The 55,878-nt window shown below is 70.1% G+C and carries 55 protein-coding genes and 1 pseudogene (1 of these 56 only partly in view); 38 read left to right on the plus strand and 18 right to left on the minus strand.

Annotated features, from left to right (window positions below; translation table 11 throughout):
- Positions 1-76: 76 nt before the first annotated feature.
- The 3 genes from H074_RS28270 to H074_RS28280 are packed head-to-tail and all read right to left on the minus strand — an operon-like array spanning position 77 to position 4,013.
- Entirely contained in the window at positions 77-1,027 is a 951-nt protein-coding gene (locus H074_RS28270) for an LLM class F420-dependent oxidoreductase (RefSeq protein WP_007033494.1), read from the minus strand.
- Positions 1,024-3,138 (minus strand): S9 family peptidase, encoded by a 2,115-nt coding sequence (locus H074_RS28275; protein WP_007033495.1) that lies wholly within the window; start codon positions 3,136-3,138, stop codon positions 1,024-1,026. Before H074_RS28275 ends, H074_RS28270 begins: the two co-directional genes overlap by 4 nt.
- Positions 3,139-3,158: 20 nt before the next feature.
- On the minus strand, positions 3,159-4,013 hold the full coding sequence (locus H074_RS28280) for a PPK2 family polyphosphate kinase (protein WP_007033496.1): 855 nt from the start codon (positions 4,011-4,013) through the stop codon (positions 3,159-3,161).
- A 157-nt stretch (positions 4,014-4,170) separates the two neighbouring features.
- On the opposite strand from H074_RS28280, the gene rocD reads away from it, so the two are divergent.
- From rocD to H074_RS28295, 3 genes are all read left to right on the plus strand, one after another.
- A complete protein-coding gene (gene rocD / locus H074_RS28285; protein WP_007033497.1) occupies positions 4,171-5,373 on the plus strand; it encodes an ornithine--oxo-acid transaminase in 1,203 nt (400 codons plus the stop codon).
- A gap of 31 nt (positions 5,374-5,404) precedes the next feature.
- On the plus strand, positions 5,405-6,766 hold the full coding sequence (locus tag H074_RS28290) for a DUF2252 domain-containing protein (RefSeq protein ID WP_007033498.1): 1,362 nt from the start codon (positions 5,405-5,407) through the stop codon (positions 6,764-6,766).
- 82 nt (positions 6,767-6,848) lie between these two features.
- The gene (locus H074_RS28295) at positions 6,849-7,457 is read left to right on the plus strand and encodes a phosphatase PAP2 family protein (protein ID WP_007033499.1); all 609 of its coding nucleotides are present in this window, start codon (positions 6,849-6,851) and stop codon (positions 7,455-7,457) included.
- On the opposite strand, the gene zapE is transcribed toward H074_RS28295, so the two are convergent.
- Complete coding sequence (gene zapE, locus H074_RS28300; protein ID WP_007033500.1) at positions 7,411-8,445, minus strand: cell division protein ZapE; 1,035 nt, start codon at positions 8,443-8,445, stop codon at positions 7,411-7,413. The genes H074_RS28295 and zapE overlap by 47 nt on opposite strands.
- Before the next feature lie 98 nt (positions 8,446-8,543).
- On the opposite strand from zapE, the gene H074_RS28305 reads away from it, so the two are divergent.
- The 10 genes from H074_RS28305 to H074_RS28350 all read left to right on the plus strand — a co-directional run bounded on the left by H074_RS28305 (position 8,544) and on the right by H074_RS28350 (position 15,469).
- Positions 8,544-9,299, plus strand: coding sequence for a pyrimidine reductase family protein (locus H074_RS28305; RefSeq protein ID WP_007033501.1), 756 nt, complete (start codon positions 8,544-8,546; stop codon positions 9,297-9,299).
- Complete coding sequence (locus tag H074_RS28310) at positions 9,296-9,853, plus strand: RNA polymerase sigma factor (protein WP_007033502.1); 558 nt, start codon at positions 9,296-9,298, stop codon at positions 9,851-9,853. Before H074_RS28305 ends, H074_RS28310 begins: the two co-directional genes overlap by 4 nt.
- Positions 9,853-10,278 carry a hypothetical protein gene (locus tag H074_RS28315; protein WP_007033503.1) on the plus strand — a complete coding sequence of 142 codons (426 nt, stop codon included), beginning with the start codon at positions 9,853-9,855 and terminating at the stop codon, positions 10,276-10,278. The genes H074_RS28310 and H074_RS28315 overlap by 1 nt, the downstream gene beginning before the upstream one ends.
- Before the next feature lie 311 nt (positions 10,279-10,589).
- Entirely contained in the window at positions 10,590-11,051 is a 462-nt protein-coding gene (locus H074_RS28320) for an Asp23/Gls24 family envelope stress response protein (protein WP_007033504.1), read from the plus strand.
- The gene (locus H074_RS41145; protein WP_005157087.1) at positions 11,051-11,227 is read left to right on the plus strand and encodes a hypothetical protein; all 177 of its coding nucleotides are present in this window, start codon (positions 11,051-11,053) and stop codon (positions 11,225-11,227) included. The genes H074_RS28320 and H074_RS41145 overlap by 1 nt, the downstream gene beginning before the upstream one ends.
- Complete coding sequence (locus tag H074_RS28330; RefSeq protein WP_007033505.1) at positions 11,224-11,589, plus strand: Asp23/Gls24 family envelope stress response protein; 366 nt, start codon at positions 11,224-11,226, stop codon at positions 11,587-11,589. The genes H074_RS41145 and H074_RS28330 overlap by 4 nt, the downstream gene beginning before the upstream one ends.
- A 14-nt stretch (positions 11,590-11,603) precedes the next feature.
- Positions 11,604-12,140, plus strand: a complete 537-nt coding sequence (locus H074_RS28335) for a DUF6286 domain-containing protein (protein WP_007033506.1) — start codon at positions 11,604-11,606, stop codon at positions 12,138-12,140.
- Positions 12,137-12,724, plus strand: coding sequence for an Asp23/Gls24 family envelope stress response protein (locus H074_RS28340; RefSeq protein WP_007033507.1), 588 nt, complete (start codon positions 12,137-12,139; stop codon positions 12,722-12,724). Before H074_RS28335 ends, H074_RS28340 begins: the two co-directional genes overlap by 4 nt.
- Before the next feature lie 28 nt (positions 12,725-12,752).
- On the plus strand, positions 12,753-13,832 hold the full coding sequence (locus tag H074_RS28345; protein ID WP_007033508.1) for an ATP-dependent DNA ligase: 1,080 nt from the start codon (positions 12,753-12,755) through the stop codon (positions 13,830-13,832).
- 71 nt (positions 13,833-13,903) lie between these two features.
- Entirely contained in the window at positions 13,904-15,469 is a 1,566-nt protein-coding gene (locus H074_RS28350) for an alpha/beta hydrolase (RefSeq protein ID WP_007033509.1), read from the plus strand.
- Positions 15,470-15,531: 62 nt separating this feature from the next.
- Here H074_RS28350 and H074_RS28355 read toward each other — a convergent pair whose 3' ends face one another.
- On the minus strand, positions 15,532-15,774 hold the full coding sequence (locus H074_RS28355) for a DUF2630 family protein (RefSeq protein WP_007033510.1): 243 nt from the start codon (positions 15,772-15,774) through the stop codon (positions 15,532-15,534).
- Positions 15,775-15,864: 90 nt separating this feature from the next.
- On the opposite strand from H074_RS28355, the gene trxA reads away from it, so the two are divergent.
- A complete protein-coding gene (gene trxA, locus H074_RS28360; protein WP_007033511.1) occupies positions 15,865-16,221 on the plus strand; it encodes a thioredoxin in 357 nt (118 codons plus the stop codon).
- 87 nt (positions 16,222-16,308) lie between these two features.
- On the opposite strand, the gene H074_RS28365 is transcribed toward trxA, so the two are convergent.
- The gene (locus H074_RS28365; RefSeq protein WP_007033512.1) at positions 16,309-17,238 is read right to left on the minus strand and encodes a proline dehydrogenase family protein; all 930 of its coding nucleotides are present in this window, start codon (positions 17,236-17,238) and stop codon (positions 16,309-16,311) included.
- A gap of 16 nt (positions 17,239-17,254) precedes the next feature.
- Positions 17,255-18,892 (minus strand): L-glutamate gamma-semialdehyde dehydrogenase, encoded by a 1,638-nt coding sequence (pruA, locus tag H074_RS28370; protein WP_007033513.1) that lies wholly within the window; start codon positions 18,890-18,892, stop codon positions 17,255-17,257.
- Between the two features lie 128 nt (positions 18,893-19,020).
- Between pruA and H074_RS28375 the strand changes: the two genes are divergently transcribed.
- Complete coding sequence (locus tag H074_RS28375) at positions 19,021-20,613, plus strand: PucR family transcriptional regulator (RefSeq protein WP_085941029.1); 1,593 nt, start codon at positions 19,021-19,023, stop codon at positions 20,611-20,613.
- Between the two features lies 1 nt (position 20,614).
- Here H074_RS28375 and H074_RS28380 read toward each other — a convergent pair whose 3' ends face one another.
- The 3 genes from H074_RS28380 to H074_RS28390 all read right to left on the minus strand — a co-directional run bounded on the left by H074_RS28380 (position 20,615) and on the right by H074_RS28390 (position 22,444).
- A complete protein-coding gene (locus H074_RS28380; RefSeq protein WP_007033515.1) occupies positions 20,615-20,851 on the minus strand; it encodes a S1 RNA-binding domain-containing protein in 237 nt (78 codons plus the stop codon).
- A gap of 152 nt (positions 20,852-21,003) precedes the next feature.
- The gene (locus H074_RS28385; RefSeq protein ID WP_051072027.1) at positions 21,004-22,044 is read right to left on the minus strand and encodes an LLM class flavin-dependent oxidoreductase; all 1,041 of its coding nucleotides are present in this window, start codon (positions 22,042-22,044) and stop codon (positions 21,004-21,006) included.
- 7 nt (positions 22,045-22,051) lie between these two features.
- A complete protein-coding gene (locus H074_RS28390) occupies positions 22,052-22,444 on the minus strand; it encodes a DUF6221 family protein (RefSeq protein ID WP_007033517.1) in 393 nt (130 codons plus the stop codon).
- A gap of 242 nt (positions 22,445-22,686) precedes the next feature.
- Here H074_RS28390 and H074_RS28395 point away from each other — a divergent pair, with 242 nt between their 5' ends.
- Positions 22,687-23,109, plus strand: a complete 423-nt coding sequence (locus H074_RS28395; RefSeq protein WP_007033518.1) for a hypothetical protein — start codon at positions 22,687-22,689, stop codon at positions 23,107-23,109.
- On the opposite strand, the gene H074_RS28400 is transcribed toward H074_RS28395, so the two are convergent.
- Both H074_RS28400 and H074_RS28405 read right to left on the minus strand, forming a co-directional pair.
- Positions 23,106-24,128, minus strand: a complete 1,023-nt coding sequence (locus H074_RS28400; RefSeq protein ID WP_007033519.1) for a DNA polymerase domain-containing protein — start codon at positions 24,126-24,128, stop codon at positions 23,106-23,108. The two genes, H074_RS28395 and H074_RS28400, sit on opposite strands and share 4 nt — an antisense overlap.
- A gap of 19 nt (positions 24,129-24,147) precedes the next feature.
- Positions 24,148-24,705 carry a GNAT family N-acetyltransferase gene (locus H074_RS28405; RefSeq protein ID WP_007033520.1) on the minus strand — a complete coding sequence of 186 codons (558 nt, stop codon included), beginning with the start codon at positions 24,703-24,705 and terminating at the stop codon, positions 24,148-24,150.
- 24 nt (positions 24,706-24,729) lie between these two features.
- Here H074_RS28405 and H074_RS28410 point away from each other — a divergent pair, with 24 nt between their 5' ends.
- The 9 genes from H074_RS28410 (at position 24,730) to H074_RS28450 (ending at position 31,951) form a co-directional block, all read left to right on the plus strand.
- Entirely contained in the window at positions 24,730-25,416 is a 687-nt protein-coding gene (locus H074_RS28410; RefSeq protein ID WP_007033521.1) for a TVP38/TMEM64 family protein, read from the plus strand.
- 180 nt (positions 25,417-25,596) lie between these two features.
- Positions 25,597-27,201, plus strand: coding sequence for a serine/threonine-protein kinase (locus H074_RS28415; protein ID WP_007033522.1), 1,605 nt, complete (start codon positions 25,597-25,599; stop codon positions 27,199-27,201).
- 313 nt (positions 27,202-27,514) lie between these two features.
- Positions 27,515-27,820, plus strand: coding sequence for a hypothetical protein (locus H074_RS28420; RefSeq protein WP_007033523.1), 306 nt, complete (start codon positions 27,515-27,517; stop codon positions 27,818-27,820).
- Positions 27,821-27,839: 19 nt separating this feature from the next.
- Entirely contained in the window at positions 27,840-28,262 is a 423-nt protein-coding gene (msrB, locus tag H074_RS28425; protein ID WP_007033524.1) for a peptide-methionine (R)-S-oxide reductase MsrB, read from the plus strand.
- A gap of 75 nt (positions 28,263-28,337) precedes the next feature.
- A complete protein-coding gene (locus tag H074_RS28430) occupies positions 28,338-29,204 on the plus strand; it encodes a TIGR04222 domain-containing membrane protein (protein WP_007033525.1) in 867 nt (288 codons plus the stop codon).
- A complete protein-coding gene (locus H074_RS28435; protein ID WP_007033526.1) occupies positions 29,201-29,776 on the plus strand; it encodes a TIGR04222 domain-containing membrane protein in 576 nt (191 codons plus the stop codon). The genes H074_RS28430 and H074_RS28435 overlap by 4 nt, the downstream gene beginning before the upstream one ends.
- An 81-nt stretch (positions 29,777-29,857) precedes the next feature.
- Positions 29,858-30,805 carry a TIGR04222 domain-containing membrane protein gene (locus H074_RS28440; RefSeq protein ID WP_007033527.1) on the plus strand — a complete coding sequence of 316 codons (948 nt, stop codon included), beginning with the start codon at positions 29,858-29,860 and terminating at the stop codon, positions 30,803-30,805.
- A complete protein-coding gene (locus H074_RS28445) occupies positions 30,795-31,610 on the plus strand; it encodes an MbnB/TglH/ChrH family RiPP precursor modification enzyme (protein WP_007033528.1) in 816 nt (271 codons plus the stop codon). Before H074_RS28440 ends, H074_RS28445 begins: the two co-directional genes overlap by 11 nt.
- Complete coding sequence (locus H074_RS28450; protein WP_007033529.1) at positions 31,607-31,951, plus strand: SCO6045 C-terminal-like domain-containing protein; 345 nt, start codon at positions 31,607-31,609, stop codon at positions 31,949-31,951. The genes H074_RS28445 and H074_RS28450 overlap by 4 nt, the downstream gene beginning before the upstream one ends.
- Positions 31,952-31,968: 17 nt before the next feature.
- On the opposite strand, the gene H074_RS28455 is transcribed toward H074_RS28450, so the two are convergent.
- The 4 genes from H074_RS28455 to hemE are packed head-to-tail and all read right to left on the minus strand — an operon-like array spanning position 31,969 to position 36,494.
- A complete protein-coding gene (locus H074_RS28455; protein ID WP_007033530.1) occupies positions 31,969-33,315 on the minus strand; it encodes a CoA transferase in 1,347 nt (448 codons plus the stop codon).
- 11 nt (positions 33,316-33,326) lie between these two features.
- Complete coding sequence (gene hemQ, locus H074_RS28460; protein ID WP_007033531.1) at positions 33,327-34,019, minus strand: hydrogen peroxide-dependent heme synthase; 693 nt, start codon at positions 34,017-34,019, stop codon at positions 33,327-33,329.
- A gap of 25 nt (positions 34,020-34,044) precedes the next feature.
- On the minus strand, positions 34,045-35,424 hold the full coding sequence (gene hemG / locus H074_RS28465; protein ID WP_007033532.1) for a protoporphyrinogen oxidase: 1,380 nt from the start codon (positions 35,422-35,424) through the stop codon (positions 34,045-34,047).
- The gene (gene hemE / locus H074_RS28470) at positions 35,421-36,494 is read right to left on the minus strand and encodes a uroporphyrinogen decarboxylase (protein ID WP_039923592.1); all 1,074 of its coding nucleotides are present in this window, start codon (positions 36,492-36,494) and stop codon (positions 35,421-35,423) included. The genes hemG and hemE overlap by 4 nt, the downstream gene beginning before the upstream one ends.
- Positions 36,495-36,582: 88 nt before the next feature.
- Between hemE and H074_RS28475 the strand changes: the two genes are divergently transcribed.
- The 3 genes and pseudogenes from H074_RS28475 (at position 36,583) to H074_RS28485 (ending at position 40,191) form a co-directional block, all read left to right on the plus strand.
- Positions 36,583-37,146 (plus strand): DUF3000 domain-containing protein, encoded by a 564-nt coding sequence (locus tag H074_RS28475; RefSeq protein WP_007033534.1) that lies wholly within the window; start codon positions 36,583-36,585, stop codon positions 37,144-37,146.
- Between the two features lie 995 nt (positions 37,147-38,141).
- Positions 38,142-38,857 (plus strand): annotated as a pseudogene (locus H074_RS28480) (response regulator).
- Positions 38,858-38,925: 68 nt separating this feature from the next.
- Positions 38,926-40,191 (plus strand): ribonuclease D, encoded by a 1,266-nt coding sequence (locus H074_RS28485; protein WP_007033535.1) that lies wholly within the window; start codon positions 38,926-38,928, stop codon positions 40,189-40,191.
- Positions 40,192-40,271: 80 nt separating this feature from the next.
- Here H074_RS28485 and H074_RS28490 read toward each other — a convergent pair whose 3' ends face one another.
- Positions 40,272-40,928, minus strand: coding sequence for a TetR/AcrR family transcriptional regulator (locus H074_RS28490; RefSeq protein ID WP_007033536.1), 657 nt, complete (start codon positions 40,926-40,928; stop codon positions 40,272-40,274).
- Positions 40,929-41,105: 177 nt separating this feature from the next.
- On the opposite strand from H074_RS28490, the gene H074_RS28495 reads away from it, so the two are divergent.
- The 6 genes from H074_RS28495 to H074_RS28520 all read left to right on the plus strand — a co-directional run bounded on the left by H074_RS28495 (position 41,106) and on the right by H074_RS28520 (position 49,880).
- Positions 41,106-42,572, plus strand: a complete 1,467-nt coding sequence (locus H074_RS28495; protein WP_007033537.1) for an amino acid permease — start codon at positions 41,106-41,108, stop codon at positions 42,570-42,572.
- 11 nt (positions 42,573-42,583) lie between these two features.
- Positions 42,584-43,417: an urea amidolyase associated protein UAAP1 gene (locus H074_RS28500; RefSeq protein WP_007033538.1), complete on the plus strand. Its 834-nt coding sequence runs from the start codon at positions 42,584-42,586 to the stop codon at positions 43,415-43,417.
- Positions 43,414-44,031, plus strand: a complete 618-nt coding sequence (locus tag H074_RS28505; RefSeq protein WP_007033539.1) for an urea amidolyase associated protein UAAP2 — start codon at positions 43,414-43,416, stop codon at positions 44,029-44,031. Before H074_RS28500 ends, H074_RS28505 begins: the two co-directional genes overlap by 4 nt.
- Positions 44,028-47,594 (plus strand): urea carboxylase, encoded by a 3,567-nt coding sequence (gene uca, locus H074_RS28510; RefSeq protein WP_007033540.1) that lies wholly within the window; start codon positions 44,028-44,030, stop codon positions 47,592-47,594. Before H074_RS28505 ends, uca begins: the two co-directional genes overlap by 4 nt.
- Complete coding sequence (locus H074_RS28515) at positions 47,591-49,204, plus strand: allophanate hydrolase (protein WP_007033541.1); 1,614 nt, start codon at positions 47,591-47,593, stop codon at positions 49,202-49,204. The genes uca and H074_RS28515 overlap by 4 nt, the downstream gene beginning before the upstream one ends.
- Before the next feature lie 88 nt (positions 49,205-49,292).
- The gene (locus tag H074_RS28520) at positions 49,293-49,880 is read left to right on the plus strand and encodes a D-alanyl-D-alanine carboxypeptidase family protein (RefSeq protein ID WP_007033542.1); all 588 of its coding nucleotides are present in this window, start codon (positions 49,293-49,295) and stop codon (positions 49,878-49,880) included.
- A gap of 121 nt (positions 49,881-50,001) precedes the next feature.
- Here the strand turns inward: H074_RS28520 and bla are convergent, their stop codons facing one another.
- Positions 50,002-50,922, minus strand: coding sequence for a class A beta-lactamase (bla, locus tag H074_RS28525; protein ID WP_039923595.1), 921 nt, complete (start codon positions 50,920-50,922; stop codon positions 50,002-50,004).
- A 194-nt stretch (positions 50,923-51,116) separates the two neighbouring features.
- Between bla and H074_RS28530 the strand changes: the two genes are divergently transcribed.
- The 4 genes from H074_RS28530 to H074_RS28545 form a co-directional block, all read left to right on the plus strand.
- Positions 51,117-52,349, plus strand: a complete 1,233-nt coding sequence (locus H074_RS28530; protein WP_051072028.1) for a thiolase family protein — start codon at positions 51,117-51,119, stop codon at positions 52,347-52,349.
- A gap of 2 nt (positions 52,350-52,351) precedes the next feature.
- A complete protein-coding gene (locus H074_RS28535) occupies positions 52,352-54,463 on the plus strand; it encodes a 3-hydroxyacyl-CoA dehydrogenase NAD-binding domain-containing protein (protein ID WP_007033545.1) in 2,112 nt (703 codons plus the stop codon).
- A 158-nt stretch (positions 54,464-54,621) separates the two neighbouring features.
- Entirely contained in the window at positions 54,622-54,807 is a 186-nt protein-coding gene (locus H074_RS28540) for a hypothetical protein (RefSeq protein ID WP_007033546.1), read from the plus strand.
- A 130-nt stretch (positions 54,808-54,937) separates the two neighbouring features.
- Positions 54,938-55,878: the 5' portion of a CehA/McbA family metallohydrolase domain-containing protein gene (locus tag H074_RS28545; protein ID WP_039923630.1), read on the plus strand. Its footprint extends 673 nt past the window's final position; only the first 941 of its 1,614 coding nucleotides appear in the window; it begins with the start codon at positions 54,938-54,940; the stop codon falls past the right edge of the window.

Consider the following 55,878-nt stretch of genomic DNA (forward strand, 5'->3'; position numbering starts at 1 on the left):
ATCACCGGAAACCCCTGGCTACCAACCAACCCCACAACCACCTGACCAGTAACCCGTCCTTACCACTCACGAGGCGTCAGCGCGGAGCGAGACCCCGCACGTGCGCGAAAGGATCCTCACCCGTCGGCAGCAACGCGATGATCGGCGTGGTCAGCCCGTTGTCCACATAGGACCGCACCTGCTCGCGGCAGGACTCGAGGCTGCCGTGGACGATCAGGTCGTCGACGACCTCGTCCGGAATGACCTGGTTCGCCTTCTGCCGGTCGCCCGCGGCCCACGCCTCGTGCATCGGCGCGAGTGCCTCGCCACGGCCGAGCCATTCGTGGAACGCGGCGTACACCGGCACGGTGAGGTAACTCGAGATGAGCATCCGGCCGAGCCCGCGCGCGGCGGCCTTGTCCTCGGTGGGGCAGACGAAGATCCGCGCGGCCAGTTCGACGTCCGGCCCGATCTCCGCACGCACCTTCGGCACGTCGGAGGCGGCGAGCCAGTTGGTGATGGCGCCGTCGGCCTCCTTCGCGGCCAGCCGCAGCATCCCCGGCCGCAGCGCGGCGAGCATGATCGACGGCGCCGGGTCGGCGGGCCGTTCCAGCCGGAACTTGCTGACGGAGAACGTCTCGTACTCCTCGGTGACCTTCTCCCCCGCCAACGCCGACCGCAGGAAGCGCAGAGTGTCACGCGAGCGGGCGAACGGCGCCTCGAACTCCGCGGCGTTCCAGTTCTTCACGATCACCGGCGACGACGCGCCGATGCCGAGCACGAACCGGCCGGGCGCCAGTTCCGCGACGGTCGCCGCGCTCATCGCCAGCAGACCGGGTCCGCGCGTGTACACCGGCACGATCGCGGTGCCCAGCCGCAGTTGCGGCGCCCACTGCGAAGCCAGCACCAGCGGTGTGAAGGCGTCGTTGCCCGCCGTCTCGGCCGACCACGCGTCGGTGTAGCCGAGATCCGGCAACTCCCGCACCATCTCCTTGTGCGCCGCGAGCGGCACCCCGGTCAGCGGAATGGTGATGCCCCACCGTTTCATGCGTTCTCCTCGCTCTTGACCGCGTCACCGGACAGCTCACGCACGATCCAGTCCACCTGCGTGCGCATCAGGTTCTCCGCGACCTCTTCGGCTTGCGGCGTCATATGCGTCGCGCCGGCCAGCGGCAAGAACACGTGCGCGCGTCCCTTGGCCAGCAAGGCCGACGACAGGCGCAACGAGTGGGCGACGAAAACGTTGTCGTCGGCCAGTCCGTGCACGATCAGCAGCGCCCGCGAGAGGTCACCGGCGCCGGCGATCAGCGAGTTGTGTTCGTACGAAGCCGTTTCCTCCTGCGGAAGCCCGAGGTAACGCTCGGTGTAGTGCGTGTCGTACAACGACCAGTCGGTCACCGGGGCGCCCGCGACCCCGGCGTGGAAGACGTCGGGGCGGCGCAGCACGGCCAGCGCGGACAGGTAGCCGCCGTAGGACCAGCCGCGGATCGCGACCCGCTCCAGGTCCAGTTCCGGATGGAGCGCCGCCGCCGCGTGCAGGGCGTCGACCTGGTCGGCGAGCGTGACGTCGGCGAGTTTGCCCGCGATCTCCTTCTCCCAGGCGGAACCGCGACCGGGTGTCCCGCGACCGTCTGCGACCAGCACCGCGAAACCCTGGTCCGCCAGCCACTGCGGGGTCAGGAAGGCGTTGCGGGTCTGCAGGACACGCTGGGCGTGCGGTCCGCCGTACGGGTCGAGCAGCACCGGGAGCTTGCCTTCGCTCTCTTCGTACCCGGTCGGCAGCACCAGCGCGGCGCGCAGGCCCCGCTCCCCCAGCGTCAGCCAGGTCAGGTTCGGCACGACGTCCGGGTCGACGGTGAAGGAACCGATACGCGCCACCGTCTTCTCACCGGACACGACGGTCACCACCGGCCCGCTGCGCTCCAGGCTCCACGACGAGAGCACGGTCAGCGAAGCGTTCCCGGAGCCGACGTGCACACCGTCCTCAGTGGACAGCCGACGGAGTTCGCCGCCCTCGGTGCGGAAGACGTGGATCTGTGTCGGATCGGCCTCCGACGCGCTGAACAGCACCTCGTCGCCGACGTGCAGGATCGAACGCACCTGCAGTCCCGGCGGGGTGACGGCCACCCCGCCGACGACCAGCCGGTGGTCGCCCTCGGCGGCGCTTTCGCGGACCAGACGGCCGTCGGTGGTCCATGCCGGGACGCCCGCGGCGAGCTCGACCCAGTGCTCGTCGGTCTCGGTGTGCAGTACCTCGACCGAACCGGTCGCCGGGTCGACCGCCTGGATCTCCAGTTTCCGCTGGTCACGCGACTGGACGGACAGCAGCGGCTTGCCGGCGGCCGACCAGTGCACCGCCGCCAGGTACTCCCAGCCGGTCTTCACGACGTCGACGCGGGAGCCGTCGAGGCCGAGGACCGCCAGCGTCACGTCCGCGTTCGTGGTGCCCGCCGCCGGGTACGCGACGACGTCGGCCGCCGACTGCGGGTTGGCCGGATCGGCGATCGTCCAGCGCGGCACGGCGGCCCGGTCGGACCGTTCGGCCAGCAGGCTCTTCCCGTCCGGCGACCACCAGTAGCCGCGGGTGCGGCCCATCTCCTCGGCCGCGATGAACTCCGCGAGCCCCCAGGCGATGTCGTCACCCGCTTCGTCGACGAGCAGGCGGTCCTCGCCGGTGGCCCGGTCGATCACCCGCAGGCGCCGGTCGCGGACGTAGGCGACGCGAGTGCCGTCCGGGCTGGGCCGCGGATCGACGACCGAGCCGTCGACCAGCACCGACACCTCGCCGGTGGCCAGGTCGAGGGTGTGGAGCTTGCCCGAGAGCGAGAACGCGGCGACGGTGAAGGCGTCGTCGACCGCGTAGCCGACCACGCCGCCGCCGGTCTCCCGGCTGCGCTCACGGCGGGCACGTTCCTCCGGAGGCAGGTCCTCTTCACCGGGCAGCAGCTCGGCCGCGTCGACCAGCTTCGTCTCCTCGCCCGACACGACGTCGAACGACCACAGGCTGTGCCGCGGGTCGGTCCCGGACCCGGACCGCAGGAACAGGATGCGGGAACCGTCCGGGGCGACCTTGAACTCTTTCGGCGCGCCGAGGGTGAAACGCTGGGTACGGGCCTGGCGGCGGAGGAACGGGAGATCTTCGAGGCTGGTGTCGGTCACGTCCGCACTCTTTCAGACGATCAACCGGAGACGCCAACGCCTTCCAGCTTCTTCAGTTCCGTCTCAGGATCGAACCCGGCCTGCGGGAACTTCGGGTCCATCTCCTCGATCGTCTCGATCAGGAGCCGCGCGACCAGCCAGTTGCGGTACCACTTGCGATCGGCAGGGACGGCGTACCAGGGCGCGGCCGCCGTGGAGGTCTTGGCGAAGATGTCGGCATAGGCCTTCTGGTAGTCGTTCCACTGGGCACGCGCGTCGAGGTCGGCGGGGTTGTACTTCCACCACTTCGCCGGGGTCTCCAGCCTCGCCTTGAGCCGCTTGAGCTGCTCCTCCGGCGAGATGTCGAGGAAGACCTTCACGATCGTCGTGCCGGCCTCGGTCAGCTCCTTCTCGAACGCGTTGATCTCGGCGTAGCGCTTGCGCCATTCCGCCGCGGGCACCAGTTTCTGGACACGCGGAACCAGGATGTCCTCGTAGTGGGAGCGGTCGAACACGCCGACCTGCCCCGGTACGGGGAGCTGTTTGCGGATCCGCCACAGGTAGTGGTGGCGCCGCTCCGTGGCGGTCGGCTTCTTGAACCCGGCGTACCGCACGCCCATCGGGTTGACCAGGCCGAGAACGTGTCCCACCGTGCCGCCTTTGCCGGAGGTGTCCATCCCCTGCAGGACCAGCAGAAGACTGCGGTTCCCGCCGCCGACGCCCTCCGCGTACAGGGCCTCCTGCAGCTCGGCGAGCCTGCCTCCAGCGTCGGCGAGGTCTTTGAGTCCCTTGGGCTTCTTGTCCGGCCCGATCGGGAACGAGCCCGGATGGTGCCGCTCGGCGCCCTTGCCGATCCTCAGCGTGTCCCGGACGGAGACGGTGTCCTTTTTCGCCATCCGGCGACGATAACCGCGGTCCGGGTCCCGCGCCTGACGGTGATCAAGTACTCCGGTGCACGATTTCGCCACCCGAAGGAGTCGATACGCAACGAATAACGTGTCAAAGCAACGTTTCCCGGATGAAAGCAGGTGGATGGGCATCTAACCTGAACGCATGACGACCGCCGACTTCATCGCGCTCGACGAGCAGTGGAGCACGCACAACTACCATCCCCTGCCGGTGGTGATCGCCACGGCCGAAGGCGCATCGGTCACCGATGTGGAGGGCAAGACCTACCTCGACTTCCTCTCCGGCTACTCCGCGCTGAACTTCGGGCACCGCCACCCCGGGCTCATCGCCGCCGCGATCGAGCAGTTCGGCCGGGTGACGCTGACTTCACGCGCCTTCCACCACGATCAGCTCGGGCTGTTCTGCCGGGAGCTCGCCAAGCTGACCGGTACCGAGATGACCCTGCCGATGAACTCCGGCGCGGAAGCCGTCGAATCCGCGGTGAAGATCGCCCGGAAATGGGCGTATCAGGTCAAGGGCGTCCCTGCCGGTACCGCGGAGATCGTCGTCGCCGGCTCCAACTTCCACGGCCGCACGACGACCATCGTGTCCTTCTCCACCGACGAAACCGCGCGCGCCGACTTCGGCCCGTTCACGCCGGGCTTCGTCACCGTCAAGTACGGCGACGCCGAAGCGCTGCGCGACGCCATCACCGAGCGCACCGCCGCGGTCCTGCTCGAACCGGTGCAGGGTGAGGCGGGCGTGATCGTGCCGCCCACCGGCTACTTCGCCGAAGCTCGGCGGCTGTGCGACGAGCACAACGTCCTGCTGATCGCCGACGAGATCCAGTCCGGACTCGCGCGCACCGGCACCGTCCTCGCGCTCGACCACGAAGGCGTCCGCGCCGACGTCTACACCCTGGGCAAGGCGCTCGGCGGCGGCATCATGCCCGTGTCGGCCGTGGTCGGCGGCAAGGACGTGCTCGGCGTGCTGCGGCCGGGTGAGCACGGCTCCACCTTCGGCGGGAACCCGGTCGCGTGCGCGATCGGACGGGCCGTGGTCGGGCTGCTGAAGACCGGCGAGTTCCAGGAGCGCTCGCGGGAACTGGGCGCCCACCTGCACTCGCGGCTCGGCGAACTGGTCGGCGACGGGCTCGCCGAGGTCCGCGGCCGCGGCCTCTGGGCGGGTGTCGACATCGCGCCCGGTGGGCCGACCGGCCGCGAGGCGTCCATCGCGCTGGCCGAACGCGGCGTGCTGTGCAAGGAGACACACGACCACACGCTGCGGATCGCGCCGCCGCTGGTGATCACCCGCGAGGAACTCGACCGCGGTATCGACGCGATCACGGAGGTCGTCAAGACCCGGTGAACCTTTCGGACGGGTTGTACGTTGCCTGTCCATGGGAAACGCGCGGGAATGGGTGGAGCGGCCGCTGGTCGGCACCGAGACGGTGTCGCCCGAGGACTGGTTCGCGAGGGGCAAGGCGCTGCGGGACGAGGCGCCTTCGTCCGCGCACGATCACGCGGCGGCGGGCGAAGAGCGGCCGAGTGTGGCGGAGTTCTTCGCGCGCACCAACGAAGGCCGCCTGCCGGAACTGGTGGAACTGCGGCGCGAGCGCATGCTCGCGTCGCCGTTCACCTTCTACCGCGGGGCCGCCGGGCTGATGGCGGCCGATCTGGCGGGCTCGCCGGCGTCCGGGCTGACGGCGCAGCTCTGCGGGGACGCGCACGCCGCGAACTTCGGGCTGTACGGCACGCCCGAAGGCCAGATCGTCATGGACATCAACGACTTCGACGAATCCGTGCCGGGCCCGTGGGAGTGGGACCTCAAACGGCTCGCCGCGAGTCTCGTGCTGGCCGGACGCGAGGGCGGCATCGGCGAATCAGGCTGCCGTGAAGCCGCCGAAGACGCCGTGAAGTCGTACCGGCGCACCATCCGGGGGCTGGCGGAACTGCCGTTCCTGCGGTCGTGGAACGCGCTGCCGGACGCGTCGGTGCTGAGCAAGGTCCGCGCGCACGACCTGATCGACGACTTCGAGGAAGCGGCCGAGAAGGCGCGGAAGAACACCAGCGCCAAGGTCACCGCGAAGTGGACCCGGCGGATCGACGACCACGAGACGGGCCTCGAACGGCACCGCTTCGTCGAAGACCCGCCGGTGCTCACACACGTCGACGACGCGACCGCCGAAGCCGTCGTGACCGGACTCGTGTCCTATGTGGACACGTTGCGCGAGTCGCGGCGCACGCTGATCTCGCGGTACCGGGTCTCCGATGTGGCCTTCCGGGTGGTCGGCACCGGCAGTGTCGGACTGCGCAGCTATGTGGCGCTGCTGCACGGGAACTCCGGCGAAGACCTTGTCCTGCAAGTGAAACAGGCCAACCCGTCGGCGCTCGCGCCGTTCCTCGGCCTGCCCGCTCCGGAGCACGAGGGCCGCCGGATCGTCGAGGGCGCGCGGCTCGTGCAGGCCGAGACCGACATCCTGCTCGGCTGGACGACCATCGACGGTGTCCCGTACATCGTGCGGCAGTTCCGGAACCTCAAGGGCGACATCGATCCGGCGGAGCTGAAGAAGAACCACCTCGACGACTACGGCCGCCTGGCGGGCGCGTTGCTGGCGCGGGCGCACGCGCGGTCACTGCACCCGCGGATGCTGGCGGGGTACTTCGAGGACGACGAAGACCTCGACGAGGCCATCGGGGCTTACGCGGTGCGATACGCGGATCAGACCGAAGCCGACCACGAGGCCTTCGCCGCCCTCTGAACCCCACGACCTCCGCAATTAGTCACCTACTTGCGTGGCCGTCCGCCTCCGGGGCTGATCGCCCGTGACGTAATCTCGCCGGATGAGCGGAAGAGGGCCGTACGGGCTGGTCGCGGTGACGTGTGCCGTGATCATGGTCGTGCTCGGGGTGCTGGTCTCCGGCGAAGGCCTTTCCGTCCCCGACGAGCTCGCCGTCAAGTGGGTGGAACGCTCCTTCGGCCGCGACTCCGGCCTTCTCCGGCTACTGGCGCTGCCGACCGAGGCCTACGTCCTGATCCCGGTCGCGGTCCTCGCCGCCGTCCTCTGCCTGATCGGACGGCGCAGGCTCGAAGCGGCGCTGACCATCGTGGGCCCGCTCATCGCGATCTTCGCGAACACCTGGGTGCTCAAACCGCTCTTCGACCGCCGGAAGTACACCTACCTCGCCTATCCCAGCGGGCATACCGTCGCGCTGGTCGCGGTGCTGACCGTGCTCGTCCTGCTCGCCCGCCCCGGCGTCGCGACGGCGGTCATCTCGATGGTGGGCGCGGTGGTGCTCTGCGGCGTCACGATCGGCATGATCGGCCTCGGATACCACTACCTGACCGATGTCGTGGGCGGCACGCTGTTCGCCGTCGCGACCGTGTGCGCGACGTGGGTGCTGCTCACCTGGGCTGCACGGCGTCGCGCGCCAGTGCCGTCAGACGGCTGACGGCGCGCAGGTACTTCTTGCGGTAGCCGCCGTTCACCATCTCCTCGGTGAACAGCTCCGGTACCGGCTCGCCCGAGACCACCAGCGGGATCGCGCGGTCGTAGAGCCGGTCTGCGAAGGCGACCAGCCGCAGTCCGACGTTCTGGTCGGGGACCGGGTGGATGTCGCGCAGGTGCACCCTGGACACGCCGTCGAGGAGCCTTCCGTAACGCGAAGGGTGGAGCCCGGCCAGGTGCTCGCACAACGCGTCGAAATCGTCCGCGGTGGACCCGGTGTGCGCGGCGGCGGAGGCTTCCAGCTCTTGAAGGCTCGCGGGCGGCGGCGCGTCCGGCAGGCCGCGGTGGCGGTAGTCCGGTCCATCGACGCGGCAGACGGCGAACCGGGCGGACAGCGACTGGATCTCGCGCAGGAAGTCCGCGGCGGCGAACCGGCCCTCGCCGAGTTTGTCCGGCAGCGTGTTGGAGGTCGCCGCCACGAAGACCCCGGCCGAGATCAGCTCCTGCAGCAGCCGTGTGACGAGCATGGTGTCGCCGGGATCGTCGAGTTCGAACTCGTCGATCGCCAGGAACCGGTGCTCGGAGAGCCGCCGCACCGCCTCGGCGAAACCCAGTGCGCCGACGAGGTGGGTCAGTTCCACGAACGTCCCGTACGCCTTGGGCGACGGCGTCTCGTGCCACGTCGAGGCGAGCAGATGCGTCTTGCCGACGCCGAAGCCGCCGTCGAGGTACAGCCCCATGGGCCCGGACGGTGCCTCGTCACCGCCGCCGAACAACGCGCGCAGCTTCGACTTCGGCTTCCGGTTCGAGGCTTCCGCCACGCGCTTCGCGAAGGCGCCGCAGTCGACGACGGCCTGGGCCTGGCTCGGCTCGTCCGGGTTGGGCACGTAGGTGGAGAACCGGACCGCGTCGAACCTCGGCGGCGGGACGAGCGCGGTGATCAGCTCGTCGGCGGACAGCTCCGGACGGCGATCGATCAGGCGGGCGGGCATTCGCCGAGAGTAACGGCAGCGGCGTGGCCCGTTCACCCTCCCTGACCGGGCGTATCCCCCGCTCAGCGGTGCCGTCGGGCGCGTGCTGGGATGTTCGCGTGCAGCTTTTGTGGCCAACGACACCGGCGGAACCCGTCTCCGACGCCGACCTCGAACGGCTCTACGGGTACCCCGAGGACATGACCGCCCTGACCCGTCCCTGGGTCCAGGTCAACTTCGTCAGCTCCGCGGACGGCGCGGTGGCGGTCGACGAGCTGTCCGAGGGACTTTCCCATCCCGCCGACAAGCGGATCTTCCTGATGGGACGGCTGCTCTCCGACGTGATCCTGGTCGGCGCCGGCACGGCTCGCGCGGAGGGTTATCGCGGCGCGCGCGTCACTCCCGAACGCGCCGCCCGACGGGTCTCGCTCGGGCTGTCCGAGGTCCCGCCGATCGCGGTGGTGACCCGTTCCGGTGAACTCGACCCCGCGGGCCCGTTGTTCACCGACACCAAGGTCCCGCCGATCGTCATCACCACCGAGAAGGCGCCCCGGGCCGCGCTGGAGGACGCGGGTGCCGACGTGCTCGTCGCGGGGACCGACGACGTCGACCTCCGCCGGGCGCTCGCACTCCTGGGAGAGCGCGGGCTGCGCCGGGTCGACTGCGAGGGCGGGCCGGCGCTGTTCGCCGACCTGATCGCGGCCGACCTCGTCGACCAGCTGTGCCTCACCGTCGCCCCCTTGCTGGCGGGAGCGGGCGCGAGCCGGATCGCCCACGGCCGTCCGGCCCCGGAACCGCGGCGGATGGACCTCGCGTCAGCCCTCTTCGAAGACGGCTTCACGATGCTGCGCTATCGCCGCCGGGAGGGCGGGTGAGCGAGGCCGCGCCGGTTCCGGACGAGGAACTGGCGGCCAGGGCCGCCGGCGGGGACCACGCCGCCTTCGACACGCTGGTCCGGCGGCACACGGCCAGGATGTACCGCGTGGCGCTGCGGATCACCGGCAGCACGTCGGAAGCCGAGGACGTCGTCCAGGAGGCCTGGCTCTCCGCGTGGCGCGCGCTGCCCGGGTTCCGGTACGAGTCCGCGGTGTCCACTTGGCTCTACCGGGTGACGACGAACGGTGCCCTGCGCCAGGTCCGGCGCCGGAAACCGACCGTTCCGCTCGACGAGGGCGACGCGGGTGTCGTACCAGGTCCGGAGGGTCACGTGGTGAGCGCCGAACAGGTCGGCACGGTGCTGCGCGCGATCGCCGAACTCGACGTCGGCCAGCGGATCCCGCTGATTCTGCGAGAATTCGAAGGGTTGACCTACGACGAGGTGGCCGAGGTGCTGGAAGTCAGTGTGCCCGCTCTGCGCGCCCGCCTGCACCGCGCGAGGGTGGCATTGCTGGCGAAACTCGGCGACAACTTCCGATCCGGGGAACGGTGATGAGCGAGGATCCGCGCGACGACCCCCGGTGGCAGCAGGTGCGCGCCGCCGCGAGCCGTCCGGTGCCGACGCCGCCGGGGCTCGTCGAACGGGTGCTCCGCTCGGTCGGCGGCGTCCGCGGCAGGCACACCACCGCCCCGCTCGATCTGCCCTCGTCGGGTGGGAAGACCCAGGTGTCGGAACGGGCGCTGGTGCTGATGACCAGAAGCCTCGCCGCCGAGATCGGCCGCGACCTCGGCGGGGTCCACGTGTCGGCCGTCGCGCTCGAAGAGGACGTGCTCCAGGTGCTGGTGACGATCCGGTTCGGCGTCGAAGCGGCCGTCGTGGAGCTGTTGCGTCACCGGGTCGGCGCGGCCCTGACCGGTCAGCTCGGGTCGGCCCCGCCCGCGATCAACGTCCACGTCGTCGACGTGCATCCGGACTGAACCCAGGTTCGAAAGTCGTGACTCGCGTGATCGGACGCCGAACTGACGTGCTTAAAGGCGGATCACGCGTGACTGGACGCCGCACTCGGGTGTGCGGCCTCTGATCACGCGAGTTCGGCCTTCAAGCACGCGAGATCCGTCTCCGATCACGCGAGTTCGGCGCCACGCCTCGAAGGCCGTCCCAGAACTGATTACCCCATCCGGGGGACACCGCGTGACGACTCGGCATGCGCGCGTGTCCCGGTCGGTGAGAGCGTAGGGACCGCCGCGCGCGCAGGTCGCGCGGCACAGGCCGAGAAGGAGCGAACTTCATGGCGCAGCCGAGCGCGAGCAAGCCCGACACCCCCTCGCTGGGGGCTGGGTCGGGATCGTCCCTCAACGAGGAAGGAGCCGCCGGCAAGACCACGATCTCGTCGGTGGTGGTGCAGAAGGTGGCGGGTCTCGCCACCCGCGAGGTGACCGGGATCCACGCGCTGGGCGGCGGGGTCTCACGGGCCTTCGGCGCGATCCGCGAGCGCATCCCCGGCTCCGGCACGGTCACCACGTCCGGTGTCTCGGTCGAGGTCGGCGAGAAGCAGGCGGCGATCGACCTCGACGTGGTCGTCGAGTACGGCGCCCGCATCGTCGACGTCGCGCGGGCGGTGCGCCGCAACGTGATCGGCCAGGTCGAGCAGATCACCGGTCTCGAGGTGATCGAGGTCAACATCGCGGTCAACGACATCCACCTGCCCGACGAGAACGGCGGCGAGACCGAGACCTCGCGGGTCGAGTGATGAACGGGACCCAGACCGGCCTGCTCGCCGGCCTCATCCTCGGCCTCGCCGCGACACAGGGCTTCACCGCGTTCCTGGTGACGCTGGCCGTCGGCGTCATCGGCCTCGTCCTCGGCCGCGTGCTCGACGGCGAACTCGACCTCGGCGACTTGTTCGGCCGGGGCCGCGACAAATGACCGTCCCGCCCGGCCCCGGCGACCTCGACGATCGCGGCACCCTCACCATCGCGCCGTCCGTGGTCCGCAAGATCGCGCAGCACGCCGCGGACCAGGTCGACGGCACCACGCGCGCCGAGCGGCGGATCGCCGGACTCGGGCTGGGGACACACGGCGCGAGCGCGAAGGTCGGCGGCGAGGGCAACGACGTCGACCTCGTGCTCGACGTGGCGTTGAACTATCCGGCGCCGGTGCGGCGGATCGTCGGCGACCTGCGCGCCAAGGTCACCGAGGAGGTCGAGCGGATCACCTCGTACCAGGTCCGGGACATCTCGGTGACGGTCTCCGCGCTCCTGCCCGACATCGCGCCCCGCGTCCGCTAGAAGGAGCAACCGGTATGCGTTTGATCGTCCGCCTGCTGTCGGCCCTGATCGGGCTGGCGCTGGCCGCCGCAGGGGTCCTGCTGGCGCTGGAGGTCGGCTGGGGCTGGTGGCGGCCGGGGCGGGGGCCGCTGTTCGTCCCGTGGGACGACTGGCGGGACAGGCTCGCGCAACTGTCCTGGAGTGCTTCCACGGTCCGGTACCTCGCGATCGCCGTCGCGGTCGTGGGGTTGCTGCTGATCCTCGCGGCGGCCTCGGCCGGACGGCGCGCCATCCGGCTGACCGATCCGGCGAACGAGGTCAGCGTGACCACGTCGCCGCGTTCGCTGGCGAGACTGGTCGGGGTGACCGTGCGCGCGCAGGACAACGTCGCGGGCGCGAAGGTCACGGCCACCGCCAAGAAGATCCGTGTCCGCGCGACGAGCAGGCTGGAAACCGAAGGCGAGCTGCGGCCGCGGCTGCTGGAGACGGTCTCCGGTCTGCTCGACGACGTCCCCCTGGTGCGGCGGCCGAAGGTGTCGGTCGTCGTCGACTCCCCGAAGGACCGCCGATGACCCGTTCGGTCTCCGCCAAAGCACTCGGCCGGTCCACCGGCACGGAACGGACGCTGACCGTCCTCATCGGACTCCTCGCGGTGCTCGGCGGTGCAGCGGTGCTCGTGGTCGGCGCGGGTTGGCTCGGCACGTACCGCGCCGGCCGGCCGCTCGTCGATCCGATCGCTCTCGCCTGGCTGTCGCAGCACGCGCTCGCCGCCCGGATCGGCGCGATCGTGCTCGGTGTCCTCCTGCTGTGGCTGGGCCTGTGGTGGTTCTTCCGGTCACTGCGCCCGGAAGGCCGTCCGGACCTCGAACTCGACGACGACCTCGTGGTGACCTCTTCGGCCATCTCCGAGGCCGTCCGCCTCGACGCCGAGACGGTCGACGGGGTCGGGCACGCCCGGGTCCGCGCGGTCGGCGACAAGGAGAACCCGGCCCTGCGGATCACGCTCTGGCTCGTCGAGGGCACCGACCTGAAACGGGTCTGGGAGCAGCTCGACCTCACCGTGCTGGCCCGCGCGCGGGAATCGCTCGGGGTGGACGTCCTGCCGACCGCCGTCCGGATCGAACTCGACACGACGGCACCGCAACGGGTGCGCTGACCACGCCGATGCGGCAAGAATGGCCGTCATGTCGCTTCCCTTGACACCGCCGGTCAAACCGATGCTCGCCAAACCGGCGAAGGCGATCCCCGATTCCGGCGGGCTGCTGTTCGAGCCGAAGTGGGACGGGTACCGCTGCCTGGTGTTCCGCGACGGTGACGAACTGACCCTGCAGTCACGGTCGGAGAAGCCGCTCAACCGGTACTTCCCCGAGGTCGTCGAGCGGTTGAAGGCGGCACTGCCCGAGCGGATCGTGCTGGACGGCGAACTGGTGGTCGCCAGGGGCGGGAAGCTGGACTTCGACGCGCTCACCGACCGTGTCCACCCCGCCGAAAGCCGCATCAAGCTGCTGGCGGAACAGACCCCGGCCGAGTTCGTCGCGTTCGACCTGCTGGCGCTCGGCGACGAGTCCTATCTGGACGAACCGACGTCGAAGCGGCGGGAACGGCTGGAGAAACTGGCCTCCGACGGCATCCACCTGACCCCGGCCACCGCGGATCCGGCGATCGCGCGGCATTGGTTCGAACTGTTCGAGGGCGCGGGACTCGACGGTGTCATCGGCAAACCGCTCGACGAGCCGTACACGCCCGGCAAACGCGTGCTGCTGAAGTACAAGCACTCGCGCACCGCCGACTGCGTGCTCGCTGGGCTGCGCTGGCACGTCGACGGCGAACCGGGAGAGATGGTCGGCTCGTTCCTGCTCGGGCTCTACGACGAGAACGGGGTGCTGCACCACCCCGGTGTCGTCGGATCGTTCCCGGTCACCCGCCGGCGTGAACTGGCCGAGGAACTGGCGCCGTTGATCACCGACGGCGCCGATCACCCCTGGCTGGGCGACAACGTGCGGGAGCACCAGCGGATCCCGGGCGGGATCACCCGGTGGAAGTCCAAGGAAGCCCCGTGGGTGCCGGTGAAGCTGGAAAAGGTGGTCGAGGTCGGCTACGAGCACACGGAAGGCGGGTATCCGTCGCGGTTCCGCCACACCGCGCAGTTCAAACGCTGGCGCCCCGACCGCGAACCGGACTCCTGCACCTACGCCCAGCTCGACGAGGTCGCCCGCTACGACCTGGACGCGGTGTTCCGCGGCGAGGTCAAACGCACCCGCTAACCGAGGTCAAACACCCGACCTGCGAAGCTCACCACGAGCTTTTGTCATGCCCGGAAAGTGAGGACCAGCCCGTGCGCCCCGCCAGCACCGTCCGCCGCAGGCCACGGCTGTTCCTGATGACCACCGTGGTGACGGCCGTGCTCGCGGGCTGCACGGCGGGACCGTCGGTCCGGCCGGCGGTGATCGACAACGACGGCAAGCCGGATCCCGGCGGCCAGACGACGGCGCAGCAGGTACCGCTGCCGCCGCTCGCCGAACCGCGGTCTCCGTCCATCAAATGGGAGGACTGCGACGAAGCGACCCGGCAGCGGCTGGGACAGCCGTCCGTGCCGGACACGCTGAAGTTCTCCTGCGCCAGGGTGCCCACCACGCTCGACGCGCCGGACCTGCCGGGTCGCGGGCTCTCGCGGCTGTCGGTGGTCAAGACCGGCGGCGGGCCGATCCCGCTCGTCTTGGTCAACGACGTCGACGGTGAGCCGGGGTCGCTGTACGCCGCGCGGCTGGCCGCGACGCTGCCGCCCGAGTTCCTGCAGAAGTTCTCCCTGATCGGCGTGGACCGGCGCGGGACCGGGTCGTCCGCGCCGGTGCAGTGCATCCCGGCGGAGATCCGCACCGATCTGCTCGGCGGCGATCCGGCGGCCGCCGACCTCGAAGGCGTCGTCGACGCGGCGCGCAAGGCTGGTCAGCAGTGCGCCATCGAACTGGACGACTCCCAGGTCGCGATGGACAGCTGGCGTGCCGCGGGTGACCTTGAGGAACTCCGTGAGCAACTGGGACTGGACAAGCTGCACGCGCTGGGCCGCGGTGACGGGTCGAAGGTCCTCGCCGAATACGCCGTGCGGTTCCCGGCCCAGGTCGGCCGGGTCATGCTCGACGGGCTGCCCGACCCCGCCCCCGACGCGGCCGCCGTACAGGAGTCCGTCGCCGCGAGCGCGCAGGCCACCCTCGACGCGTTCGGCGCCGACTGCATCGCGAGGGGCTGCCCGATCGGCGACGCCCGCTCGGCCGTGACCGCCGTCGCGGACCGGCTCCGCTCCGCCTCCGCGACGACCACCGACGGCGCGGAGATCACCCCGGGGATCGCGCTGTACGCCATCTACTCCGGGCTCACGCAGCGCTCGCGCTGGGTCGAACTCGCCGAGGCGCTCAAGACCGCGCAGACCGGCGATGTCACGCCGCTGGCGGCGTTCGCCGAACCGGTGCTGAAGGACTCCCGGGCGCGGCCTTCGCGGCTGGACGGCACGCTCGCGACCAAGTGCAACGACAGTGCGACCCGGCTCTCTGCCGAGGAACTCACGCGCGTGACCACGACTCTGCGCGACAAGTACCCGCAGTTCGGTGTCTTCGCCGCGCAGCAACTGGCTTGGTGCAGCCCATGGCCCGTGCGTCGTGAACCGCTCCCGCCCGCGGGCGCGCCGGGCGCTCCGCCGATCCTCGTCGCGGGCACCGCGACCGACCCGGTCACGCCGGAGCAGGGCACCGGCCGGGCTGTCGACCAGATGCCGAGCGCGGTGACGATCACCTGGCAGGGCGCCGGGCACGGCGCCCTGAGCCTCTCCCCCTGCGTCGCGGACGCGACCCGGGCCTTCCTGATCGACGGGAAGATCCCCGCCGACGGGACCCTTTGCCCCGCCTGAACGACTCGTGAGCGGTAAGGACGGTTAGAACCGTCTTCGCCACTCACGAGACCCAGCACCCGCTACTGCCGGTAAGACTCCACCTCGCTGACGGGCCTTGCCGAAGCCTGGTCCGGATCCTCGTCGAACTCGACGCGTGCCCGCCGCTGCCGCAGCAGGTCCCAGCACTGGTCCAGCTGCTGTTCCACACTCGCGAGCCGGGACCGGTCGTCCGAGGTCAGCCCGGTGCCGATCGCCCGCGAACGAAGTTCGTGCTCCTCGCTGACCAGCTCGTCGATCCGGCTGAGGATGTCACCGTCGGCCATACGCACCTCCCGCGAAACCTGGGTTGCTCCATCCGAGACGCTACGCGCATTCACGGGAATGCGCGTCCCTCCCGATTCGTTACGCCGGGCATGAGCACTGTGGAGCTGACCGCCGCCAACTTCGATCAGGTCGTTTCCGAGAACGACTTCGTGATCATCGACTTCTGGGCTGGCTGGTGCATGCCGTGCCGTCAGTTCGCGCCGACCTACGAGAAGGTGTCGGAAAACCACGACGACATCGTGTTCGCGAGCGTCGACACCGAAGCCGAGCAGCAACTGGCCGCCGCGTTCGACGTGCGCTCGATCCCGACGCTCGCGGTGATCCGCGACAAGACGGTGATCTACGCCCAGCCGGGCGCGCTGCCGGAGAAGACGCTCGAAGACCTCATCCAGCAGGCGCGCGACATCGACATGGACAAGCTCAAGGAAGAGGCCCAAGAGGCCTGACAAGCATGAAGAAGGGGCCCTTCCCGGCGGATTTCGCCGGGAAGGGCCCCTTTGTACTTCAGCGGAACCGTGCCACCGGGGACCGGGTCAGCCCCGGGTGGCGAGTCCGCGCAGGAAGAACGCCAGGTTCGCCGGGCGTTCCGCCAGCCTGCGCATGAAATAGCCGTACCATTCGTCGCCGTAGGGGACGTAGACGCGCATCGTCAGCTCGGCACCCGCGATCCGGCGCTGCTCTTCGGGACGGATCCCGTACAGCATCTGGAATTCGTGGTCGTCCGCCTTGCGGTCCGCGTCCGTCGCGAGCTTCTCGGCGATCGCGATCATCCGCGGGTCGTGCGAGGCGACCATCGGATAACCCTTGCCCTGCATGAGGATCTTCAGGCAGCGCACGTAGGACTTGTCCACTTCGGACTTGTCCTGGAACGCGACCTCTTCGGGTTCGGCGTACGCGCCCTTGCACAGCCGGACACGGGAGCCTTCCGTCGCCAGGTCGCGGCAGTCCTGCTCGGTGCGCCGCAGGTAGGCCTGCAGCACCGCGCCCACCCACGGGTACTCGGTGCGCAGTTCCCGCAGGATGCCCAGCGTCGAATCGGTGGTGGTGTGGTCCTCCATGTCGAGGGTCACCGTGGCACCGACCGCTTCGGCCGCCGCGCAGATCTTGCGGGCGTTCTCCAGCGCGACCTTCTCGCCGTCGACGGGCAGGAACTGGCCCACGGCGGACAGCTTCACCGAGACGTCCGCGCCGAACGCGAGGCCGTCGGCCGCCAGCGCGGTCAGCAGCTCCTCGTAGGCGCGGACGGTCGTCGCGGCCTGCTCGGCGTCGGTGGTGTCCTCGCCGAGGTGGTCGAGGGTGACCCGGAGACCGTCGTCGGCCAGTTCGCGGACCACCCGGGCGGCGTCGGGCGTCTTCGAACCGGCGACGAACCGGCTCACCACCGATCGGGTGGCGGGGACGACCTCGACCAGCTTGCGCATCCGCTGGGATCGAGCGGCGGCGAGCAACGGGGCACGCAACATCACGGACTCCTGGATCTCAGCCCTGGTGGGGGTAACGGACGCTGGTGGGCGGAACGAAGGTCTCCTTGACCGAGCGCGGGCTCGTCCAGCGGAGCAGGTTGAACACCGAACCGGCCTTGTCGTTGGTGCCGGACGCGCGACCGCCGCCGAAGGGCTGCTGGCCGACGACCGCGCCGGTCGGCTTGTCGTTGACGTAGAAGTTGCCGGCGGCGAAGCGCAGCGCCTCGGACGCCTTGGCGACGGCCGTGCGGTCGTTCGCGATGACCGCGCCGGTGAGCGCGTAGTCGGCGGTCTCGTCGATCAGCTTCAAGACGTTGTCGAAGCCCTCGTCGGTGCTGTCGTCGTAGACGTGGAGCGCGAGGATCGGGCCGAAGTACTCGGTGCGGAAGATCTCGTGGTCCGGGTTGTCCGAGACCAGGATCGTCGGGCGCACGAAGTAGCCGACGCTGTCATCGGCGGTACCACCGGCGATGACCTCGATCTCGGCGTCCTCGGCGGCGCTGGCCAGCACGGCGGCGTGCTTGTCGAAGGCGCGGCGGTCGATCACGGCACCACCGAAGTTGTCCAGGTCGTTGACGTCGCCGTAGGTGATGGCCTCGGTCTCGGAGATCAGGTCGTCCTTCAGGCTCGCCCAGAGCGAACGCGGGACGTAGGCGCGGGACGCGGCCGAGCACTTCTGGCCCTGGTACTCGAAGGCGCCGCGGATCAGCGCGGTGCGCAGGACATCGACGTCGGCTGAGGCGTGCGCGAGCACGAAGTCCTTGCCGCCGGTCTCGCCGACCAGGCGCGGGTACGTGCGGTAGCCGGAGATGTTGGCGCCGACGGTGGCCCACAGGTGCTGGAAGGTCGCGGTGGAGCCGGTGAAGTGGATCCCGGCCAGGTCGCGGTGTGTCAGGGCGACCTCGGAGACGGCCTTGCCGTCACCCGGCAGCAGGTTGATGACGCCCGGCGGCATGCCCGCCTCTTCGAGCAGCCGCATCAGCATGTGCGCGGCGTAGCTCTGCGTCGGCGACGGCTTCCACAGCACGACGTTGCCCATCAGCGCGGGCGCGGTCGGCAGGTTGCCGGAGATCGCGGTGAAGTTGAACGGGGTGATGGCGTACACGAAGCCCTCGAGCGGGCGGTGCTCCATCCGGTTCCAGATCCCGGGCGAGCTGACCGGCTGCTCCGCGAGGATCTGACGGCCGAAGGCGACGTTGAAGCGCCAGAAGTCGATCAGCTCGCAGGCGGAGTCGATCTCGGCCTGGAAGGCGGTCTTCGACTGGCCGAGCATGGTGGCGGCGTTCAGCTTGGCGCGCCACGGGCCGGCGAGCAGGTCGGCGGCGCGCAGGATGATCGCGGCGCGGTCGTCGAAGGACAGCGCGCGCCAGCCGGGAGCGGCGGCCTTGGCGGCGGCGATCGCGTCGCGGGTGTCCTGCGCGGTCGCGCTGTGGATGACGCCCAGCACCGCCTTGTGGTTGTGCGGCTGGACGACCTCGATCTTCTCGCCACCGCCCTTGCGCTGCTCACCACCGATCGTCGCGGTGATGTCGATGGGGTCGGCGTTGCCCAGCGACTTGAGCGCGCCCTCGAGTTCAGCGCGCTCAGCGCTGCCCGGTGCGTAGTTCAGCACCGGCTCGTTCTTCGGGGCGGGGGTCTGGGTCACGGCGTCCACTGACTGCTCCTGACTGCACTTCGCCGGGTAGAGGTCTCACCCCGAACGGTAGACCGGAAGGCTCCGTCGCGGCTTGTTCAACCGGCTAGAATCAGGGTGACCATCTTGTCCGATCGGCTTAATCGGTGATGACAGCGACTACTCAGACGACACCCGGCGCCTCCCTCCGGCACATCCTCGCCACACTCGGGGAACCGCTGGTCAGGGTGCTCGCGGCGCCGGGCGGGCTCGGCGTCGGAGTGGAAGACGTCGTCATCCACGATCCGGAGGACCCGCCCGACGCTCATCCGGGTGATCTCGTCCTGGTGATCGGCGCTCGCGGGCGAGTGGCCGCGGGCGCGATCCGGGCGGCGGGACGTTCCGGCGCGGCCGCCGTCGCGGTCAAGAACGGCACGGCCGTCGTGAACGTCGCGGCCGACGCGGGGGTCGCGCTGATCGAGGTCGGCCACGAGGCACGCTGGGAGCAGGTCGAAGCCCTGGCCAGGGGCGTCGTCGACGCGGCGCGCGCGGGTGGCGAGGCGGACAGCGGCGAGGTGCTGGGCGATCTGTTCTCGCTCGCGCAGACCATCGCGACGCTGACCGGCGGCCTGGTCAGCATCGAAGACACCGCGAGCCGCGTGCTGGCCTATTCGCGGGCGGGCGACGAGGTGGACGAACTGCGCAGGCTCTCGATCCTCGGCCGCGAAGGTCCGGAACGGTACCTCGCGATGCTGCGCGAATGGGGTGTCTACCAGCGGCTGCGCGCCGGTGAAGGCATCGTCCGCATCGACGAGCGGCCCGATCTCGGCATCCGGCGGCGGATCGCGGCCGGGATTCACGCCGGCTCACAGCCGCTGGGGACGATCTGGGTCCAGGAGGGCGCGCAACCGCTCACCGAAAGCGCGGAAGTCGCCTTGCTCGGCGCGAGCCGGGCGCTCGCGCCGCAGCTGATCCGGCACCGGACGCTGCCCAGCCCGGAACTCCGGTTGCGCGAGGATCTGCTGGCGGGGCTGCTCGACGGACGCCTCGACGCCGAGTCCGTCGCCGACGACATCGGCGCGGATCCCGGAAAACCCGCCATGGTGCTGGCGTTCTCGCTGCCCCGCGACCGGGCCGCCACCGACCGGCAACTCCGGCGCGCGGAGCTGGTGCACCTGATCACCGTGCACACCGCCGCGTACCGGCGGAGCGCGCTGGTGAGCGTGATCGGCGGCAGGGTCTACGCGCTCCTTCCCGACCTCCCCGAGCACGCCGAACCGCGGATCCTGGCGCTGGCCAAGGAAATCGCCGGCACCGCGCGACGGCATCTCGACGTCCGGGTGCGCGCGGCGCTGGGCGGTGTCGTACCCCGTCTTTCCGACGCGGCGGCCTCGCGCGGCGACGCGGACCGCGTACTGGCGGCGATGGCGCGCGGGCACGGGACCGCGGACGTCGCCTCACTGGCCGACGTCCGCGCCGAAGTCCTGCTCTCGGAGGTGCTCGCGTTCCTCGGCGAGCAACCGAGGATCCGCGATCCGCGGCTGACCGAACTGATCGCGCACGACGCCGAACACGGCGGCATCCTGGTCCCCGCGGTACTCGCCTACCTCGACGCTTTCGGCGACGTCCGGCGCGCGGCGCGCGAGCTGAACATCCACCCGAACACCGTCCGCTACCGGGTGCGCCGCGCCGGCGAGGTGTCCGGGATCGACCTGGACGACCCCGCACAGCGCATGCTCACCCAGCTTCTTTTGCGCCTCTGACTCAGGCCAGGATCAGGCTGAACCGCCGGTTCTGGACGTCCAGCTTGTCCAGCCGCACGGCGACGTTCGCGCCGGCGGTGAGCGGGCCGGTTCCGCCGACGGTCGGCAGCAGCCCCTCCATCCCGTGGGTCACTTCGACGAACGCGCCGAAGGGCAGCACTCTCGTGACGACGCCGTCCAAGACGCCGCCATCGGCGTGCGCGGCGACGAACTCGCGCCAGTTTTCGGTGGGAGACATGCGATTCACCTCCTCTCCACGCATGGTCCACAACAGGGGACACACGTGGAGGCGGGCTTCGGGCCCGCGCGGAGATCAAGCGGCGGCCGGGGAACCCGTCCGCTCACGGCACAAGGCCGACCCGGCAGTCATGCCCGTGACACTAGCAAGAGTCACGACACCGCGGCGAGGCTCCGCCGCTCGGCGACCTCCGCCAGCGCGCGGTAGGAATCCAGCCGCTCGGCCTGGTCGAAGGTGCTCGTGGTCACCAGGATCTCGTCGGCGCCGGTCTTCGCGACGAGGTCGTCCAGCCGGTCGCCCACCTCGTCCGGGGTACCCGCGATCTGGCCGTCGAGCGCCCGGTCCAGCCGTTCCCGATCGCGGTCCGACATCGGTCCGGCGAGGATCTCTTCCACCGGCGACAGCGGTGGAAAGACGCCATGCGTCCGCGAGTAGACCGTCGACCACGCTTCGGGGATCAGCAACCGCCGGGCCCGTTCGGCCGTCTCGGCGACCGCGATCGCCGTGGACACCACGACATACGGCCGCGACGTCTGTGCGGAAGGGCGGAACCCGGAGCGATAGCCCTCGATGGCTTCGAGCAGCGGTCCCTCACCCCGGACCGGCGCGATCACCAGCGGCAGCCCCAGTTCCGCGGCCAGCCGCGCCCCGGCACCGGTGGCCAGCAGGAACGAGGGCACGCGCAGTCCTTCCGCGGGAATGGCGTGCACCCCTGGATACGTCATCTGATCGCCCGCGAGGAAGCCCAGCAGCTCGCGAACCTGCTCGCCGAAGCGGTCCGCGTCGTCCTTCTCGTGCCCGAGCGCCTGCCGGACCCCGCCGGTGAACCCGACCGACCGGCCCAGCCCCATGTCGATCCGGCCCGGGAAGAGCGATTCGAGCACGCCGAACTGCTCCGCGACCACGAGCGGCCGGTGGTTCGGCAGCATCACGCCGCCGGTGCCGACGCGGATCCGCTCGGTCGCCGAGGCGACCGCGGCCGCCAGCACCGTGGGCGCCGAACCGGCGACGCCGGGCACGCTGTGGTGTTCGGAGACCCAGAACCGGTGATAGCCCAGCGCTTCGATGTCCCGCGCGAACGCGACCGTGTCCCGCAGGGCGCGGGGCGCGTCGCCACCGCGACGGGTCGGGGACCGGTCCAGTACCGAAAGCGTGATCACGCTCGGGTCAACGCGCCCGGACCCGGCGGGCATTCCCCGCTCAGGGGCGCCAACGCTCGCTGTAGTCCGGGTGGTCGGCGTGCGGCAGGGCCAGCAACCGCAGCGTCAGGCACCAGTTCGTCCCGGCCTCGTCGGCGGGCACATGGCAGGTTTCGCACCAGTACTCGTTGCCGTACAAGGGAAATCCCGGGACCTTCTCCGAGACCGTGGTGCGATGCGCCTGCAGGAGCCGCCGGGTCGCCTCGATCTCGTTGATCATCTGATTGACCGCGTCGAGTTCGACGTCGTTGAGCGAGCGGATCTTCTTTTCGATGACGACCTTGGTCTCACCACGATTGAGCGATTCGTTGATCTCGGTTTTCTTGACCGCCTGCATGATCAACGCCTGGCGTTGCCCCACACGCGCGGCGAGAAAGGCGATCAGGTCGTCCACGGGTACTCCTTCGTCTCCCCCAGGCTGGTGTTCGGAGGGAAATGTCGCTGGCAGGAAGCCCTGCGTTACGGCTGAGTCCCACGCGTCACACAGTCTTGTATCGGTTCCCGGCGGAGCGGTAACAGGTTTCTAGATCGACACGAAAGCGCAATCACTCCGCGAGCAAAACGAAGAAGAGACTGATGCCGAGCGCGAATTGGTCACCCATACCGCACACCTCGTCACGAAATGCATTCCCGCTCGTGGCCGGCCTCGCCGTCGCGCTCACTTTGGGCGCGGGTGCCGGTGTGGTGGCGGCCACTCGCCCGGGAGAGCCCGGCACGGCACCGGCGGTCCCGGTGACGGTGACCGTCACGGCGAAGGCCGCGCCCGCGCCGACCGTGACCGTCCCGGCGCCCCCGATCACCTCGGGACGCGCCGCCGTCGCCACCCCGGCGGACCGGTTCGCCGACGGGACCTATCTGGTCGGCTCCGAGATCGAAGCGGGCTCGTACCGCTCCCCCGGGCCGGCGCCGGGCGGCAACGGTCACTGCTACTGGGCGAGGCTCCGGCCCGAAGCCACGTCGAAGATCGTGGCCGGCCAGCTGACCACGGGCGCCGCCCGGTTCACCGCCCGCAAGGGCGAGTACGTGCAGGTCGCGGGCTGCGAATTCAGCCGGGGCTAAGCGGTGTCGTCCCGCGCCTTGCTGGGCTGGACACGCTTCGGCTCACCGGGCATTTTCGGGTAATCCGGCGGATACGGCATCTCGCCGAGGCCGTGGTCACGCTCGTCACGGGCATACCATTCCAGCAACGTCTCGATGCCGAACGCCTGCTCGTCCATCGGCGCGTGCAGGTCGCCGCGCTCGGCGTAGAACGCGCCGGCGGTGAGGACATCGAAGTCGTCCGGGTCGACCTCGGTCAGCAGATCCCAGGTCAGCGGAGTCGACACCGTCGCCCGTGGGGTGCCGCGGACCGACCAGGCCGACGCCACCGTGCGGTCGCGCGCCGCCTGGTTGTAGTCGATGAAGACCCGGCCGCCGCGCTCTTCCTTCCACCACGCGATGGTCGCCTTGTCCGGGATGCGGCGCTCGACCTCGCGGCCCAGCGCGATCACCGCGTGCCGGACGTCGATGAAGTCCCATTCCGGCCGGATCCGCACGAGGACGTGCACGCCACGGCCGCCCGAGGTCTTCGGGTAGCCGACGAGCCCCGCCGAGTCGAGGACCTCGCGCACCACGCCCGCGACCTCGACCGCGTCGGAGAACCCCGCCTCGTCCGGCGGGTCCACGTCGATGCGGAGTTCGTCGGGGTGGTCGACGTCGGGCCGCCGCACCGGCCACGGGTGGAAGTCGAAGGTGCCCAGGTTCGCCGCCCAGGCGAACACGGCGGTCTCGGTCGGGCAGACCTCCTCGGCCGTCCGGCCCGACGGGAAGGTGATCTTCACGGTCTCCACCCATTCCGGGGCGCCCTTCGGCACGCGCTTGGCGTAGAACCACTCGCCTTCGACGCCGTCGACGTAACGCTTCAGCGTCGTCGGCCGCTCCCCGATCGCGCGCAGCAACGGCTCACCGACCGCGACGTAGTGCTCCACGACCTGGCGCTTCGTGATCCCCCGGGCCGGGAAGTACACCTTGTCCGGGCTGGACACCCGGACCTTGCGCTCGCCTGCCTCGACCTCGATCGGCTCACCGTTCTTGGGCATGCGGACACCGTATCGCCGATCAGGGCCGGGGATCGGTCTCCAGAACGGCCATGCTGATCGCGTCGTGCCACTCGCCATCCCACCACAGCGCGTCCCGCTCGACGCCCTCGCGGACGAAACCGCATTTCTCGTAGACCCGCTGCGCCCTGGGGTTGAAGTCGAAGACCTCGAGCGAGACGCGATGCAGGCCGACGACGTCGAACGCGAAGTCCAGGATGAGCTTCGTCGCTTCGGTGCCGTACCCCTTGCCGAAGATGTCAGGCCCGGTCAAGGCGATCCGGAACGAGGCCGAGCGGTTGTCCCCGTCGACGTCGTTGAGCACGACGTCGCCCAGATAGCCACGATCGTCCTTGCGCAGGATCGCGTAGTCCGCCCGGTCGTCGAGGCCGGGGCGGGACGAGAGCCACTCGCGGATCTGTTCCTCGGTGAACTTCGCGTGGGTCCCGGTGAGCCGGGTGGTTTCAGGCTCCCGCAGGGCCTTCCACGCGGTCTCGAAGTAAGTCTCGTCGAGCTGCGTGAGCACGACGTTCTCGCCGGTGAGTTCGGGCTGCGTCCGCAGCGCCTCGGTGTCGATCACACCGGATACCGTACGGTTGACGCAGTGTCCGGCCGTACCAAATTGATCCTCGCGCTCACCGTGCTCGCCCTCTTCGTGGCCGCGGCGGTGCTGCTGCCGATCCCGAGCCCGGCCGGGCTGCGGGCCTGGGCGGCCGAGACCGGCCCGGCCACCCCGCTGGTGTTCTTCCTGGCCTACTCGGTACTGACCGTGGCGCCGATCCCGCGCACCGTGTTCAACCTGGCGGGCGGGCTGCTGCTCGGCGCCACGACGGGCATCGTCGTCGGCATCCTGGCGACCACGGTCGCCTCCGGTCTGTCTTTCACCCTTTCGAGGGCACTCGGCCGCGACCTGGTCACCCGGCACCTGCACCGGGCGAAGGTCCGCGCGGTCAACGACCGGCTTTCGGACGGCGGGGTGCTGGCGATCACCTCCTTACGGCTGATCCCGATGGTGCCGTTCGCTCCGTTCAGTTACCTGTGCGGAGTGTCATCGGTCCGTTTCGTTCCGTATCTGATCGGGACGGCGCTCGGCAGCCTGCCGGGTACGGTCGCGGTCGTCGTCCTCGGCGACGCGCTGACCGGGGAAACGCCTCCCGCACTGCTGATCTGCTACGCCGTGTTCGCCGCCGCGGGGGCCATCGGGCTGGCCAAGGTCTTCCGGCGTGAAGCCCGTCCGGTGCCCGAACCGAGCGGCGAGGAAGAACTGCCCACCTCCACACCGGCGAGCTGACGGGGAGCCGGAACCGCCGCCCGCTACACTCGATCGGGTGCGTGGGGCCGGCGAGGCCGCGTAACGCCACCATCACCCGGGATGTGTTCGTCAAAGAATGTGTCAGGAGCAGTCGCCATCGACACCGGTCAGCTGATCGCTGGGCACTACCGCCTGGTCGAGCAAATTGGTAGCGGTGCCATGGGGGTGGTCTGGCGTGCCATCGATGTCCGCCTCGAGCGCTCGGTGGCGGTCAAGCAGATCCTCCCGCAGCCGGGTGTCTCCGAGGCCGAACGCGACAACATGCGCCAGCGCGCCATGCGCGAGGCGAAGAACGCGGCCCGTTTCCAGCATCCGAACGCGATCGTGGTGTTCGACATCGCCGAGCACGGCGGCGATCCCTGCCTGGTGATGGAGTACCTGAACGGCCCGAGCCTCTCGGCGATCATCTCCGAGGAAGGCACGCTGCCGCTGGGACGCGTCGCGAAGATCGGCGAGCAGGTCGCGTCGGCGCTGGTCGCCGCGCATCGCGCCGGGATCGTGCACCGCGACGTCAAGCCGGGGAACATCCTGATCGACGAGTCCGGCACCGCGAAGATCACCGACTTCGGGATCTCCCGCGCGGCCGGCGACATGACGCTCACCCAGACCGGCCTGATCGGCGGCACCCCGGCCTACCTCGCGCCCGAGCTGGCGCGCGGCTCGGACCCGGTGCCCAGCTCCGACGTCTTCGCGCTCGGCGCGACGCTCTACCAGGCGATCGAGGGCCAGACCCCGTACGGGAACAGCTCCAACCAGCTGGCGTTGCTCTACGCGGCCGCGAACGGGCAGATCAACCCGCCGCAGCAGGCGGGCCCCGCCACGGCGCTGCTGATGAGCCTCCTGCGCACCGAGCCGACCGAGCGCCCGACCATGGCCGAGGCCAGGGAGCGCCTCGCCGCGCTGGCGGCGAACGAATCCAGCACGGGCACGGCGGCGTCGCCGCGGCTCTTCGGAGCGGGCGGCGGCAGACAGCCGGCCGTGCCCGACACCCCGGGACACGGCATCCCCGGCGGAGACCGGCCGCCGTGGCAGCGGACCGACAAGCCGGCCCAGTCCGCCGCGGCCTCTCCCCCGCCTCCGGCCAAAACACACACGCCGACGGCCGCGTTCATCCCGATGCGCTCGCCGTCCGCCCCGCCGAACACGCCGCCGCGTCCGGTCGCCGCGATGAGCCCGCCGCCGTCCGCGGCCGCCCCGATGCGGCCGTCCTCGGCCAAGCCCGCCGACGCCAAGCGCAAGGCCGTCCTGTTCGCGGGCGCCGGTGCCGCGGTCGTGGTGATCGCCGTGATCGTGTTCCTGGTGCTGAATTCGAGCAACGGGGCCAACACCCAGGGTGGCGACAACGCCGGCGCGAACCCGCAGACCTCTGCCCCGGCGACGCCGTCGAAGAGCGGCTCCAAGAGCAGCGCGCCCTCGTCTTCCGCGTCTTCGAGCGGCAGCAAGATCGGGTACCAGCAAGCCGGGCAGCGGGTCGTGGACTTCTACAGCAGCGCCGGCTCACCCGAAGGCTGGGCGATGCTGACTCCCGACGCCCAAGCGGTGTACGGCGACCAGTCGAAGTATCAGGAGTACTGGGCGGCGAACCAGCTGAGCAGCTACAAGGGCGCCAACGCCAACAAGGGCAACAACGCCGACGGCTCGGTCGACATCACCATCAACCTCACGTTCAAATCCGGCGGTTCCGAGCCGAAGACCGTTCGTGTCGTCGACGCCGGCGGGCAACTCCTGATCGCCGGCGACACCCGCAGCTCGCAGGGCTACTAGGGATAGCGGCCACAGCGAGATCAACCCGTCGCCAACCGACGATTCACGCTGTCGTCGAGCGCCGAGGCAAAGACGGGCGATCACAGAACGTCATGGGTGTGTGGAATCAGGGACGTTGAGTGTCCCTGATTCCACACACCCCCACTTACACGACCATCGGGCCTGAGAATTCCGGCAACGGTGCTTCGGGGCTTTCAGTGACTGGAATGGCTGACAGGTGCGCGAGTACTCGGCTACTGACGCAGCGTGGCGGTGGTGAGACCCGCCTCGCCGGCGGTAGGCCAATCGCCGATCGTGGCTTACTGTTGCCGGTATGGCCGATAGCGGACCTTTCGGACCTGGCCAGAATCCTCGTTTCGACGAGGACCTGGTAGGCCTCGACCCGTACGACCCCGAAGCCCGTGCCTTCGCCGAGCATCTGGACCGCATCGAACGCTGCGGCCCGAACTTCACGGTGGAGGCCTGCCTCGACGGTGTCTCCGATTTCGCCGACTCCAGCAACCGTCTCGGCGGTCTGCGCTGGTGGGTTTCGGCACTGGTCGTGGTCCTCATCGTGCTCGGCGTGATGGTCACCGCATGGGACATCATCGGCCGGGCCATCACGTGGCTCGCGGGGTAACGTGGAACCGGTGAAAGGCATGAAACCCGTTGTCGGAGCCACGCCGCGCGTGGTCAAGTCCGAGCAGGAATGGCGGGAGCAGCTCAGCCCCGACGAGTACGCCGTGCTCCGCCAGGCGGGCACCGAGCGCCCCTTCACCGGGGAGTACACCGACACCAAGACCACCGGTGTCTATCAGTGCCGAGCCTGTGGTGCCGAACTGTTCCGCAGTGACACGAAATTCGAGAGCCATTGCGGCTGGCCGTCGTTCTACGACCCGGCCGACACCGACGCCGTCCTCCTCCGCGAGGACACCACCATGGGGATGCGGCGGATCGAGGTGCTGTGCAAGTCGTGCCACAGCCACCTCGGGCACGTCTTCGAAGGCGAAGGCTACGCCACGCCGACGGACCAGCGGTACTGCATCAACTCGATCTCGCTGAAGCTCGTTCCCGAGTCGTAACCGACCGAAGCGAACCACCGCCCTCCCCGACGCGTTTCCGAGGAACAGGAACAGCGTCGGGGAGGGCGGTGTCGTATGAACGAACCTTGGGGTATCTCCGGACCTGCTTTCGCCTGGCTCTACGGAGCCTGCGCCGTCCTGCCGGTGGCGCTCGCCGCGGTGTACGAACTGTGGCTGCGCCGTGACACCGGCGCCAGAGCGGTGCCCGGCCTCTATCACCTGGCCGCGCTGGCGGACGGCGCGGAGCGGGTCACCGACACCGCGGTCGCCGGACTGCTCGAACGGCACTCCCTCCGGCCCGACGGCCGCGGGATCCTGCACCCGGTCAGGCCGGTTCCGGCCGATCCGTTCGAGCGCGCGGTCGTCTCGCTCGTGCACGGCAACGGAATCGGCCTGCGTGAACTGCGCGCGAAGATGACGCGGCACGAGGTCGTCCGAGAGCTGCGCGCCGATCTGGAGCGGAGAGGCCTGATGGTCGTCGAGAAGCGCCGCCGGTCGGGCTGGCAATGCGCGATCGCCGCGTACGTGGCCGTCTTCGCACTGGGGATCGCGAGGCTGACCAACGCCGTACCGCTGAAGCGGCCGGTCGGCGCCCTCGTCATCCTGATCATCGGTGTGGCCGGTGCGATCGGCCTGGCTGTGTGGCGGCAGTGGCCGGACAGGTCCGGCCGTGCGACCACCGCGGGCACGCTGGCGCTCGGCTACGGCGACTGGGACCGCGGCCTGGCGCGCACCACGGCCGGGCAGGTGGCGCTCAACGGGTTGCAGGCCTTCCCCGACCGGATCGTCGCGGCCACGCTGATCAAGACCGGCGGCACGAAGGCCAGGTTGTTCGCCGGGACGGCGAGCACTTGCGGCGGTGGCGCGTCGTACGCCGTCGGTTCCTCGTGCGGTGGTGGAGGATCCTCCTGCGGCGGCGGAGGCGGAGGGTGCGGAGGATGAACCAACTCGAAACGATCTACCAGGTCGCTTACCTCACCGGCGGCCCCGACCGGGTCACGGACACCGCCGTCGCGGGAGCCCTCGAGCGGAAGGTGGCCCGGCTCGACAGGTCCGGTGTCCTGCGCCGGAGCTCCGCCAAACCTGCCGACCCGTTCGTGCTGGCGGTGGTGGAGTCCCTTCCCAAGGTGCGGATCGAGCGGGTACGTGAAGCCTTGCGCGAGTCGGAACCGATGCGGTCGCTGAGGGCGGCACTCCTGGCCGACGGCCTGGTCGTCACGGCGTATCACTGGCGACGGGCTTGGCACGCCGTCACCGTCCGGCTCGGCCGGGCGCACCGCGAGGTGTGGACGACGAAAGCGGGCGAGTCGGCGCTTTCCCGGGCGAGCGAGGATCCAGCTCTCGTCACCGGCGCGACGGGCGCGGTGGCGCTGGGCGGCCTCGCCGCCTATCCGGATCAGCGGTCCGCGCGGCTCCTGACCCTGAAGACACCCTCCACCCGAGGTAGGGCCCAAGTCGCCGTCGGCGCCCCTTATGACGGTCTAACGGACGTCGTGGACGGTTCGCCCGACTGATCGAATGGTTCGCGGGAACCATGCCCGGGCGGAAAAGCGTCCGACTACGGTAAGTGCACCTGCTCGTGAAAGGCCCGTGCGATGGAATACACCTGGGGCATCCCCGGACCCACTTTCCTGGCGATCTACGCCGTCCTGCTGGTGTTCCCCCTGATCGCCGGTCTCGGGTGGACGATCGCGGTCAAGCTCGGCCGCAAGGCGCCGCGCGCCGCGGTGAGCGGGCCGCAACCGACGGTGTACGAACTCGCCTATCTCGCCGGTGGCCCGGACAGGGTGGTCGACACGGCCATCGCGGCCCTGGTCGAACGCGGGACCTTGCGGGTCAGCAGCTCGAAGCAGCTGCAACTGACGGGGCCCTTGCCCACCGACCCGCTCGAGAAGGCGGTCGCCAAGGGGGCCGGGCCGGGCTACAACGCCACGACCCGCGGTATTCGTGACCGGCTGCGGATGTCGGGGCCGATGCAGGCGCTCGCCAAGGATCTGGAGGCGCGGGGACTGGTCGTGGCCGACCGGGCGCCGCGGATCCGCCAGGTCGTGTTCTTCCTGTATCTCGCCGTGCTCGTCCTCGGTGTGGTGCGCCTGATCGCCGGGATCTCCGGTGACCGTCCCGTCGGTTTCCTCATCCCGCTGCTGTTCTGCGCCGGGTTCGCGACGCTGATCGCCCGCGCCGTCAAGAACAAGCGGACCGGCCCGCGACCGACCAGCGAGGGCAACCGGATCCTCGGCAGTGCCAACAGCGCATTGGTGCGGGAGCGCAAACGCGGCATCCCCAACGTGCCGGCGGTGGGCGGCGTGGCCGGTGGTGCGCTGCTGGGCGGCGCCGCCGCGGCGGTCGCCCTCGGCGGGCTCGCCTACTACCCCGACGAGGAACTGAGCGCGGCCTTGATCCCGCCTCCGGTCTCCGGTGGTTTCGGCGGCGGTTCGTCCGGTGGCGGCAGCACGTGCAGCACCGGTTCCTCGTGCAGCAGCTCCAGCAGCAGTTCCTGTGGCGGCGGCAGTTCCTGTGGAGGCGGCGGCTGTGGTGGCTGACGGGCCCGGCCGCCTAGGGATCGGCATCGGCTGGCGGCACGAGCTGGACCTGTCGATCGCGCGGCTGCCCGGCGTCGACTGGGTCGAGGTCGTCGCCGAAAACCTGCACGCCGGGCACCTTCCCGAGACCCTGGTCGCTTTGCGCGACAAGGGAATGCCGGTCCTGCCGCACGCGGTCTCGCTGTCGCTGGGCGGGGCCGAGCCGCTGGACACCGCGCGCGTGGAGCATCTCGCGGAGGTCACCCGCGAGCTCGGCGCGCCGATGGCCAGCGACCACGTGTGCTTCGTGCGCGCGGGCGGCCTCGACTCGGGCCACCTGATGCCGCTCCCCCGTACCCGGGAAGCGCTCGACGTCCTGGTGGACAACGTCAAACTGGCGCAGACCGTCGTCGGGGTCCCGTTCGCACTGGAGAACATCGCGGCGGTGCTGGAATGGCCGGACGCGGAGTTCACCGAATCGGAGTTCCTGCGGGAGCTCACCGACCGGACCGGCTGCCTGCTGATCATCGACGTCGCCAACCTGTACGCCAACGCCCGCAACCTCGGCACCGATCCCGAACGGTTCCTCGACGAGATCCCCTGGGAGCGCCTGGCGTACACGCATATGGCGGGCGGTGTCGAACGCGACGGCGTCTACCACGACACGCACGCCCATCCGGTGGTGCCGGAGGTGCTCGATCTGCTGCGCGAACTGCGACGGCGCACCGAACCGCCGGGCGTCCTGCTGGAACGCGACGACGACTATCCGTCCGACGCCGAGCTGGCGGCCGAGCTGGCCGCGCTGCGGGAAGCGGTCTCGCCGTGACTTCGCCTCGCGAACGGCTCGCCGGACGGCAGGCCGAGCTGCTCAAGGCGCTCCTCGCCGGGGGTGACGCTCCGGCAGGCTTCGACGCGGACAGGCTCCGCGTCGAAGCGAACGTCTTGCGGAACAAACAAAGCAGGCTGGCCGCGTATCTGCGGCCGGACCTCGCCGAGGCCCTCGGTGACCGGTTCGCCGCGCTCTTCCGCGAGTACGCGACAAGCCACCCGAAGACCGACGCGATCCGCTCCCGGGCCTACGCCGACGCCTTCGGCGCGTGGCTCGTGGACCGGGGCGAGGTACCCAAGCCCCGGGGCCGGTTCTCGAACTGGCTACGCCGCAAGTAGGTGACTAATTGCGGCGGTCACCAGACCGCGCGATCGCTCCCCGCGACGTGCGTCGCTTCCGTCCACTGTGGATTCGAGCCCGGCAGTGTGCCTGCCATCTTGACCCGGGTGACCCGGCCGAGCTGACCGTCGACGTCTTCCAGCCACTCGGCGCCGTCGAAGCCGGCGGGCCCGGCTTCCTTGCGTCCCAAGGAGTTCAGCCACTCCCCGGTCCCGGCGAGCGAAGTGCGGACATGCTGGCTGCCGCCCTCGGTGGCCGCCCGGCGGACGGCGGTCATGATCGCCGCCGCGGTGAGCCAGCCGGTCGCGTGGTCGAGCGCCTGCACCGGAAGCGGCCCCGGGCCGTCGAGCCCGGCCGTCCTGCCGCCTTCGTCGGCGATCCCCGACGCCATCTGCACCAGGCTGTCGAACCCGCGCCTGCGCGCCCACGGCCCTTCCCAGCCGTAGGCGGACAGGTCCGCGACCACGATGCCCGGCCGGAGCCCGGCGATCGCCTCCGGCGAGAAACCCTTGGCCGTCAACGAACCCGGCCGGAAACCCTGCAGCACGACATCGGCGCGGGCGATCAGCTTGCGCAGCCGCGAGCGCCCGGCTTCGGTCTCCAGATCGACGTACGCCGAGAGTTTCCCCATGCCGGTGTCGACGGCCAGCGGCGGCACGGTCGGCAGCTGGGCCGACCCGATGTGCATGACGGTGGCGCCGTGCGCGGCGAGCACGCGGCCCGCGACCGGTCCGGCGATGACGTGGGTCAGGTCCAGGATCCGCACTCCGCCCAGCGGCCGGCCGGATTCGAACAGCCGCACGGGTTCCGACGGTCCGAGCGGCCGGATCTCGGCGATCGGCAGCGCGCTCGACGCCTGTCCCTGCTTGTGCGCCAGCCACTCGTCGCGGGTGCGCAGCACGGCGGCGGCACCGCCGGCGCCGACCACCGCCGACTCGACCTCGTACTTCGACTTGGCCGCCACGACCTTCTCGAACGCCGCACGGGTCGCGGGCACGCCGAGGCCCCAGCACACGGCGGAGACGTGACGCGGGTAGTTGCAGTGCAGCCGCACCCAGCCGTCGTTCGCGCGGTAGTCGCCGGACAGCGGCGCGCTGAACGGCACCGGTTCCCCGTCGACGCGGATGTACTGCTCACTGTGGAACGACGCCGCGGCGTGCCGGGTGTCGACCGAGATCTTGCCCGGCTCGATTCCCCGCAGCCGCAACAGTTCCCCGGCCGCGAGCGTCGCCGCGGCGATGCTCGTCGTCGCCGCCTCCTCGACCCGGAAGGTCCCGGGCAGCACCGACTCGGGACCGGTGATCTCGACGGCGTCTTCGGCGAGGGTGTCGCCGGTGAGCGTGGTCCAGACGCGTGCGTCCACTGATGCTTTCACTAGGGCAGCAGGGCGATCAGTTCGGCGGGCGACACCTTCGTCCCGGTGTAGAACGGGATTTCCTCGCGCACGTGGAGGCGGGCCTCGGTGCCGCGCAGGTGACGCATCAGGTCGACGATGCGGTGCAGTTCATCGGCTTCGAAGGCCAGGATCCACTCGTAGTCGCCCAGCGCGAACGACGCGACCGTGTTGGCGCGGACGTCCGGGTAGTCGCGGGCCTCCTTGCCGTGGTCGGCGAGCATCTTGCGGCGCTCGTCGTCCGGCAGCAGGTACCACTCGTAGGAGCGCACGAACGGGTAGACGCAGATGAACTTGCGGGCCTCTTCACCGGCGAGGAACGCCGGGATGTGGCTCTTGTTGAACTCCGCCGGGCGGTGCAGCGCGACCTGGCTCCACACCGGCGCCGACGCGCGGCCGAGCGGGGTGTGCCGGAAACCGCTGTACGCTGCCTGGACCTGCTCGATCTCCTCGGCGTGCCACCAGATCATGTAGTCGGCGTCGGCGCGCAGTCCCGAGAGGTCGTAGACACCGCGGACGACGACGCCTTTGGCCTCCAGCGCGTCGAGGTACTCGGTGGTCTCCGCGGTCGCCTTCGCACGGTCTTCGCCGAGCTTGCCCTGCTCGGCCCGGAAGACCGACCAGGCGGTGTAGCGGATGGTGTCATTGAGCTCGTTGTAGTTCAGCCGCGCCATACCGCCATCTTGGCACTGCCGGTGCTCAAGAGCCCTCGTGGGTCCGTGTGATCCCGGCGATGCGGCGGGCGGCCGTCTCGGCGGTGGCGACGCAGGCCGGGAGCCCGACGCCGTGCAGCGTCGCGCCCGCCACCGCGAGCCCCGGGACGTCCGCGACGCCACGTTCGATCCGCTCGACGAGTTCGAGATGTCCGGTGCCGTACTGCGGGAGCCCGCCGCCCCATCGGGTCACGAGGATGTCGACCGGCTCGGCGGTGACACCGGTCAGCCGGGCCAGATCGTCGCGGACCACGCGCACGAGCTCGTCGTCGTCCGCGTGCAGGGCGCCCGGTTCACCGAAGCGGCCGACCGAGCCGCGGACCAGCACAGGACCTTCGCCGTACTGCGCCCACTTGCGGGACGAGAAGGTGAACGCCTTCGCGGCGAACGGCTTCCCCGCCGAGTCCCGCTCGCCCGCGCCGATCAGCACCCCGGACGACTCCGGCAGCGCGGTACCCGGCGGGAGCGCGAGCGCGACCACCGCCATCGAAGCGAGTTCGACCTCCGCGAACGCCGACGACGCCACTCCCGCGACGCCGTCGAGCAACCGTCGTGCCGAAGGCGCCGGGACGGCGAGAAGGACGGAGTCGGCATCGAGGTCGCCGACCTTCCAGCCGCTGGAGGTGCGCTCGAGCGCCGTCACCGTGGTCCCGGTCCGGATTTCGGCGCGGGACAGCTCCGCGAGCCGCGCGATCAGCCTCCCGAATCCGCCGAGAAGTGTCCCGAAGACCGGAGCCGTGCTCGGCGACGCGGGCATGAGGGAGGCGGCGCCCTCGGTGAGCGAACGCGCGCCGCGGTCCACGGCGGACGCGAGACCCGGCATCGTCGCGCGCAGCCCGAGCCCGTCCGCTCCTCCGGCGTAGACCCCGCCGAGCAACGGGTCGACGAGCCGGTCGACCAGTTCGTCACCGAACCGCTCGCGCAGCAGCGGGCCGAGCGGTACGTCCTTGGCGGGCAGCTCCAGCGGCGGGAGCGACGACTCGGCCTCGACCAGCGCTCGGCCCTTCTCCGAAAGCACCCCCGCGACCGCGTCGGCCGAGGCGGGGACGCCCATGACCGTGCCCGGCGGCAGACCGAGCACCGATCCACCGGCGTGGATCTTGGCGCGGGCCTTGGTGGGGTGGACGACGCTTTCGCCAAGCCCGATCTCCCGGACCAGGGCGAGCACCTCGGGACGGCGGGCGAGGAAGGCCTCGGCTCCGACGTCGTAGCGTTCACCGGCCAGTTCGATCGTGCGGAGTTTCCCGCCGAGGGACCCGGTCGCCTCGAAGACGACGATCCGGGCGTCTTCGCCGAGCAGGGTCCGCAGCCGATACGCCGCGGTCAGTCCTGAGATACCGCCACCGACGACGGCGACGGTCGTCACGGCTGGAGGTCGTGCACCAGCCCGACCACGCGCGTCAGTACGTCCGGGTCGACGCCGGGCAGCACGCCGTGGCCGAGGTTGAAGATGTGGCCGTCCGCCGCGCGGCCCTCGGCGAGGATCCGCCGGACCTCCGCCTCGAGCACCGGCCAGGACGCGTGCAGCAGCGCCGGGTCGAGGTTGCCCTGGACGACCCCGCCGCCGAGCCGCCGGACGGCCTCGTCGAGCGGGACGCGCCAGTCGACGCCGACCACGTCGGCGCCCGCGTCGCGCATGGCCACCAGCAGCTCACCGGTGCCGACGCCGAAGTGGATCCGGGGCACGCCGTGGCTCGCGACCGCGGACAGCACCTTCGCCGAATGAGGGAGGACGAACTCGCGGTAGTCCCGCTCCGAGAGCGCGCCCGCCCACGAGTCGAACAGCTGGATCGCGTCGGCCCCGGCGTCGAGCTGCGCGCCGAGGAAGGTGATCGCCATGTCCGCCAGGCGCCCCGCCAGCTCGTGCCACAGCTCCGGTTCGGAGTGCATGAGCGCCTTGGTGTGCTCGTGGTTGCGGCTCGGACCGCCCTCGATGAGGTACGAGGCAAGGGTGAACGGCGCGCCGGCGAACCCGATCAGCGGCGTCTCGCCCAGCGACCCGACCAGCAGCCGGACCCCTTCGGCGACCCGCTCGACCTGCTCGGGTTCCAGCACCGGCAGGGCACGTACGCCCGCGGCGTCGCGGATCGGCTCGGCGACGACCGGACCGGTGCCCGCGACGATGTCGATGTCGAGGCCCGCCGCCTTGAGCGGGACGACGATGTCACTGAAGAGGATGGCCGCGTCGACGCCGTGACGGCGGATCGGCTGGAGCGTGATCTCGGCGAGCATCTCGGGGTCGAAGCACGCGTCGAACATCGAGGTGCCCTCGCGCAGCGCCCGGTACTCGGGCAGCGACCGGCCCGCCTGGCGCATGAACCACACGGGGGTGCGAGCCGGGCGTTCGCCGCGCGCGGCGGCCAGGAACGGCGCACCGGGCAGGGCGCGACGGGCCGCGGGGACGGTCTGCGCGGGAGAAGCAACTGAAGAAGACATCACGGTTCATGGTGCCATGGGCGCTCAGAGGCCTTACTCTCGGCGCGCCTGCGCCCCGAATCGGACGATCGCGTCCTACAGTCGGCTGGTGACCGCGATGACGTCAGTACCCGATCTCTTCCGTGAAGCCGTCGCGGCGTTGCAATCGGTCCGGCCCCGTCCCGAAGTGCGGCTGGAGAAGATGCGCCCGCCGCAGCGCCTGGCGCCGTGGTCCTACGCGGTGAGCTGTGAGGTGGAAGGGCCGGCGGACGTGCTGGCGTCGGGACGGCTGGTGCTGCTGCACGATCCGGAGGGCCAGGAGGGCTGGGACGGGGTCCTGCGGCTGGTCATGTACGTCCGCGCGGAACTCGACCGGGAACTGGCGACCGATCCCTTCCTGCCCGCCGTGGGCTGGTCGTGGCTGACCGACGCGCTGGAGAGCTCCGGCGCGGAGTGGACGGCGCTGGGTGGCACGGTCACCGAGACGTCGTCGGCCCGCTTCGGCGACATCTCCGGGCCGGCGCGCACCGACGATCTGGAACTGCGCGCGTCCTGGACGCCCACCGACGCGGCGCTGCGGTCGCACGGGCAGGCCTTCTGCCAGGTGATGGCGAGTGTCGTCGGACTGCCGCCGGTCGGCGTGGCCCTCTTCGAGCAGCGCCAGTCCTCCTGAAGGCGGGCGGTGCCGGCCTCGGTTGCCTGCCTGAAGTACATGAAGGCCCCCTTCATTGCGCTAGACGCGGTAAAGGGGGCCTTCACGTACTGGGAAAGGTCGTGTACCGGACGATCACCGCAGCGCCAGTCCTCCTGAGGCTCACCGCGCCCACTCCGACACGCCGAATCCCCCGCAATCGAGACATGGCATTCGGGTAATTTTGCGATTCCGGCCAGCTAGCGTTGCTAGGAAAGCTAGCGGTACTAAAGGTCCCTTGCTCCCATCCTCGGATCCGTGAAGGCCTCCTTCACTACCCTCAAGGTAGGCAAGGAGGCCTTCACGGACCGTCGCGAGACTCGGGCAGACCCGCGAAGCGACCGAAGCAGCCTTCCCTTGCCTCATTCACGAGCCTTTCAGAGCGTCCGTACGCCACCGAGAGGCACTTCGGGGACATCTTGGATCAGACCGGCTCCGACCAGCGCGGAGCCGGTCGATCAGAGGTCTGGACCACCCCGTTCGTGCTAATGCCGCCGTCACCGTGCGCAACAAGATCGAACTCCCCCGAAGCGACCCAGCGGCCATCCCGCCATGCTTCCGGAGCGTTACCACGATGGTTACCGAGCGAAGCGGTCATGACTCTCCGCGATGGTGATCAAGCCCATGCCGGAGGCGGTTTCCGCCCCTCGCCGCCCCGCCCTCCGACGGTCCCGGGCAGAGGCACCGGCAGGTGCACGGTCCATCTGCACAGTCGGTTGGGTCCCGGTAACCCCAGTGCATCGTGTTCTTTCGGCGATGCGTTAGCCACCGGCTGTGTACTAGCCCGATCGTGTTACAACGAACTCCCTGAGTAACTACTCGTTTGAGATAGATACCCATTCGATCCCCCCGCGAAGGCCTCAGGACGGCTACAGTGCCATCGACGACACCACTTTCGGTCTAAAGCTGGCGCGGCTAAACGGCCGAAAGTCCCGGTGCCGGTCGGGGGGCACGACCGACTCCAGGGAGGTAGTGACGTGGCTACCGTCGGCATTTCTCAGGCCGTCCGATCCACGCCAGCCGGTTCATTGCCGGCGAGCATGGTTCCGCACCCGCGGGAAGAGCTTTTTCCGTGTTGGTGGTCGATGACCACCCGCTGTTGAGGGAGGCAATCTCAGCAAGACTCGCACAGATGGGTGCGGGCACCGTCCACGAGGCCGCCACGGTGGCCGAGGCGAGGGCGCGAGCACAGGCCACCGGGCCTTGTGACCTCGCGATCCTCGATCTCGGACTGCCGGACGGCAGCGGCATCGAGTTGGTTACGGAACTCCGTAGCCACGGCTGGCCTCGGGTAGTGGTGCTCGCTTCATCAGACGACCCGTACGCGGTCAGGTCGGCGTTTCAGGCCGGCGCCCAGGCATACCTGCTCAAGTCGGCTTCGCCGGTCGTAGTGACCGACGGCGTCCGCAGGGTGCTCGAGGGCGGCGTCTACGCGGACCCGAGCGTCGCACCGGTCCTGGCCACCGGCACCCGGGTCGCCGGCACCGACAACACCCCGCGCGAGCTTTCCGCGCGCGAGGTCGAGGTGCTGCAACTCGTCGCCGACGGCCAGAGCAACAAGGAGATCGGTGAGGAACTCAGCCTCTCCGCTCTCACGGTGAAGTCTCACCTCTCCCGCATCGGGCGCAAGCTCGGCACGGGTGACCGGGCTCAGATGGTGGCGCTGGCCATGCGTGCCGGCGTGATCCGCTGACAAAGGCGAACAGCCCTGCGGGGCGGGCGGACCAGGCGCGGCCCGCTCGTCCCGTAGGGTCTTCACCTATGGAAGGCGATCGACCCGGAGAACCGCAGACGGACCCGAAGACCGGCACCGATGACACCGGTGGACCGGTCCTGCTGCGTGAGCCCGCCGAGGGCACTCCACCGGTGATCGCCGACGCGACAGCCCTCGCCGAAGCCTGCGCGAAGATCGCCGGCGGCAGCGGGGCCATCGCCGTGGACACCGAACGCGCGTCCGGCTACCGATACTGGCCGAAGGCCTATCTGGTACAGCTGCGCCGCGAAGGTGCCGGCTCCTTCCTCATCGACCCCATTCCGCTCGAAGGGCAGCTCGAACCCCTCGCGGAAGTGCTCAACAACGCCGAATGGGTGTTGCACGCGGCCTCGCAGGACCTGCCGTGCCTCGCCGAACTCGACCTGCGCCCGAAGAGCCTGTTCGACACCGAACTCGCCGGACGGCTCGCCGGGTACGAACGGGTCGCCCTCGGCACCCTCGTCGAACTCCTCCTCGGCTACCAGCTGGAGAAGGGCCACAGCGCGGCCGACTGGTCGAAGCGCCCGCTTCCCGTCGACTGGCTGAACTACGCCGCCCTCGACGTCGAGCTGCTCATCGAACTGCGTGAGAAGCTCGAAGCCGACTTGGCCGCCCAGGGCAAACTCGAATGGGCCCAGCAGGAATTCGAGGCCGTCCGCACCGCGCCGCCGCCCGCCCCTCGGGCCGAACCGTGGCGCCGGACGTCCGGGGTGCACAAGATCCGCAGCGCCCGCGGTCTCGCCGCCGTGCGCGAACTGTGGCAGGCACGCGACGAACTCGCCCGGAAACGCGATCGCGCGCCGAGCCGGATCCTGCCCGACAGCGCGATCATCAACGCCGTCACCGCGGACCCGAAGACCGTCGAGCAACTGCAGGCGCTGCCGGTGTTCAGCGGCCGGGTCCAGCGCAAGTACACCGCGAGCTGGTTGCGGCGTCTGCAGGCCGCCCGCGCGCTCCCCGCCGACGAACTGCCCACCCCCGCGCAGCAGACCGACGGACCGCCGCCGGTGAACCGGTGGTCGGACAAGGACCCCGACGCCGCCGCCCGGCTTTCGGCCGCCCGCGCGGCGCTGTCCGCGATCGCGGAGGACCGGCGGCTGCCGGTGGAGAACCTGCTGCTGCCGGAACTGGTGCGCCGTACCTGCTGGCGTCCGCCCGCGGACCTGAGCGAGGACTCGGTCGCCCAGGTTCTCCGCGACGGCGGTGCCCGGCCGTGGCAGGTCGAGCTGACCGTGGCGGTGCTGAGCAAGGCGCTCCACGCAACCGCCGCCTGACCGGGAGCTGAAGGACGCCTTCGCCGCATCTCACGCGGCGAAGGACGCTTTCGTCTCATCGCATACGGGGAAAGTCCCCTTCAGCCCTCCAGCAACGCCCGCGCGGAGACGCGCAGCGCGGCGTCCGGCTCCCCGAGACCGGCGAGCCTCAGCACGCTGTCGGCCCCTTCGACGGCGTGCGCCTCGACGTCCAGATCCGGCTGGTCACGCCGGACGATCGCGATGCTCTCGACGAGCCCGAACACGAGGTCGGTCCGGATGCCGAGGAGGTCCCCCGGGACGCCGGCGGCCGCGACGAGCGAGCCGTAGACGCGTTTGAGTTCCGCCCGCTCGGCCCGGAATCGCGCCAGCCGCGGCGACGAGATCTCCGGCAGCAGGTACAGGGCACCGAGGTTGTGCCGCGCGCTGCCGAGCAGATGGATGTCCGCGTAGGCCAGCGCCCACAGCCGCGTGCCGACCGGCGCGAGCTGGGCCGAAAGGCCGCCCGCGACGTCCAGTGACGGCCGGACGGTGTCCTCCAGCAGCGCCGCGAGAATGTCCTCTTTGGACGGAAAGTGGTAGTAGAGCGACGCCTGGCGCAGCCCTGCGCGTTCGGCGATGGCCCGTGTGGTCGTCGCCGCGTATCCGGCGCCGGTGAACAGCTCCCCCGCCGCGTCCAGTACGGCGAGCCGCGCTTCCCGCTTGCTCGCGGCGGCGCCGCTGGCTCTCGGCCTGCCCACCCCGGTCGTTTTCGTCATCTATCCGATCCTGCCATTTCTCCGCGAAGATCTTTGTTACGTCCGGCGGTCGGCCCAGGTTACCGAATCCGGTATCTGTTAACACCGCGCTTACCCGGCGGAGATCGGAAGGATCCCGCACGCGCTTAATTTCGGTCAGCCGATCGAAATTCGGCCCTTGAGACAGGAGCCTCCGCAATGCCTTCCGAAGACCTTTCCGCCTTCGGGTACCGCCAAGAACTTCGCCGGACACTCGGCGGTTTCTCCGCCTTCGCCGCCGGTTTCTCCTTCGTTTCCATCCTGACCACGGTGTTTCAGCTGTTCGCCTTCGGCTATTCCTTCGGCGACACGCTCTTCTTCTGGACATGGCCGCTGGTGATCGCCGGGCAATTGCTCGTCGCGCTCAACTTCGCCGAACTCGCCGCCCGATTCCCGCTGGCCGGATCGGTTTACCAGTGGGCGAAACATCTCTCCCCCGGATTCGCGGGGTGGCTCGCCGGCTGGATGATGCTGGTGGGCTGCGTCGTGGCCCTCGCCGGCGCCGCGATCGCGCTGCAGGTCGTCCTCCCCTCGGTCTGGAGCGGGTTCCAGCTCGTCGGTGGGGATCCGGCGATCACCTCCCCGACCGGCGCGAGCAACGCGGTCCTGCTCGGCACCCTGCTGATCGTCCTCACCACCGCCATCAACGCGGGCGGCGTGCGGCTCATGGCGCGGATCAACGACATCGGGGTCGCGGCCGAACTCGTCGGCGTCCTCGTGCTGATCATCGGTCTCGCGATGTTCGCCGTCCGCGGCCCGCAGGTCGTGCTCCAGCCCGCGGGCGAAAGCCCGGGAGCCGGCGGCGTTCTCGCTTCGGCGTTGATGGCCGCGTACGTTCTGTACGGTTTCGATACCGCCGCCTCCGTCGCCGAGGAGACCAAGGACGCGCGCCGCACCGCACCGCGCGCCGTGCTCCGCGCACTCCTGATCTCGGGGCTCGGCGGGCTCGCCGTCGTCCTCACCGCGCTGATGGCGGCACCGAGCCTGACCGACGGGCAACTGGCCGGGAAAGGCCTGCCGTACGTGATCACGGCCGTCTTCGGTGACACACTCGGCCGGGTCTTCCTCGCCGACGTAGCGATCGCGGTCGTCGTCTGCACCCTGACCATCCAGACCGGCACCGTCCGGCTGATCTACTCGATGGCGCGCGACGGCGCGCTCCCCGGCGCCAGAAGGCTTTCCGCGGTGAACGCCCGCACCGGCACGCCGATCGCGCCCGCGGTGCTGTCCGGGGTGCTCGCCATCGGACTCCTGCTGCTGAACCTGGGGAATCCGACGATCTTCAGCACCATCACCGGCACTTCGGTGGTCGTGGTCTACCTCGCCTACCTCCTGGTGACCGGACCACTGCTGCTCCGGCGCCGTCAAGGCCGTTTCACCCCGGAACCCGGCCATTTCTCCCTGGGGCGATGGGCTATTCCGGTCAACATGGCGGCAGTAGGGTACGGCGCGATGATGATCGTCAACATCGCTTGGCCACGAGCCGAGATCTACGACCTGGCGGGTACCGGTTCCGTCTGGGTCCTGTTGTTCCCGATCGAGTTCGTCGGCGCCGCACTGCTCACCGGCTACCTCTGCTGGCGCCGCCGCTCCGCGCTCACCACGGTTTCCGTCCCCGCGATCTGAAGGAAGGTTCCATGAGCACGACATCGACCACGTACGGCGCTCGCGACCACGCCCGCGCCCAAGCGGGCACGGTGGCCGACGCGATGCCCGCCATCCCGGCGTCCACCTGGCCGGATCCGCCGCCCGGGATCGACCCGGCGAAGCTGGTCTGGGCCGAGACCGTCGCCGGCGGCGGCTACACCCACAAGGTCCTCGCCCGCGGCACCGAACTGCGGCTGACCGACGTCGAGGGCGACGCCTGCGCGCATCTGCTGCTGTTCAACGCCGACCAGCCCTGGGAACGGCTGAACGTCGCGGACACGGTGAAGGTCCAGTGGAACGCCTATCTCGGCGAATCGATCGCCCTGCTTTCCGATCAGGCCCGGGTGCTCGCGACCGTCGTCACCGACGAGAGCGGCAGGCACGACGCACTCTGCGGAACATCCACTGTGGACGGTAACGCCGAGCGCTACGGTGATGGGAGCCCGCAGGGCGATTCACCGTCGGGGAACGCGCTGTTCACCCTCGCCGCCGCCAAACACGGCCTCACGCCGCGCGATCTCCCGCCGAGCCTGTCCTTCTTCCAGGGCGTCCACGTGGAGACCGACGGCGGGCTGACGTTCACCGGTTCGGCGGGTCCCGGCAAGTCCGTGGTCCTGCGCACCGAACTCCCGGTGGTCGTCCTGATCGCCAACGTGGCGCATCCGCTCGACCCGCGCCCGGACTACACGGTCACCCCGCTGCGCGTCCTCGCCCAGCGAAGCGCGCCGTCCACTCCGGACAGTCCTGAATGGACGGCCTCACCCGAGGCACAGCGCGCCTTCGAGAACACCGCCGACTACCTCACCGCTAGGGGCCTGGCATGACCACGACGATCATCTCCGACACCGAGGTCGCCGCCCGGGCGCCGTACTCCACCGTGCTCCACAAGGGCGAGACGCTCGCGATCATCGACCTCGGCGGCAACCAGGCCGTCGACTTCCTCTGCTACGACGCCGCCGACACGGCGAAGAGATACAGCGCGGCCGCCACGATCGCCGCGCAGCGCAACATCTTCCTCACCATCGGCAGCGTGTTGCGCACGGGCGAGGGCGCGCCACTGCTGACCGTCGTCGAGGACACCTGCGGACGGCACGACACGATCGGCGGCGCCTGCAGCAAGGAATCGAACAGCCTCCGCTACGGCCAGCACACGCGGTACCAGCACGCCTGCGTCGAGAACTTCCTGACCGAGGGCGCGAAATGGGGTCTCGGCAAACGGGATCTGGTCAGCAACGTCAACTGGTACATGAACGTGCCGGTGGAACAGGACGGCACGCTCGGCATCGTCGACGGCATCTCCGCACCCGGCCTCGAAGTCAAACTGCGCGCCGAGACCGACGTCCTGGTGCTGGTGTCGAACTGCCCGCAGATCAACAACCCGTGCAACGGCTTCGACCCGACGCCGGTCCGCATGATCGTCACCGGCGGTGACGCGTGAAACTGCTCGTCGCCAACCGGGGGGAAATCGCGGTCCGGATCATCCGGACCGCAAGGGAGATGGGCATTCCGACGGTCGCCGTCTACTCCGACGCCGACCGCACGGCCGCGCACGTACGGCTTTCCGACGAAGCCGTCCGGCTCGGCCCGGCGCCGGCGAGGGAGAGTTACCTCCTCGGCGACGCCATCATCGAAGCCGCGCTGAAGACCGGGGCGGACACTATCCATCCCGGCTACGGCTTCCTGTCCGAGGACGCCGTTTTCGCCAGGGCGGTGGAAGCGGCCGGGCTCCGGTTCGCCGGTCCCACCGCGGACCACCTCGAAGTCTTCGGCAGCAAGCACACCGCGCGGGAGAAGGCCGTCGAGGCCGGTGTACCGCTGCTGCCGGGCACCGGTCTGCTGGACAGCCTCGAGGACGCCGAAGCGGCGGCCAGCAGGATCGGCTACCCCGTGATGCTCAAGGCCACCGGCGGTGGCGGCGGGATCGGCATGCGCGCCTGCGCGTCCCCCGAAGAACTCCGCGACGCCTGGGACGCGGTGCAGAGCATCGCGGCGAAGAGCTTCTCGACTTCGGGCGTGTTCCTTGAACGGCTCGTGACGCACGCGCGGCACGTCGAGGTCCAGGTGTTCGGCGACGGTACGGGTGAGGTGCTGGCGCTGGGCACGCGGGATTGCACCCTGCAGCGGCGCAATCAGAAGGTACTCGAAGAGTGCCCCGCCCCGGGACTTTCCGAAGCGGTACGGAAGAAATTGGTCTCGGCGGCCGTCGACCTCTGCGCTTCGGTGCGCTACCGGTCGGCCGGGACGGTCGAGTTCGTCTACGACCCGGACCGGGAAGAGGCCGCGTTCCTCGAGGTGAACACGAGGCTGCAGGTCGAGCATCCGGTCACCGAGGCGGTGTACGGGATCGACCTGGTCGCGTGGATGCTCCGGCTCGCCGACGGCGACACCGGGATGTTCACCACCACGCCTGTGCCGCGCGGGCACGCGATCGAAGCACGGGTCTACGCCGAGGACCCGGCCGCCGGGCACCGGCCGAGCGCGGGCCTGCTGACCAGCGCCGACTTCCCCGGCGGTGTCCGGGTCGACACCTGGGTCGAAGCCGGCGCTAACGTGACGACGCATTACGACCCTCTGCTCGCCAAGGTGATCACCGTCGGCGCGGATCGGTCAGAGGCGCTGTCCGCGCTGGGCGAGGCGCTCGGCGAAAGCCGGGTGGACGGCGTCCGGACGAACCTCGGCCAGTTGCGCGCGGTCGCCGCGGATCAGCGGCTGCACGACGTCACGCACGACACCGCGACGCTCGACACGATCACCGACCCCGAACCGCGGATCGAGGTCCTGCGGGGCGGCACGATGACCACCGTCCAGGAATGGCCGGGGCGGCTGGGGTTCTGGCACGTGGGTGTCCCGCCGAGCGGGCCGATGGACGATCTGTCGCTGCGCCTGGGCAACCGCGCGCTGGGCAATCCCGAAGGCGCGGCGGGCCTGGAGTGCACTGTGGACGGTGTCTCGCTGAGGTTCACCGAGGACGCAATCGTTTGCGTCACGGGATCACCGTCACCGGTGACCGTAGACGGCTCGCCAGTTCCACAGTGGACACCCATCGAGATCCCTGCCGGCGGCGTGCTCGACGTCGGCACCGGGACCGCCGGGCTCCGGGCGTACGTCCTCGTTCGCGGCGGGATCGACGTGCCGGAATTCCTGGGCAGCGCGGCGACGTTCACCCTCGGCGGCTTCGGCGGGCACGGCGGGCGCGCGCTGGCGACCGGTGACGTCCTCTCCCCCGGGCCGGTTCCGGAGAACGCCGTCACCGGACCGGTTCCCGAGGCCGAACGCACGGCCTTCGCGACGCACTGGGAGATCGGCGCCTCAGAGGGGCCGCACGCGGCGCCGGAGTTCTTCACCCCGGACGACGTCGAAACGTTCTACGCCACCGACTGGGAGGTGCACTTCAACTCGGCGCGAACCGGCGTCCGGCTCGTCGGGCCCCGGCCACGCTGGGCGCGGGAAGACGGCGGCGAGGCGGGCCTGCACCCGTCGAACATCCACGACACGCCGTACGCGATCGGCGCCGTCGACTACACCGGCGATCTGCCGATCCTGCTGGGCCCGGACGGGCCGAGCCTCGGCGGTTTCGTCTGCCCGGCGACCGTGGTGACCGGGCAGCGCTGGAAACTCGGCCAGCTGCGGCCGGGCGACACCGTGCGCTTCGTGCCCATCACCACCGAGCACGCGGGTGTGCTGCGGGAAGAACCGGCCAGACCGGTCAAGGCGAGCCGGAAGCCGATCGACGACGGCGGTGTCCTCGGTCGTCTGTCCACATCGGACGAGAATCCCGAGGTCACCTACCGGCGCAGCGGCGACGACAACCTGCTGATCGAGTACGGGCCGATGAAGCTCGATCTGGCCCTGCGGATGCGCGTCCACGCCCTGGCCGACCGGCTGGGCGCGGAAGGCCTCGACGGCGTCGTCGACCTGACACCGGGCATCCGCTCGCTGCAGGTCCACGTCGACCCGGACGTGCTGCCGGTCCCGAAGCTGCTCGGCCTCGTGCAGGAGGTGGAGCACGATCTGCCGCGCACCGGCGATCTCGTGGTGCCGAGCCGGACCGTACGGCTGCCGTTGTCCTGGGACGATCCGGCGACGCGCGAGGCGATCGAGCGGTACATGGCGGGCGTGCGCGACGACGCGCCGTGGTGCCCGTGGAACATCGAGTTCATCCGGCGGGTCAACGGTCTGTCCAGTGTGGACGACGTCTACCGCACGGTGTTCGACGCGGAGTACCTGGTGCTCGGCCTCGGCGACGTCTACCTCGGCGCGCCGGTGGCCACTCCCCTGGACCCGCGGCACCGGCTGGTGACCACGAAGTACAACCCGGCCCGCACCTGGACCGCGGAGAACTCCGTCGGCATCGGCGGCTCGTACCTGTGCATCTACGGGATGGAAGGCCCCGGCGGGTACCAGTTCGTCGGGCGGACCGTGCAGGTGTGGAGCGGCTGGCGGCAACGCGGGTCGTTCGAACCGGGTTCGCCGTGGCTGCTGCGGTTCTTCGACCGGATCTCGTGGTACCCGGTGACGGCCGAGGAGCTGCTCGATCTGCGGGCTCAGAGCTCGGCGGGGGAACTGGAACTCGACATCACCGACGGCGAGTTCGCGCTGGCCGATCACGAGCGGTTCCTGGCCGACAACGCGGCCGACATCGCCGCGTTCCGGGCGAAACAGAGCGCGGCGTTCGAGGCGGAGCGACAGGCCTGGGCGGCGGCGGGCGAGTTCGATCCTCGCCCCGAACCGGCCGGCGCGAAGGTCCCGACCACGAAGGTCGAGGCCCCACCCGGTGGGCACGTCGTCGAGGCTCCCTTCGCCGCGACCGTGTGGCGGGTGGACGTCGAACCCGGCGGGAAGGTCGGCTCGGCGGAGACGCTGGTGATCCTCGAAGCGATGAAGACCGAGGCGCGGATCCCCGCGCCCGCCGCCGGGGAGGTCGTCGAGGTGCTCGTCTCCCCCGGTGATCAGGTCGCCCCCGGCACGCCGCTGGTGGTACTGGGAAGGAGCGCGGGATGAGCGTGCTGGAGCGGGTGCGCGCCGCGTACCACCGGATCGCGCGGGTCGACCGGCCCGAGATCTGGATCGACCTGCGTCCCGAGGAGGACCTTCTCGCCGACGCGGAGCACCTGGAGGCCCGTCGCGCGGCGGGGGAATCCTTGCCGTTGTACGGGAAGCTCGCCGCGGTCAAGGGCAACATCGACGTCGCCGGGCTGCCGACCACGGCGGCGTGCCCCGAGTACGCCTACCTGCCGGACGAGGACGCGCCGGTGGTGGCGCGGCTGCGCGCGGCCGGGGCGCTGATCCTGGGCACGACCAATCTGGACCAGTTCGCGACCGGGCTGGCCGGCACGCGCAGTCCGCACGGCGCGGTCAGGAACGCGATCGATCCCGCGTACGTTTCGGGCGGATCGAGTTCAGGGTCGGCCGTCGCGGTGGCGCTCGGGATCGCGGATCTCGCGCTGGGCACCGACACCGCCGGATCCGGCCGGGTCCCGGCGGCGTTCAACGGGATAGTCGGGCTGAAGCCGACGCGGGGACTGCTGCCGACGGCCGGTGTCGTGCCCGCGTGCGCGAGCATCGACTGCGTGACGGTGTTCGCGCGGACGGTCGACGAGGCGACGGCGGCGTTCGCCTGCTTGCGCGAGCCTCGGGACCTTCCGGTCGTCCATCGTCCTTTCCGGATCGGTGTGCCGGACGTTCTCGGCCCTCTTCAAGACGGTTGGGCCGAAGCGTTCACCGCCGCGGCTCAAGAGTTCCGTGACGCGGGCGCCGAGCTGGTCACTGTCGACATATCGCCGTTCGTGACCGCGGCGCGCCTGCTGTACGAGGGCGCGTTCGTGGCCGAGCGCTACTCGGCGGTCGGCGAGTTCATCGACGCGCGTCCGGACGCCGTCGATCCGGCCGTGCGGCGGATCATCGGCGCGGCCAAGGACATCCCGGCACATCGTTTGTTCAGTGACCTCGTGACCCTCGGCGAGCTGGAGCGGGAAGCGGCGGCGGTCTTGTCCACTGTGGACTGCCTACTGCTGCCCACGACTACGGAACACCCGACGATCGCCGAAGTCGAGGCCGACCCGCTGGGCGTGAACGCCCGGCTGGGCCGGTTCACGAACTCGACGAACCTGCTGGGCCTGTCGTCGCTGGCCATTCCCGCCGGAACCGTCGGCGGGCTGCCGTTCGGGATGATGCTGGTCGGGGCCGCGTACGCCGACCGGGTCCTCGCCGATGTCGCCCGCTCGGTGCCGCGGCGGACGCGGATCGCCGTCGTCGGCGCTCATCTGCGCGGGCAGCCGTTGAACCACGAACTGACCTCGCGTGGTGGCCGGTTCGTCGCGGCGGTGCCGACGGCGGCCGAGTACCGGCTCTACGCGCTGGACACCGTGCCGCCCAAACCCGGCCTCGTCCGGGTCGCTTCGGGCGGCGCGGCCATCGAGGCCGAGGTATGGGACCTGCCTTTGGGCGGCTTCGGCGAGTTCGTGGCGGGCGTTCCCGCACCGCTGGCGATCGGAAAAGTGCGGCTGGCCGACGGGAGCGAGGTGTCCGGGTTCGTGTGTGAGCCCATGGCGGCGGAGGGAGCCGAAGACATCACGGCGTACGGCGGGTGGCTCGGGTACTTGAGCCGCTGAGTCGCGTCTCGTGAGTGGTAAGGACGGTTCTAACCGTCCTTACCACTCACGAGGTTGTACGGCCCGCCGGGCGCTGGGTAGCTTCGGGATGGTGCCCACCACATCCACCTCCAGCCGCAGGACCGCGATCAGCGTGCTCGTGGCGCTGGGGCTCGTCGGGGTCGCGATGGTGACGCTGGGAGCCACCGGCGTGGCCGTCAAGCCGGTGAACGGGCAGGCGCTCGCCGTCCTCGAAGAGGTCCCCGGCCCCGATACCGGCCCGACGTGCGCGGTCGACAAGCGTTATGTCGACGAGGAAACCTCCGGCATGCGCCCCGACGTGGTCGAGGCGTGGAACGCCCTGCGCGCCAAGGCCAAAGCGCAGAACATCACGCTCTGCGTGAACGACGGCAAGCGCAGCCGGAGCCAGCAGCAGCGCGAGTTCGACAAGGCCGTCGAGCGGTTCGGCTCCGTGGAGCAGGCCAAGAAGTGGGCGCTGCAGCCGGAGACGTCCATGCACGTCAAGGGAATCGCCGTCGACATCCAGCCGCTGAACTCGGCCGCGTGGGTGGACGAGAACGGCGGCGCGCTGGGCTGGTGCCGCCGCTACGACAACGAGAAGTGGCACTTCGAGTACGACCCGGCCTACAAAACCGGCGGCTGCCCCGCCCTGCTCCCCAGCGCCACCGGCAACTAAGGCGAGACTCGCGTGCTCGGACGCGGAACTCGCGTGTTTGAAGACGGAACTCGTCCAGACACGCGAGTTCCGTCTTCAAACACGCGAGTTCCGGTTCCGGGCACGCGAGTTCCGGATTCCCTCACGCGAGCTTCTCGACGACGTACTTCGCGGACTCGGCGAGCAGCGCCTGGTCATACGGAGCGTCCTTCGCCGCCTTGCCGGACATGATCGCCACGACGATCGGCGCCTTGCCCGGCGGCCATACGACGGCGATGTCGTTCAGCGTGCCGTAGGCCCCGGTGCCGGTTTTGTCGGCCACGGTCCAGCCGGACGGCACGCCCGCCCTGATCCGCTCGGCGCCGGTGGTGTTGCGCTGGAGCAGGTCACGGAGGAAGTCGCGTTTGTCGGCCGTCAGCGCGTCGCCCAGCACGATCTTCCGGTAGTCGGCGGCGAAGGCCCGCGCTGTCGTGGTGTCGCGAAGGTCGCCCGGGGCGGCCTCGGTGATGGCCGGTTCGATCCGGTCCATCCGCGTCACCGTGTCGCCGAGGCTGCGCGTGAACGCCGTCAGCTCCGCCGGGCCGCCGAGATCCCGCAGCAGCAGGTTGCCGGCCGTGCCGTCGCTGAACCTGATGGCGGCGTCGCACAGCTGGCGGATCGTCATGCCGGTGGCCACATGCCGCCCGGTGACCGGAGCGTGTTCCATCAGGTCGTCCCGCGAGTAGCTGACCCGGGTTTCCAGATGCGACAAGGGGTTGCGCCGCAGGACCGCCGCCGCCGCGACCCCTTTGAACGTCGAGCAGAACGCGAACCGCTCGTCGGCGCGGTGCTCGACGGTGCCGCCGCCTTCGGTGTCGAGCGCGTACACGCCGAGCCTGGCATCGAACTTCTTCTCCAGCTCCATCAACCGGTCGTGGAACTGGCGCGAGGTGGAGGGCGAGGGCGGCGGAGGAGTCGGTGACGGCGGCGCGGGCGGGTTCCCCCGGGTGCAGGCGGCCAGCGGCGCGAGGACCGCCATCCCCAGTAGCGCACGACGGGTGACGGCCGGCCCCGGCGTTGTCATCGTGATCCCTCCCCCTGATCACATCGAACATAGCAACTTCTCCACCACCCCCGGATCGGCCAAGCGGCCGAGACCGGCGGCCCGGCCGCACCCGGGAGTGTGCCTTCCCCCACTCGACCGGGCCACCATCCTGGTTACCGGTGGGTAACCGGGGCTAGGGTGCGGTCAGGACTACCTCTACTTCAGGAGCATTCGTGGCCGCAGGAGCAACACCGCTCGCGCCGAACGCGCGGTCGGTACGCAATGTCGCCTTCGTCGAAGGGGTGCGAACGCCCTTCGGCAAGGCAGGCGAAAAAGGTATGTACGCCGGCACCCGTGCCGACGACCTCGTCGTCAACGCCATCCGTGAACTGCTGCGGCGGCATCCCGGGCTGCCGCCCGAGCGCGTCGACGAGGTGGCGATCGCCGCCACCACCCAGATCGGGGACCAGGGCCTGACCATCGGCCGCACCGCCGCGCTGCTGGCGGGCCTGCCGAAGTCGGTGCCCGGCTTCGCGCTGGACCGGATGTGCGCGGGCGCGATGACCGCGGTCACCACGACCGCGAGCGGGATCGGCATCGGCGCGTACGACATCGCCATCGCCGGCGGCGTCGAGCACATGGGCCGCCACCCGATGGGCGAGGGCGTGGACCCGAACCCGCGCATCATCGCCGACAAGCTCGTCGACCCGACGGCGCTCGTGATGGGCCAGACCGCGGAGAACCTGCACGACCGGTTCCCGGCGATCACCAAACAGCGCACCGACGCCTTCGCCGCGCGCAGCCAGGAAAAGTACGCCGAGGCCGTGAAGACCGGCAAGATCGGCCCCGAGCTGGTCCCGGTCGCCACCCGGTCCAAGGAACTCGGCTGGGGCCTCGCCACCGAGGACGAGCCGCCGCGCCCCGGCACCACCGTCGAGCAGCTCGCCGGGCTGAAGACGCCGTTCCGCCCGCACGGCCGGATCACCGCGGGCAACGCGGCCGGTCTCAACGACGGCGCCACCGCGGCGCTGCTCGCCGACGAGGACACCGCCCGCGAACTCGGCCTGCCGATCGGCATGCGCCTGGTGGGCTACTCCTTCGCCGGTGTCGAGCCGGAGGTCATGGGCATCGGCCCGGTGCCCGCCACCGAGAAGCTGTTCAAGCGCACCGGCCTGTCGATCGACGACATCGGCCTGTTCGAGATCAACGAGGCGTTCGCCGTCCAGGTGCTCGCGTTCCTCGACCACTTCGGCATCGCCGACGACGACCCCCGCGTCAACCAGTGGGGTGGCGCGATCGCCTGCGGTCACCCGCTCGCGTCCTCCGGGGTCCGGCTGATGACGCAGCTTTCGCGTCAGTTCGCCGAGCGTCCCGACGTGCGCTACGGCCTGACCACCATGTGCATCGGCATCGGCATGGGTGGCACCGTGCTCTGGGAGAACCCGGCCTTCGAGGGGGCGAAGTAACCATGACTTTCACCGCTGAGCAGGCGAAAGCCGCCTTCCCCGACGAGGTCGTCACGAACGCGGTCACGCGTCTGGTGAAGGTGCCCGGCCTCGGCAAGCCGGTCGCGCTGATCACCTTGGACAACGGCCACGACCACACCCGGCCGAACACCTTCGGCCCGCAGAGCCTGGTGAGCCTCGACGCCGCGATCGACGCCGCCTTCGCGGCCGGACCCGCGGCGATCGCGGTCACCGGCAAGCCGTTCATCTTCGCCGTCGGCGCCGACCTTTCCGGTGTCGAAGCGGTCGCGGATCCGGCGCTGGCGCGGGAGATCGCGCAGACCGGGCACGACGTGTTCCGGCGCCTCACCGACTCCGAGATCCCGACGTTTTCGTTCGTCAACGGCGCGGTGATGGGCGGCGGGCTCGAACTCGCGCTCTCCTGCCACTACCGCACGCTTTCGGAGAACACCGCCGCGATCGCGTTCCCCGAGGTCTTCCTCGGCCTGTTCCCGGGCTGGGGCGGCACGCAGCTGCTGCCGAACCTGATCGGGCCGGACGCCGCGGTCACCGTGATCATCGAGAACGCGCTGGCACAGAACAAGATGCTCAAGGTCGCGCAGGCGGCGGAACTCGGCATCGTCGACGAGGTCTTCGGTTCGGCCGACTACCTGGAGCAGTCCCTGCTGTGGCTCGCGAAGGTGGTCAACGGCGAGATCACCCCCGCCCGCCGCGAGATCGACCGCGGCGCGGGCTGGGACGCCGCGATCGCCCGCGCCAAGGCCATTGTGGACGGTCGCACGAAGGGCGCTTCCCCCGGCGCGACCAAGGCCGTCGAGCTGCTGGAGCTGGCCCGCGAGAACGATCTGGACCGCGGCTACGCGGCCGAGACCGACGGGCTCGCCGAACTGCTCATGGACGACACCCTGCGCGCCGGGCTGTACTCGTTCAACCTGGTCAACAAGCGGGCCAAGCGGCCGGCGGGCGCGCCGGACAAGTCGCTGGCGCGCAAGGTGAACAAGGTCGGCATCGTCGGCGCGGGCCTGATGGCCAGCCAGATGGCCCTGCTGTTCGTGCGCCGTCTCAAGGTGCCGGTGGTGCTCACCGACGTCGACCAGGAACGCGTCGACAAGGGTGTGTCCTATGTGCACGGTGAGATCGACAAGCTGCTGGCCAAGAAGCGGGTTTCGCCGGACGGCGCGAACCGGCTGAAGGCGCTCGTCACCGGCTCGCTCGACAAGTCCGTGTTCGCCGACGCCGACTTCGTGATCGAGGCGGTGTTCGAGGAGCTGGGCGTCAAGCAGAAGGTCTTCGCCGACCTGGAGCAGTACGTCTCCCCCGAGGCGATCCTGGCGACGAACACCTCGTCGCTGTCGATCACCGCGATGGCGTCGCAGCTGAAGCATCCGGAACGCGTGGTCGGGTTCCACTTCTTCAACCCGGTCGCGGTGATGCCGCTGCTGGAGATCGTCCGGGCGGAGAAGACCGACGACGCCGCGCTGGCCACCGCGTTCGCGCTCGGCAAGCAGCTCAAGAAGTCGAGCGTGCTGGTCAAGGACGCGCCCGCGTTCGTGGTCAACCGGCTGCTGCTCCGCTTCCTCGGCGAGGTCCTGGTGACCGTGGACGAGGGCACGCCGTTCGACGTCGCCGACAAGGCGCTCGAGCCGCTGGGCCTGCCGATGACGCCGCTCACGCTGATGCAGCTGGTCGGCCCGGCGATCGCCCTGCACGTCGGGGAAACCCTGCACGGGGCGTTCCCGGACCGGTTCACCGTCAGCGAGAACCTCGACCGCTTCGTCAAGGCGGGCAAGAAGGGTGTCTGGCAGTGGGACGCTCACGGCAACGCCACCGTCGACCCCGAGATCGACGAACTGTGGCAGCGCGGCGACTCGCCGTCGACGTCCGAGCAGGTGCGTGATCGCGCGCTGGCCGCGATCGCCGAAGAGATCCGGATCATGCTCGACGAAGGCGTGGTCGCCCAGGCGCAGGACATCGACCTGTGCCTGATCCTCGGCGCGGGCTGGCCGTTCTGGCTCGGCGGCATCACGCCGTACCTGGACCGGGCCGGCGTGTCCGAGAAGGTCAACGGCAAGCCGTTCCTGGCCCCGGGTGTGGCGAGCGTGCCGCTCTCCTGAAGCTGAACGAAAGGCCACCGTCGGCGACTCTGCAGTCGCTGACGGTGGCTTTTTGCGTATTTCGTGAACTTTGTAGCGCTTGGCTGCGATTTCGGGAACACTCGCGCTAAGCCTGGTCTTCCAGGTACTGGGGAACAACAGAACATGGGAGGAAGCCGATGAAGAAGATCGTCGTGCGCGTGGGCCTGGGGGCCGGCGCGGCGGTTCTGGGCTTGCTGCTCGGAGCGGGTGTGGCGGGCGCTGACGACAGCGTCCGGATCACCGGCGACGAGACCGGCAGTGTCCGGATCACCGGAGTGGACAACCGCGACTTCGGTGTGACCCCGGCAAACCGGGACTTCTAGCAAGGAGCCCGGCTCCCCTGCCATCCTCCGGGGAGCCGGGCTTTCGCACCGCAGCGATGATCGTCACACGGCGCTGATCGTTGGCCGTCCGGACACCGCCCGTTCAGCGAGGCTCTTTAGCGTGCCGCCGGTGAACAGCGAAAAACCCGGCGTCGACCGCCGCGGATTCCTCAAGCGTGCGGGCCTCGTGTCCGCGGCGGCCGCGGGTGTTCCCCTCGCCGCCACCGCCCCGGCGGAAGCCCTCGATCTGAACCTCGACCTCGATCTCGGCATCGATCTCTCCCGCCTCTTCGGCCGGGACCGCTACCAGTGGCTGGTGGGCGATCACCACATCCACACGCAGTACTCCTACGACGCGATGTACACAGTGGACGGAATCGCCGACGACGCCCGGCGCCACGGGGCGGACTGGGCGGTGATCACCGATCACGGCCACGCGTCGCACGAGAAGTCGTCGGTGGAACGGACGAACGCCGCGATCCGGGCGGCGCAGCGCGAGCACCGCGATCTCCTGCTGTGGCAAGGGATGGAGTGGAACGTGCCGGGCGCCGAGCACGCGACCCTGTTCTTCCAGGCGGGCGCGAACCAGTCCGCGAAGCTGCGTGAGTTCGAGCGCGCCTTCGACTGGCGGCTGACCGGGACCGAACCGGGCACGCCGGACAACGAGGCGCTGGCCGTCAAGGCGATCCGCTGGCTGGCCGCCGAAGAGCGGGCCCGCCGGATCCACGCGCCGGTGGTGGTGATCAACCATCCGCTGCGCAACGGCCGGATCGCCCCGCACGAGATCCGCGCGCTGCGCGACGCCGCGCCCGGGATCGTCATCGGCATGGAAGGCGCGCCGGGAGCGCAGGCCGACGGCTTCCCCAAACCGCTCGGGAGCGGCGGTGGCGCGCGCGGCGGGTACGGCAACTCCCCCGGTTCGAACTCGTGGCCGGGCTTCCCGGAGTCGGCCTACCGCACCTACGGCGGCTTCGACTGGAGCACCGCGACCGTCGGCGGGCTCTGGGATTCACTGCTGGCCGAGGGAAAGCCGTGGTGGATCACCAGCAACTCCGACTCGCACTACAACCG

Origin of the sequence: Amycolatopsis decaplanina DSM 44594 (genome assembly GCF_000342005.1) — a bacterium.
GTDB lineage: Bacteria > Actinomycetota > Actinomycetes > Mycobacteriales > Pseudonocardiaceae > Amycolatopsis > Amycolatopsis decaplanina.

What these genes read in the sequence shown, in the direction of transcription:
- H074_RS28270 (WP_007033494.1), bottom strand. Translation starts at nt 1,027, where the DNA reads ATGAAACGGTGGGGCATCACCATTCCGCTGACCGGGGTGCCGCTCGCG.
- H074_RS28280 (WP_007033496.1), bottom strand. Translation starts at nt 4,013, where the DNA reads ATGGCGAAAAAGGACACCGTCTCCGTCCGGGACACGCTGAGGATCGGC.
- rocD (WP_007033497.1), top strand. Translation starts at nt 4,171, where the DNA reads ATGACGACCGCCGACTTCATCGCGCTCGACGAGCAGTGGAGCACGCAC.
- H074_RS28290 (WP_007033498.1), top strand. Translation starts at nt 5,405, where the DNA reads ATGGGAAACGCGCGGGAATGGGTGGAGCGGCCGCTGGTCGGCACCGAG.
- H074_RS28295 (WP_007033499.1), top strand. Translation starts at nt 6,849, where the DNA reads ATGAGCGGAAGAGGGCCGTACGGGCTGGTCGCGGTGACGTGTGCCGTG.
- zapE (WP_007033500.1), bottom strand. Translation starts at nt 8,445, where the DNA reads ATGCCCGCCCGCCTGATCGATCGCCGTCCGGAGCTGTCCGCCGACGAG.
- H074_RS28315 (WP_007033503.1), top strand. Translation starts at nt 9,853, where the DNA reads ATGAGCGAGGATCCGCGCGACGACCCCCGGTGGCAGCAGGTGCGCGCC.
- H074_RS28320 (WP_007033504.1), top strand. Translation starts at nt 10,590, where the DNA reads ATGGCGCAGCCGAGCGCGAGCAAGCCCGACACCCCCTCGCTGGGGGCT.
- H074_RS41145 (WP_005157087.1), top strand. Translation starts at nt 11,051, where the DNA reads ATGAACGGGACCCAGACCGGCCTGCTCGCCGGCCTCATCCTCGGCCTC.
- H074_RS28330 (WP_007033505.1), top strand. Translation starts at nt 11,224, where the DNA reads ATGACCGTCCCGCCCGGCCCCGGCGACCTCGACGATCGCGGCACCCTC.
- H074_RS28335 (WP_007033506.1), top strand. Translation starts at nt 11,604, where the DNA reads ATGCGTTTGATCGTCCGCCTGCTGTCGGCCCTGATCGGGCTGGCGCTG.
- H074_RS28340 (WP_007033507.1), top strand. Translation starts at nt 12,137, where the DNA reads ATGACCCGTTCGGTCTCCGCCAAAGCACTCGGCCGGTCCACCGGCACG.
- H074_RS28345 (WP_007033508.1), top strand. Translation starts at nt 12,753, where the DNA reads ATGTCGCTTCCCTTGACACCGCCGGTCAAACCGATGCTCGCCAAACCG.
- H074_RS28355 (WP_007033510.1), bottom strand. Translation starts at nt 15,774, where the DNA reads ATGGCCGACGGTGACATCCTCAGCCGGATCGACGAGCTGGTCAGCGAG.
- trxA (WP_007033511.1), top strand. Translation starts at nt 15,865, where the DNA reads ATGAGCACTGTGGAGCTGACCGCCGCCAACTTCGATCAGGTCGTTTCC.
- H074_RS28365 (WP_007033512.1), bottom strand. Translation starts at nt 17,238, where the DNA reads ATGTTGCGTGCCCCGTTGCTCGCCGCCGCTCGATCCCAGCGGATGCGC.
- H074_RS28375 (WP_085941029.1), top strand. Translation starts at nt 19,021, where the DNA reads ATGACAGCGACTACTCAGACGACACCCGGCGCCTCCCTCCGGCACATC.
- H074_RS28380 (WP_007033515.1), bottom strand. Translation starts at nt 20,851, where the DNA reads ATGTCTCCCACCGAAAACTGGCGCGAGTTCGTCGCCGCGCACGCCGAT.
- H074_RS28385 (WP_051072027.1), bottom strand. Translation starts at nt 22,044, where the DNA reads ATGCCCGCCGGGTCCGGGCGCGTTGACCCGAGCGTGATCACGCTTTCG.
- H074_RS28400 (WP_007033519.1), bottom strand. Translation starts at nt 24,128, where the DNA reads ATGCCCAAGAACGGTGAGCCGATCGAGGTCGAGGCAGGCGAGCGCAAG.
- H074_RS28415 (WP_007033522.1), top strand. Translation starts at nt 25,597, where the DNA reads ATGGGGGTGGTCTGGCGTGCCATCGATGTCCGCCTCGAGCGCTCGGTG.
- H074_RS28420 (WP_007033523.1), top strand. Translation starts at nt 27,515, where the DNA reads ATGGCCGATAGCGGACCTTTCGGACCTGGCCAGAATCCTCGTTTCGAC.
- msrB (WP_007033524.1), top strand. Translation starts at nt 27,840, where the DNA reads ATGAAACCCGTTGTCGGAGCCACGCCGCGCGTGGTCAAGTCCGAGCAG.
- H074_RS28430 (WP_007033525.1), top strand. Translation starts at nt 28,338, where the DNA reads ATGAACGAACCTTGGGGTATCTCCGGACCTGCTTTCGCCTGGCTCTAC.
- H074_RS28435 (WP_007033526.1), top strand. Translation starts at nt 29,201, where the DNA reads ATGAACCAACTCGAAACGATCTACCAGGTCGCTTACCTCACCGGCGGC.
- H074_RS28440 (WP_007033527.1), top strand. Translation starts at nt 29,858, where the DNA reads ATGGAATACACCTGGGGCATCCCCGGACCCACTTTCCTGGCGATCTAC.
- hemQ (WP_007033531.1), bottom strand. Translation starts at nt 34,019, where the DNA reads ATGGCGCGGCTGAACTACAACGAGCTCAATGACACCATCCGCTACACC.
- hemE (WP_039923592.1), bottom strand. Translation starts at nt 36,494, where the DNA reads ATGTCTTCTTCAGTTGCTTCTCCCGCGCAGACCGTCCCCGCGGCCCGT.
- H074_RS28485 (WP_007033535.1), top strand. Translation starts at nt 38,926, where the DNA reads ATGGAAGGCGATCGACCCGGAGAACCGCAGACGGACCCGAAGACCGGC.
- H074_RS28490 (WP_007033536.1), bottom strand. Translation starts at nt 40,928, where the DNA reads ATGACGAAAACGACCGGGGTGGGCAGGCCGAGAGCCAGCGGCGCCGCC.
- H074_RS28495 (WP_007033537.1), top strand. Translation starts at nt 41,106, where the DNA reads ATGCCTTCCGAAGACCTTTCCGCCTTCGGGTACCGCCAAGAACTTCGC.
- H074_RS28500 (WP_007033538.1), top strand. Translation starts at nt 42,584, where the DNA reads ATGAGCACGACATCGACCACGTACGGCGCTCGCGACCACGCCCGCGCC.
- H074_RS28505 (WP_007033539.1), top strand. Translation starts at nt 43,414, where the DNA reads ATGACCACGACGATCATCTCCGACACCGAGGTCGCCGCCCGGGCGCCG.
- H074_RS28515 (WP_007033541.1), top strand. Translation starts at nt 47,591, where the DNA reads ATGAGCGTGCTGGAGCGGGTGCGCGCCGCGTACCACCGGATCGCGCGG.
- H074_RS28520 (WP_007033542.1), top strand. Translation starts at nt 49,293, where the DNA reads ATGGTGCCCACCACATCCACCTCCAGCCGCAGGACCGCGATCAGCGTG.
- bla (WP_039923595.1), bottom strand. Translation starts at nt 50,922, where the DNA reads ATGACAACGCCGGGGCCGGCCGTCACCCGTCGTGCGCTACTGGGGATG.
- H074_RS28535 (WP_007033545.1), top strand. Translation starts at nt 52,352, where the DNA reads ATGACTTTCACCGCTGAGCAGGCGAAAGCCGCCTTCCCCGACGAGGTC.
- H074_RS28540 (WP_007033546.1), top strand. Translation starts at nt 54,622, where the DNA reads ATGAAGAAGATCGTCGTGCGCGTGGGCCTGGGGGCCGGCGCGGCGGTT.